Origin of the sequence: Pontibacter sp. Tf4 (assembly GCF_014212495.1) — a bacterium.
Lineage (GTDB): Bacteria > Bacteroidota > Bacteroidia > Cytophagales > Hymenobacteraceae > Pontibacter.
Genome location: NZ_JACKZC010000014.1, coordinates 1 through 57,671, shown reverse-complemented (window position 1 = coordinate 57,671; position 57,671 = coordinate 1). Strand labels below are relative to the sequence as shown.

Genomic DNA, 57,671 nt, shown 5'->3' with positions numbered 1-57,671 from the left:
CCGGCGGCAAGGTATTCAGCTTTTCGAGGTCGCGGTGGTAGATGTTGGTGTAATGCTGCACCACTTCCATCGGCTCTATCTGCTGTGCTTTGGCTATTTTCTGGATCTTGTCTTCTCCTTCGTCGGCATCGTTCTGCAGGTGGCCTACGTCGGTAATGTTGCGCACAAAGCGTACTTTATACTTCAGGTATTTCAGGTAACGATACAGCACATCGAAGGTAACCGCGCTGCGGGCGTGGCCTAAGTGCGGCTCGCCGTAAACCGTTGGCCCGCACAGGTACATGCCCACAAACGGAGCGTGCAGCGGTTCAAATATTTCCTTCTTGCGCGTAAGCGTATTATACAGGTTCAGTTTCTGTTGCATAGTATAAGTATAGGCACCAGCAGCGCCGCACTTTATAGTTTAGTCAGCCTGTTGCGGCCGGTCAATTATCGTTCAAAATTAATAAGATTGCCTGCTAAGTCCTAACGCTGCGCAGCTTCCAGCACATACTTTGCCGAAATCGGGAAGTGATCGGAAAGCCCCATTTCGTAATGCGTTTCGAAATCCACGGCTTGCAGGCCCTCGCTGTAAAACTGGTTATCAATGCGCAGAAAAGGCAGCGGACCATTATACGTTGCGCCCACGCCAGAGCCGGCTACTACAAAAGCGTTCTGCAGATTACGGGCAAGCACACTATAGGTATAGCTGGTCGGTATGTCGTTCAGGTCGCCGCAAACTATAACCGGGTGTGGCGATTCCTTTATGTGCTCCAGCAATTTCTCGGCCTGGTGGCTGCGGGCTACAAAGCCTTTTTTCAGGCGCCGGGCCAGGTTGCGGCCTTCCTTTTTAAAGCTCGCTTCATCGCCTATAGCCGAGTAAGTATTTTCAATGTCCTGCGACTTGATGCTCATGGATTGCAGGTGCGCCGTGTAAACCCGTACTGTATCGCCTTTCACTTTGATATCGGCCCAGATGGCACGGTTGTGGTTCGATTCGCCAAAACGGATCACGCCCTTATCAACTATAGGATAACGCGAAAAGATAACTATACCAATATCGGCTTTATTGCGATCGACGTACGAAACTGAAAAATAGCGGTACTTATCGTAGCGGTTGCCGATGCGGCTGATGGTGTTGTAGGTGTTGGAGCCACGGTTGCTGTAAAACTCCTGCAGGCAGTACACGTCGGCGGGATGCGTGGCTACCCAGTCTACCATTTCGCTGGAAGCTTCGCGCTGCGTGCCGTCGGTATCGGTGTAGGCATTGAACACATGCACGTTGTAGCTCAGCACCTGCAGTGTTTTAGCCCCATCGGGCACTTTGGCATCGCCAAAATTGAAAGCCATTAAGCGGTTATAGTAGCCCCAGCCCAGTATGATCACCAGCAGCGGCAACACCAGGAACCATGAGCGCTTTATCAGCCAGTATACTAAAAAAAGCAGGTTAAGCAGCAACGCTCCCGGCAACGACAGGGCAACGAACCCGGCAGGCCAGAACTCATGTGGCGGCACACGCAGGCACAGCACACCCAGCAGCACCCAGAACACTACCAGAATGTTAAGGATGAGCCAAACTCTGCGCCGTATTTTACTGAATGTACCAGGCATAAAACAAACATACAAAGAAACCCTTGATGTATGCTATGCCCGCTACAGAAAATGCAGCAGCAATTTTATTATTACCTTTGCCATCAGAACTATAAGTTAAGCCGTACTGTTACATACAGGCACTTATTCCGTCTGCTCTCACGCCCTGCTACAGAAAACAGCTGCACAACTTACTCAGAAACTATAAATTAATATAGCCGTTAGGGGTGCATATTGTATATATAATGTTTTTGTAGTAAATTTGTGAAATTATTTCCGAGGAGATGAGGGGACACGAAGTCCCCTTCTTTATTTGTTATACTTTAAACAATGGCACTAAGCGCAACAACCATACGCGAGATGGCGGAAGCAAGTCTTCCAGACAGCGACCTGTTTATAGTAGATGTGGCCGTGTCGGACTCGGCAGTGAGACCCAAGATTACGGTACTGGCCGATGGCGAGCAGGGCATTACAATTGACCAGTGCGCAACTATAAGCCGCCGCATAAACGCTAAAATAGCAGAGACCTTTGGCGAGGAGCTGTCTTACGTACTGGAAGTAAGCTCGCCGGGCGTAGATTTTCCGCTTACCCAGCCAAAACAGTTTATGCGCAATGTGGGCCGCAACCTGAAACTGAAACTACAGGACGGCACCGAAGTAACCGGCAAGCTGGACGAAGTGACCGAAACCGGCTTAAACCTGACACAAGAAATAAAACTAAAAGGCAAAAAGGCAACGTATGAGCCTGTGCAAATACCTTTCGGGGAGATTGTAAAAGCAAATGTTGTAATATCATTTAAATAAAAAGATAATGAACAGTTCAGTCCTGATCGAGTCGTTCGCTGAATTTGCGAAATTCAAGAACATAGACCGCCCGACCATGATGCGTATACTTGAAGACGTATTCCGCACCATGATCCGTAAAAAGTGGGGCACCGACGAGAACTTTGACATCATCCTGAACGTGGAGAAAGGTGACCTGGAGATCTGGCGTAACCGCGAGATCGTGGACGACAACTCTGAGGACATCTGGGATCATGATAAGATCGCCTTATCGGATGCACGCAAGATAGAACCTGACTTTGAGGTGGGTGAAGAAGTATCGGAAGAGATACAACTGGAGGACTTTGGACGCCGCGCCGTACTTACTGCCCGCCAGACACTGATCCAGCGCATCAAGGACATGGAGAAGGAACTGCTGTTCCAGAAGTATAAAGACCTGGTAGGTGAGATCATCTCCGGGGAAGTATACCAGGTTTGGAACCGCGAGGTGTTGCTGCTGGATCAGGAAGAGAACGAACTGCTGATACCGAAAGGCGAGCAGATACCAAAAGACCGTTACCGCAAAGGCGATGTAGTGCGTGCTGTTGTTCAGCGCGTTGAGATCGTAAACGGTAATCCGAAAATCATACTTTCACGTACATCTCCAACGTTCCTGGAGCGTTTGTTCGAGAACGAAGTACCGGAGATCTATGATGGCCTGATCGCTATTAAAAAAATAGTGCGTGAGCCGGGCGAGCGTGCCAAGGTAGCCGTAGAATCTTTCGACGACCGCATTGACCCGGTAGGTGCCTGCGTAGGTATGAAAGGTTCACGTATACACAGCATCGTACGCGAACTGGAGAACGAGAACATCGACGTAATTAACTATACCGATAACCTGGAACTATACATCCAGCGTGCGCTTAGCCCGGCTAAGATCACCAGCATGAAAATAGACCAGGAGAATGGCAGAGTATCTGTGTTCCTGAAACCAGACCAGGTATCGCTTGCAATTGGTAAAGGTGGCCAGAACATTAAGCTTGCCAGCCGCCTGGTAGATATGGAGATCGACGTGTTCAGAGAGTCTGAAGTATACGAAGAAGACATCAGCCTGGAAGAATTTACGGATGAGATCGAAGACTGGGTAATTGCAGAATTGCGCCGCATCGGTCTGGATACAGCCAAGAGTGTACTGGCCGTGAGCAAGGAAGACCTGCTGCGCCGTACCGAGCTGGAAGAAGAAACCATCGACGACGTGCTGGCCATCCTGCGCGAAGAGTTGGAAGAAGAAGACAATCAATAGTTGTAGGTTGTGCCCTATTCGTATAATTTTGAAAGAAATTACCGAAGGCACACCATCCCTTACCGGGTGTAAGGGCAACGGATAATTAACAATAAGAATAAAGACAGCATATTAGAACAAAATGGCAGAAGAACAAACAAGGAGGCTTAAACAGGTTGCGACTACGTTGAACATTGGTACATCTACCATTGTGGACTACCTCTCTGCTAAAGGTTTTGACGTGGAAAACAGACCCACTACCAAAATCACGGCAGAGCAGTTCAATATGCTGGCTAAAGAATTCGCATCCTCTATGCAGGATAAAATAGAGGCTGAAGAACTCAACATTGGTAAAAAGCCGCAGACCAACCAGGTAGTGGACACAGATGTGCACCACCACGAGGTTAAAAAGCCGGCAGAGCCAGAACAAGAGATCTTTATAAAAACGGTACACCAGCCGAAAGCAGAAGCGGCCGAGCCAAAAGCTCCTGAAGCGCCGGCTCCAACGCCAGCCCCTGCCCCTGCACCGGCTCCGGAACCTAAGTTGCCAGGCATAAAAGTGTTAGGCAAAATAGACCTGGATGCCAAAGGCAACCCGATACCGAAGCAAGCGCCAAAGCCGGCACCTGCACCTGAAAAACCTGCTCCGGAAGTTGAAAAACCGGTTGCAGAAAAGCCAGTGGCAGAAAAACCTGCTCCGGCGCCTGCACCAGAGGCACCTGCTGCTAAACCGGCAGAAACGCCTGCTGCAGCAGAAAAACCAGCTACGCCTGCGCCAGCGCAACCGGCAGCACCTGTAGCTGAAAAACCTGCTGCTCCCGCAGCTCCGGCTACCCCGGCAAAGCCAACCGAACAGGCAGCTCCGGCTGCTGCTGCGGCGGCACCTGCCACTCCTTCAGAACAAGATACAGAAGCAATAGAAACAATTACAGCAAAAGCCGACCAGTTAAAAGGCCTTACTGTACTGGGCAAGATCGAATTACCAGACAGCTCACGCAGAAAAGGCACCAAACCGGTAGCTTCCTCAGACGACAGGAAGAACGGCAAGAAGAAAAAGCGCAAGCGCATTATAGTACCTACTGAAGGTGGTGGTCAGCAACCCGGACAACAGCAAGGCGGCGGACAAGGACAAGGACAAGGCCAGCGCCCTGCCGGAGGTCCGCAGCAAGGTGGCGGTCGCCCGCATGGTGGAGCACCACAGGGCCAGCGCCCGGGCGGTGGCAAAAACCAGCAACGCGGTACCTTTACTCCTCGCCCTGAAAAAGCAGAAGTATCTGACAAGGAAATTCAGGAGCAGATTAAAGCCACACTTGCCAAACTTAGTGGTGGCAAAGGTGGTGGCGGTAACCGCGCCAAATATCGTCGTGAGAAACGTTCGGCTATTGCGGATGCAACAGAAGAGCGCCGCATGATGGAAGCCGCAGAGTCCAAGACACTGCGCGTAACCGAATTCGTGTCGGCAAACGACCTGGCAGCCCTGATGGACGTGAGCGTGAACGACGTGATCAAGGTATGTATGCAGCTGGGCATGTTCGTTTCGATCAACCAGCGTCTGGATGCAGAAGCGATCACGATCATTGCAGATGAGTTCGGTTACAACATCGAGTTCATTACAAGCGAAGACGAACAGGCACTGGAAACGATAAGCGAAGAGGATGAGGACAGCCTGGAAGAACGTGCACCGATCGTAACGATCATGGGTCACGTTGACCACGGTAAAACATCCCTGCTTGACTACATCCGTAACGCAAACGTAACAGCCGGTGAGGCCGGTGGTATTACCCAGCACATTGGTGCATATAAGGTAAAAACCGAAAGTGGCCGTACTGTTACGTTCCTGGATACGCCTGGTCACGAAGCCTTTACAGCGATGCGTGCCCGTGGTGCCAAAGTAACGGACGTGGTAATTATAGTTGTAGCCGCTGACGACTCGGTGATGCCGCAGACAAAAGAAGCGATCAACCACGCGCAGGCAGCAGGCTCCCCAATTATTATTGCACTTAACAAAATAGATAAGCCACAGGCTAACCCGGATAAAGTTCGTGAAGAGCTTGCTCAGATGAACATCCTGGTAGAAGAATGGGGTGGTAAATACCAGTCGCAGGAAGTATCGGCCAAAACCGGCCAGGGTATAAACGACCTGTTGGAAAAGGTATTGCTGGAAGCCGAATTACTGGAACTGAGAGCAAACCCGAACAGAAATGCAGTAGGTACAGTAATTGAAGCAGCCCTGGACAAAGGCCGTGGTTATGTAGCTACCGTACTGGTACAAACTGGTACACTGCGCGTTGGCGATGTGGTACTGGCAGGCTCGCACTACGGTAGAGTTAAAGCCATGACCGATCACCGTGGCCGTAAAATGAAAGAAGCAGGTCCGTCTACCCCGGTTCAGTTACTGGGTCTGGATGGCGCACCGCAGGCCGGTGATAAGTTTGTAGTGATGGAATCGGAGCGCGAGGCCCGTGAAATTGCTTCGAGCAGAGCACAGGTACAGCGTGAGCAGAGCTTACGTACACGTAAGCACATTACCCTGGATGAGATCGGACGTCGTCTGGCGATCGGTACATTCAAAGAGCTTAACGTGATCGTGAAAGGTGACGTGGACGGATCGGTAGAAGCACTTTCTGACTCATTACTGAAACTATCTACACCGGAGGTGCAGGTAAGCATCATTAACAAAGGTGTGGGTGCTATTTCTGAGTCTGACGTGTTGCTGGCATCTGCCTCTGATGCGATCATCATTGGTTTCCAGGTACGTCCGTCGCAGAACGCACGCAGGCTGGCCGAGCAGGAACAGATTGATGTGCGCCTGTACTCGATCATCTACGATGCGATAAACGAAGTGAAGGATGCCATGGAAGGTATGCTTGCTCCTACCCTGAAAGAAGAGATCACTGGTAACGCCGAAGTACGCGATGTGTTCAAGATCACGAAGGTGGGTACTATTGCAGGTTGTATGGTGACAGATGGCACTATCCAGCGTAATGCCAAGGTACGCCTGGTACGCGATGGTATTGTAGTACACGATGGCGAGATCCTGGCACTGAAACGCTTCAAAGATGATGTTTCAGAAGTAAGACAGGGCTACGAATGTGGTATCAGCCTGAGAAACTACAACGACATACAGGTTGGCGACGTGATAGAAGCTTATGTAGAAAAAGAAGTGAAGCGTACTCTATAGTTCAGCTTCAGAGAATAAACAGAAAAGCCACTGAGAGATCAGTGGCTTTTCTGTTTATAACTATAAATAAAAAATTAACGTCTGTTGCGGGCTAACTGCCGTTTGTCGCGGCGGTGCTTTTTGTGCATCTCCTTTTCCTTTTTAAGGATCTCTTTCATCTTTTTGCTGTTCTTGATGCGCTTCTTGTCAAAAACGGATTTGCGGCCGCCTTTCTTTTCGTAAGCGTTAAAGCGTTTATCCAGTCCCTCTGCCCGCTGCCCTACTTCGTCGGCGGCAGCGCCACGGGGAGCGGTTTTGGCAGTGCCCCAGAATTCGTCCTTGGTCGAGCTCATGGTGTTGGGTGCCGTTTGTGCCGAAACCTCCGAAAAGGCCAGCATAAACCCAAGGCTAAAGAAGGTGAGCAGTAGTTTCTTCATGGGTACAAATTGATAGTATCAGTAAATATAACGGAGTAAAATCTAAAACAGGTATATAACAGCCTGTTTAACAGTAAAAAAACTATAGAAGTTCGCCTAATCGAATTTATAGGACAGGCCAATGCCCAGGCTTTCTTTTAGCTGCAGGCGCGGCTGCCGTATATCGGAGCCATCGTCGTTCTGGCCAGTCTTTATCAGGATGTCGTCGTCGTAAACCATGTGCAGGAAAATGCTGGCCGACAGGAAGCTGTTCACTTTCAGGTCTACCTGGTTTTCCCAGTTCATGTCAATATTTTTAGGATTGTGCAGGTAATTCGAAAAAAGATCGAGCTTGGACTGAAGTACCACATTTTTCAGTACCTCGTTTTTGTAGCGTACATTCACAAAACCACCAAACTCTTTTCTGAAGTTCTGACCAGTACCGGGAATCGGGTTGCCTAAGGCGTCTTTTTCAGCTGCTTCTACCCCAAACGCACCGGCATCGGCCAGTTTCTGATCGTGCACAATGGTAAACTTACCGGTAACCGGCGAGATAAAAACCGATAGTTTATCGTTCGGCTTATAGTCCATACCCAAGGAAGCCAACACCGAAGCCGGCGACAGGAAATTAGACAGAAGTGTATCGCGGGAGACTGTATAGGTAGGCGTTAACTGGCTCCGGAAATTAACCTGTGCCGAGTAAAACCAATCCGAGGTGGCCTGTCTGCCATACTTTATGTTCAGTTCCAGCCGGTCGTCGCTCTTCCGGATGCGCTGGTTCTGCAGTTTTATAGTTCCGTAGGTAAGGCCCAGCGTGTTGTTCCAGGTGTTCTTTCCTTTTTTATAGTTCCCGAACACATTGGCGATGCCCAGTACCGATAAGGAGCTCTGGCCGCCAGCAGCCCAGTTACTTAAACTTACCTGGCTGAAATTTATAGTTCCGGTGCCGCCAAAGTCCCAGTCCTCGCGGGCGGTTTCAAGTGAGTCGGTCAGGGTGTCCTGAGCAAAAACTGGTTGCAGGCTAACTATAGCTATCAGTAATCCTGCTACCAGGTAACGTAGAATTTTAAGCATAAGATAAGGGTGTTACGGTAGCTGCCTCAGGCGCCGGGACGGTTCTTCAGAATATCCCGGATCTCTGTGAGCAGCACTTCTTCTTTATTTACAGGTGGTGCAGGGGCAGCAGCTTCTTTTTCGCGCAGCCGGTTAATTGTGCGCACCAGCAAAAAAATAGCAAAGGCGATGATCAGGAAATTGAACACCGACTGCAGAAACATGCCATAGTTGATAGAAACTGCCGGCGCAACTATAGCTCCGTTCTCCACTACGGCATCTTTCAGCACCAGTTTCAGGCTGCTGAAATCTACCTGGCTGATAAGCAACCCCAGCGGTGGCATGATAATATCATCTACCAGTGATTTTGTGATCCCGCCAAACGCAGCGCCAATTACTACACCCACAGCCAGATCAATGACATTGCCCTTGACGGCAAACTTCTTGAATTCTGTTAAAAAGCCCATCGTACCAATAGTTCATCGTTTATCAGAACTTAAATATATAAAAATTTGCTATATAACATGGTTGGCATAAACAGCTAAACTATAGCGGGCCGCTGCACAACACCGTATAATTAAATCAAATCACTATATTTGTGGTTTAAACAAAGAAATTACAGAGAGCTGAAAATAACCTATGGCTACGTACGAAAACCTGTTGCTGAACTTACAAAATGGCATCCTGACGATAACTATAAACAGAGCCGACAAGCTGAATGCGCTGAACATTGACACAGTGCGCGAGATAAAAGCAGCGATGCAGCAAGTATATGACGACGCAACTATAAAAGGCGTGATCATAACCGGTGCAGGGCAGAAAGCTTTTGTAGCCGGTGCCGATATTGCCGAAATTGCGGAGCTGAGCGAAGTAAACGCACGCAGCTTTGCCGAGCGTGGTCAGGAAATCTTCAGCATGATAGAGGACTGCAACAAACCTGTGATTGCAGCCATAAACGGTTTTGCCCTGGGCGGCGGTTGCGAACTGGCCATGGCCTGCCACATGCGCGTAGCTACACCAAATGCAAAATTCGGACAGCCGGAAGTTAACCTGGGTCTGATACCGGGTTACGGCGGCACGCAGCGCTTACCATTGCTGATTGGCAGAGGCAAAGCCCTGGAACTGATGCTGACCGGCGACATGATAGGTGCCGACGAAGCCAAAGCGCTTGGCCTGGTAAACCACGTGGTAGCACCGGACGAATTGTTCACTACCTGCGAAACTATCCTTCAGAAAATAATGGGCAAAGCGCCGCTGGCTATCGGGCTGGTAATTGAGTGCGTAAATGCCGTGTTCGACAAAGAAGAGAACGGTTACCAGACCGAAGCAAACTCGTTTGCCCGCTGCTGCGCCTCCGAAGACTTTGTAGAAGGAACCAACGCCTTTCTTGAAAAACGCAAACCTGCCTTTAAAGGCCTATAGTTTAACCTAAGTCCCCGACCTTAGATAGTAAGATGAGTATAGCCAAGAAACTGGTCGGGCAGACTGCTGCCTATGGGTTAAGCAGTATAGTTGGCCGCATGCTCAACTATTTGCTGGTGCCCGTTTACACCGATGCTTTCCTGCCTCCGGAATTCGGTGTAATGTCGTACCTGTATGCGTTTGTTGGCTTTTTTAACGTGCTGTATACCTATGGCATGGAGACCGCTTTTTTCAGGTTTGCCAACAAGCCCGGTGCCGACCAGCACAAACTATACAACCAGGTCCTGAGCATTATCCTGAGCACCAGTGTGTTGCTTTCGGGTATTATTATGCTGCTCTCGGGCCACATTGCCGACTATAAGGATTACACGGCACAGGAACAGAACTATATTATATGGCTGGCTGCCATCCTGGCCATTGATGCTATAGTTGCCATACCGTTTGCCTGGCTCCGGTTGCAGAACAAAGCTGTGAAGTTTGCCTCCATCAAAATGGCGAATATTGTGATCACGGTGCTGGCTAACCTCTTCTTCCTGTGGTTCTGTCGCGAAATTTACAATGGCACTTTTCTGCAGGGCCTGCGCCCGTTTGTAACTATAGTTTACAACCCCGACTTCGGTATCGGCTACATTTTTCTTATTAACCTGGTAGCCAACGCGCTGCTGATCCCGATGCTGTGGAAAGAACTTCGCATTTTCAGGTTTGAGCTGAACCCAGATGTACTGCGCCCGATGCTGGTGTATGCTTACCCCCTGATGCTGATGGGCATGGCAGGCATGGTAAACGAAATGATAGACCGGATTCTGCTGGAAGACTGGTTGCCCGAAGGCCTTTACCCTGAGCATAGCAACAAGGCTATAGTTGGTATTTACAGTGCCTGTTACAAACTATCTATCTTTATGACGTTGGTGATACAGGCCTTCCGGTATGCAGCTGAGCCATTCTTTTTTTCGCAGGCAGAAGACAAGAACTCGCCGCAGACCTTTGCCCTTATCATGAAGTGGTTTGTGATTGCCTGTGCCTTTATATTCCTGTTCATTTCTGTTTTCCGCGACGATTTCGGTTACATTTTCCTACGAAAACCAGAGTACCGCGAAGGCCTGATGGTGGTGCCGGTACTGCTACTGGCAAACTTGTTTCTGGGCGTATATTATAACTTGTCGGTGTGGTTTAAGCTTACCGATAAAACAAAGTATGGTACTTACATCAGCTTTGGCGGCGCTTTTGTAACTATAGCCGGCAACCTTTTGCTGATACCTGTGTTGGGTTATATGGGCTCGGCTATTGCTACGCTGGTATGTTACTTCAGCATGGCGCTGGCCAGCTACCTGTTGGGCAACAAACATTACCCTATTCCTTACCCTGTTAAAACTATAGCCGGCTACATACTGCTGGCTGCTGTCTTGGTATGGGTAACTATAGTTATTGATATCGAAAACTGGTGGGTGCGCCACGCCTTTAACCTGGCTGTATGCCTTGCTTTTGCAGCTATCGTCTGGTTATTCGAGCGCAAGCGCCTGCTTAAACTATAAATCTTTTATTTTCAGAAGATGAACAACAAGAACCTGGCAGTTAACGTCATTAACCAATCAAAGCACGCTTTGCCGCATTACCAGACCGAACACTCGGCTGGCATGGACCTGCGCGCTAACCTGGATGCACCCGTAACCTTAAAGCCGCTGCAACGCGCTCTTATCCCGACTGGCCTTTTCATAGAGCTACCCGAAGGCCACGAGGCACAGATTCGCCCGCGCAGCGGACTGGCATACAAACACGGCATTTCGATCGTTAACACCCCGGGAACTATAGATGCCGACTACCGTGGCGAAATAAAAGTATTGCTCGTAAACCTCTCGGACCAGGATTTTGTGGTGGAAGACGGTGAGCGCGTAGCCCAGATGGTAGTAGCAAAATACGAGCGCGTAGCCTGGCAGGAAGCCGAAGCGCTATCAGATACCGAGCGCGGCGCCGGCGGCTACGGCAGCACAGGAACGAAGTAGTGTGTAGTTATTGGCTGTTCGTTATTAGTTGTTAAATTTTGATCAAACTATAGCTATAGAAAACCAATAACGAACAACTAACAACAAATAACTAAAAAATAACGCTGCGGCTTAGTTGCTGTGGTATTCAATAAAACTTAACAAAAACTAAAGAAATAGCTATGAGGATAATTATACCGATGGCAGGCATGGGCAAACGCATGCGCCCACATACGCTTACTGTACCTAAACCACTTATACCTATTGCCGGTAAACCAATTGTGCAGCGCCTGGTAGAGGACATTGCCAAAGTTTGCCACGAGCCTATCGAAGAAGTTGCTTTCATCATCGGGCATTTCGGCGAGCAGGTGGAGAACGACCTGAAAGAGATCGCCACCAAGATAGGCGCCAAAGGAACTATAGTTTATCAGGAAGAAGCCCTGGGCACGGCGCACGCCATTATGTGTGCCAAAGACTCGCTGGAAGGTAAAGTAGTGGTCGCCTTTGCAGATACACTTTTCAAAGCTGACTTTAAACTGGATACCAACTCGGATGGCACCATCTGGGTACAGCGCGTAGAAGACCCGCGTGCTTTTGGCGTGGTAAAACTGAACGAAAGTGGCGAGATCACGGATTTTGTGGAGAAACCGCAGGAGTTTGTATCGGATATGGCCATTATCGGTATCTATTACTTCAGAGATGGAGCGTACCTGCGCAGCGAGCTGCAGTACCTGCTGGATAACAACATCATGGACAAAGGCGAGTACCAACTGACCAACGCGCTCGAGAACATGAAGAACAAAGGCACCCGTTTTATTCCGGCAGTTATCTCAGAATGGCTGGATTGCGGAAATAAAAACGCAACTGTTTATACTAATCAACGCTATTTAGAGTATATAAAGAATGAGCAGGGCCTGGTAGCCGCAACGGCTAAACTGGTAAACTCAGTGGTTATTCCGCCGGTATATATTGGAGAGAACGTAGTGATAGAAAATTCTGTAGTAGGGCCGCACGCATCTATCGGCAACAACAGCAGTTTAACTAATTCCATCGTAAGCAACTCCATCGTACAGGAGAATACTTCGATCAAAAACGGGAACATAACAAACTCAATGTTAGGCAATTTTGTTTCCTACGAAAGAAGCCAGTCGGACCTGAGCCTTGGCGACTACAATACGCTTTTAGAATAGGATTAACATGATAACCAAGTTCAGAAATATCGTTCTGGCTACGTGCTGTTTCGCTCTGGTAGCGACCGGTGCTGCCACTGCCCAGTCGGGCAAAAAGAAAGGCAAAGCACAACAGGCCACTGCCACCGAAACACCTGCCCTACAGCAGCCTTCGGAGCAGGAGCAGCAGATAAGCGAGTCGTTGTTTCTGGACGGGATGAAACATTTTATGCTGGAGGACTATGACAAAGCCCTCCAGCTTTTCCAGAAGGCATATACTTTAACGCCGGATAACGCGGCCATCAACTATAAGCTGGCCGAAACTTACATGGTGCTCAAAAATCCGCGTGCAGCAACCCCGTTTGCACAAGCCGCAATTCTGAAAGAGCCCAAAAATCCGTATTACTACCTGCTGCTGGCCCAGCTCCACACCGACCAGAAACAGTTTACCGAAGCCGCCCAGGCCTACAACGACCTGATGCGCAATGTACCGGACTCTGACCAGTACCTTTTCCAGTTAGCTGACCTTTACCTGTCGCAATCGAAGTACGCCGATGCCCTGAAGACCTATGAGCGCATCGAGAAAAAATTCGGGCCCATGGAGCAGCTCAGTGTAAACAGGCAACAGATCTACCTGCGCCAGAAAAACATTACCAAAGCTATTGAAGAAGGTGAAAAACTGCTGGCTAACAGCCCCACCGAGATCCGTTATTTTCTGGCACAGGCCGAACTATACAATGCCAGCCAGCAAACCGATAAAGCTATAGTTACCCTGCAGAAGGCCCTGCGCATGGAGCCCAACAACCCCTATGCTCACCTGATGCTATCGGACCTGCACCGTCAGAAGGGAGACCGAACCCAATCTGAAAAAGAAATTAAGCTGGCTTTTGCGAGCCCAGAGCTGGACATCGACACCAAAGTACGCATCCTGGTAGATCTGATCCGCCAGTTGCCGAACCCTGAGATAGAAGACGTATCGCTGGAGCTGGCCGACCTGACCATACAAAGCCATCCCGAAGAAGCCAAAGCCTTTGCCGTAGCCGGCGACCTGCAAACTATAGTTGGCAAAAAAACACAGGCCCGCAACAATTACCTGAAAGCCGTTAAGCTCGACGATTCTCATTTCAAGATCTGGCAGCAGATTGTGTTGCTGGATGCGGAACTGAACGAATCGGCAGCGCTGGTGGAGCACTCCGAAGAGGCACTGGAGCTTTTCCCGAACCAGGCCATTTTCTGGTTTTACAACGGCACCGGCCACCTGATAGAAAAGAACTACGACAAAGCTGTGAAGGCACTGGAGCATGGCAAGCGCCTGTCGGCGGCGGAGCCGGAACTGGTGGCACAGTTTAACATGCAGCTGGGTGACGGTTACAACTCCCTGAAAGACTATAAGCGCTCGGACGAGGCGTATGAAGCCGTGCTGGCGCTTGATGCCGATAACGAGCACGTACTCAACAACTATAGTTACTTCCTGTCGTTGCGCAACCACAACCTGGAAAAGGCAAAAACAATGGCAGGCCGCCTGGTGCAGAAATACCCCAACAACCCTACCTACCTCGATACCTATGCCTGGGTGCTGTACAAAGCCGGCGATTATAAAAACGCGCTGAAGTACCTGGAGCAGGCCATTGCCCTGTCTGACGACGCAACTATAGTAGAACACTATGGCGATGTGCTGTTTAAACTGGGGAAAAAAGAGGAGGCTATTGCGCAGTGGCAGCGTGCCAAACTAAAAGGCGAAGCTTCTGCGTTTATCGATAAAAAGATAAAAGACAAAAAGCTCTATGAATAAAAGCCTGCTCTGTTGCCTGTTCGCCCTTTTTGTACTGGCAGGATGTAAAAAAGAAGTAGTGCCCACCGATGCCGCCACCGTTACCGAAACCGTTGGCCGCGTATCTGTCCAGAATATCGATTTTAATTACCTGACTGCCAAAGGCCAGCTGAAACTGGAGGGCAATGGCGAAAGTACCTCCTCGGGCTATACCCTGCGCATGAAAAAGGACAGCGTGATCTGGGTATCGGTGCAGCCGGGCCTTGGCATTGAAGCTGCCCGCCTGATGATCACCCAGGATTCGGTGCTGCTCGTAAACCGAATTCACCGCGAAGTACTGGCTGCCAACTATAGTTACCTGAGCAATAAGTTTAAGGTAGACATGAATTACGATGTGCTGCAGGCCATACTGCTTGGCAACTACCAGCCACAGGGCCAGGAGAAGGTAATGGATGCCGACCAGCTGCAACACATACAGCAACTGCGTGCCAGCCTGCTGTTCGATTATTTTATTTCGCGCGGCAACCAGAAACTACAGCAACTGAACATAACCGACCGCCAGACGCAGAACACCATCAACGTGAAGTACGACAACTTTCAGGAAGTGGGCCAGGTAGCTTTTGCGCACCAGATGCAGGCAGCCGTGCAACAGGCGGGCCAGGCGTCCATGTTCACGTTAAACCACAGCAAAGTAACTATAACCGACGAAGTACTGAGCTTCCCGTTTGCTGTTCCTGCCGATTATAAGAGACTATAGTTTAATTAATTGCCCCTGCCCTTGGTACTTGCCCTATAGTTTTGCCATATTTGTAAACTCAGAGCAGCGTATATCCTAGTAAATGAAGGCCCTTTACAAACTAATCCTTCTCTTGCTTATAGTTGTGGTGCCGATTGCTGCCAATGCGCAGAAACAAAAATCGAAGGCACAACTGGAGCGGGAAAAGAAGGAAAACCTCACCCGTATTAAAGAAGCAAGCAGAATTCTGAAGCAGACCAAAGCGCAGAAGGAGGCCAGCATTGGCCAGCTGAATGCTATCAAAGAAAAAATAACGGTTCAGAAGGGCGTTATCAGCAATATCTCGCGCGAGATAAACTACATCGAATCGGATGTGGAGGAGACTGAAGGTATTGTGGGTGCCCTGCAATCGGATCTGGAGCAGCTGAAAGCAGAATACGCCGACATGGTGTATGCAGCATCCAAAACGGCCAGCAACTATAACAAACTGATGTTCCTGTTCGCTTCCGACTCGTTTAACCAGCTGGTGATGCGCCTGCGCTACCTGCAGCAATATTCCGAAGCCCGCAAAAAACAGGTGGAGCAGATTAACAAGGTACAGGCTGCCTTAACCGGCCAGTTAACCATACTGGAACAGAAAAAACGCGAAAAGAAAAACCTGCTGACCATACAGCTTACCGAAACCAAGAACCTGCAAAGCCTGAAAACCCAGCAGGACAGCGTAATACAACGCCTGAGCAAAAAAGAACAGACCCTGCAGCAGGAAGTAGCCAAACGCCAGCAGGCTGTTAAAAAACTGGATAACCTGATTGCCGACATTGTGCGCGAAGAAATTGCCCGCGCCGCCCGTGCTGCACGTGCCGCCGGCACCAAATCCAGCGGTAGCAGCAATAAAGTTACCCTTACCCCGGAAACAGCTCTTATCTCCAATTCCTTTGCCGGCAACAAGGGCAGACTGGCCTGGCCAGTAGAGCGTGGCTTTATTTCCGAAAGATTTGGCCGCCACAACCACCCGGTACTTAAAGGTGTTGTGGTAGAGAACAAAGGAATTGACATACAGACCTCGCAGGGAGCAACGGCCCGCGCCATTTTTGAAGGCAAAGTAGTAACCGTGGCCAGCGTGCCGGGCATGAACAACATTGTCATGATACAACACGGCGAGTACTTTACGGTGTATGCCAAACTAAAAACTGTGTCGGTGGAAACCGGCCAGACCGTTAAACTGAAGCAACCGATAGGCACCGTGTACACCAACGCCGAAGGCACCACCGAACTGCAGTTCCAGGTCTGGAAGAACAATGCCACCCTGAACCCGCAAACCTGGATCAGCCCCAAGTAAGCCTGTACCACAACAAAGCAAAAAGCCGCAACTATAGCTTTATAGTTGCGGCTTTTTATTTATTTCCGATTTGTGGAATAGTACTTTGAGATGGCCTGAAATAAAAAAACACCCTACAGTGCAGGGTGCCTTTCCAAGCTATGAAAACAAACTTAATTTTATATATCTAAGCCTACCTGAGATAAATCCCAGATCTGCCAGAAATACCTTACCAAGGTACAACATCTGCTCCACTTCTGCAACCTGTTACTGAGCGGTTTATACTTTCAAAAGTGGTTTCAGCGTAAATTCAGGAACTTCTCTCCTGATTCAGGACTACGTGTGTTGTCTCGTGTTATCCTATAATCAATTCCGGTGCCAAACTATGGCAATACCCCTAAACGACTGATTATTAATAGCAATATACGGAACACCTAATACTTGGATTCCCAAAACAGGAAATATTTTTACAGGAATGGGAAAAACTTTGCTGTAACTCGCAACTATAGAGCAGGTTTAAGCTCCTGAAAAAAATTAAAAAAAATTTTCAGGTTGGCGCCCGGCTATAGTTTATAACGCGAGGGCAAAGATATAAGGAAGGCCGCATTAAACTAATCTGCTTTGTTGTGAGTTTATTTAAAATATAACCTGTAATTTTGTGGGAATTTACTTTAAAATCTAATACAATGAGTATTAACACAGTTTTATGCTTTTGGGGAGGCCTGGGCGGCACCGAAGTTGTCCTGATCCTGTTGGTTGTTATCATTTTCTTTGGCGCCAAAAGAATCCCTGAATTAGCGCGTGGTCTTGGTAAAGGTATCCGTGAGTTTAAGGATGCTACCAAAGAGATAAAGAATGATGTGGAAAGTTCGGTAAAAGACGAACCGCAGAAGTAATAAATTAACACTTTAAGCTATGTGCTTGGGTACAGTCCTCCTTTTCCTCGGCGACCTGGGGGGAGGAGAAATGATGGTCATCATGATGGCCGTCTTACTACTGTTTGGTGCTGATAAAATTCCGGGTATAGCACGCGGCCTGGGCCGTGGCATCCGCGAGTTTAAAGATGCTACCAACGAAATCAAACACGAACTGGAACGTTCTATCGAAGACGACGACAAACCTAAGAAAGTTTGAGACCTTACAACTCCCTACGCGACATCCGCACTGATATTGCCAACGGGCAGGTGACGTGCACTAAGTTAGTTGAGCATTACCTCCGCAACATACAGGAGAAAGCTGAACTGAATGCCTTTTTAGAAGTTTTTGACGAAGAAGCCCTTGCACAGGCGGCTATAGTTGACCAGAAACTGGCCAATGGTACCGCCGGTAAACTGGCTGGTATGGTGATCGGTGTGAAAGATGTGATCGCCTACAAAGGCCATAGTCTGCAGGCTTCGAGCCAGATTCTGAACGGGTTTAAATCGCTGTATACGGCAACAGCCTTAGAGCGCCTTATAGCTGAGGATGCTATTATTATAGGCCGCCAGAACTGCGATGAGTTTGCCATGGGAGCCTCAAACGAGAACTCGTCTTTCGGGCCGGTTCTGAACGCCGACGACCCAACCCGCGTGCCGGGCGGTTCTTCAGGCGGCTCAGCCGTTTCGGTGCAGGCCGATATGTGCCTGGCCGCTATTGGCTCTGATACAGGTGGATCTGTGCGCCAACCGGCTTCGTTCTGCGGAGTGGTTGGGTTAAAGCCTACGTACTCCCGCATCTCGCGCTACGGCCTTATCGCCTATGCTTCTTCCTTCGACCAGATTGGTCTGTTTACCAAGAATGTGGAAGATGCTGCGTTGTTGCTGGAAGTAATGGCCGGACCAGACGAGTTCGACAGCACGGCCAGCCACCAGCCGGTACCAGACTATAGCACCCTGCTGCAGACCGACAAAAAGTATAAGATCGGTTACATCCGCGACTGTTTTGAGAGCGAAGGCCTGGATGCGGAAGTGAAAGATGCGATACTTGGCGTGAAGGACAGGTTACAGAACGAAGGCCACCAGGTGGAGGCTGTAGAGTTCCCGTACCTGGACTACATGGTACCTACCTACTATATTTTAACAACTGCCGAAGCAAGCTCTAACCTGGGCCGCTACGATGGTGTAAAATTTGGTTACCGCAGCCCCAATATCTCCGACCTTACCTCGTTGTATAAAAAAACCAGATCCGAGGGGTTTGGCAAAGAAGTACAGCGCCGCATTATGCTGGGCACCTTTGTACTGAGCGCCGATTATTACGACGCATATTACACAAAGGCTCAGAAAGTTAGAAGATTGATTAAGGAGAAGACCGATGAATTGCTTCAGAAGTTTGATTTCCTTATATTGCCTACAGCTCCGACTACAGCCTTTAAAATCGGGGAGAATACAGCTAATCCGTTAGCTATGTATCTGGCTGATATTTTTACAGTGCAAGCTTCTTTGGCTGGTGTTCCGGCAATTTCGATTCCGGTTAGCCGCGACACCAACGGCCTTTCCATCGGGTTACAGTTAATGACCCGCTCGTTCGATGAAGCAGCCTTGCTGGCTTTCTCGAATTACATACTGGATAAGATTCCCGTTGAAGCATAAATAAAAATGACGTATTCTAAACGCTTAACCGTAGTTGCGGCTATAGTTGGCAGCATCTGGGCAAACTACGCCCTTGCCGCACCTACCAGCCACAGGTATGAACCTACCCTACCCGAAGACACGCTGCTGACGTTGGGTGATACGACTGTGCTCTCGCCGGAAGAGCTGGCGTTGCTGGCAGAGTTTATCCCGAATGAGCCGAACGAGGTAATACAGGACCGGTTAAGCTGTATAGAAACAGAGATTCCGCTTACCTTCAACCCGTTTGTCCGCAACTTTATAGATTACTTTACCATCCGCAACCGGAAGTATTCGCGCACCATGATCTCGCGCCAGAATGTTTACTTCCCGCTTTTTGAGAAACACCTGAAGAAGCACAACATGCCGGATGACATTAAGTACCTGGCTATAGTTGAGTCGGGGCTTAACCCAAAAGCGGCATCCTGGGCAAAGGCGGTAGGCTTATGGCAGTTTATACCTACTACCGGCAAGGAATATGGCCTGGACCAGAACGCTTACATTGATGAGCGCATGGACCCTGAAAAAGCTACGGACGCTGCCTGCCGTTTCCTGAAGCGCCTGTACAACACCTACGGCGACTGGGAACTGGCCATGGCTGCCTATAACTGTGGTCCCGGCAACGTAAACAAGGCAATCCGCAGAGCGGGTGGCGGCAAGAAAACATTCTGGGAGATCTTCCCTTACCTGCCAAAAGAAACACGCAGCTACGTACCGTCCATGACGGCGGTGATCTACACCATGCATTATGCGCCGCAGCACAACATCTTCTCCGACTCGATATTGTATGCGCACGATGTGGAGACCTTAACTATAAACCAGGCAGTTGACCTGCAAAAGTTATCGGAAGAACTGCATGTAGCACCGGAGACATTACTGGCTTTGAACCCGGAAATCAAGAAGGCAACGTTGCCGGCTAACACCCGCAACTATAAGCTGCGTGTACCAGCCGAGCGCGCTCAGCTTCTGGCATCTGCTGAAGATGTAAGCTGTATGATTGCAGCTGCTACGCCGGTTTCGCCAAAACCTGCACCAATGCCTGTACGAGAACCTGCTGCGGCCCCAGTGTTACTGGCAACCAATACTACCCCGGCAGCCACCACCCAAACCGACAGCACTGAAAAGCAGTTTTATAAAGTAAAGCGTGGCGATAACCTGTCGTCTATAGCGGCTAAGCACAATGTAACTGTAGACCAACTGAAAGAATGGAACGACCTGAGCAGATCAACTATAGTTGTGAACCAGCAGCTTACCATTCTGCAGCCAGCTACTACCGAAACTATAGCCATGGCCACTCCTGCCGAAGAGGCCAAGCCTGCAGTAGCTAAAAAGACCAGCAAACCGGCTTTAAAGGTTTCTGAAAAGCAGCAGGAGATCATCCACCAGGTACAGCCCGGCGACACCCTCTGGACCATTTCCCAGAAGTACAATGGCATCACAGTGGAGCAGATCAAAAAACTGAACAAATTAAAGTCTAACCAGATAAAACCAGGGCAGAAACTCATACTGGGTTAACCCTGCAGCTAAACTATAGAAAAGCACCTTCTTACCCGGGAGGTGCTTTTTTGTTAGATAAATAACCGGAAGCAGGGTACTTTGCTGCACAAGCCGTATCTTTAGCCCCTGTTTTTTTGATAAGCAACAATTTATTTTGAAATTGGCTTTTTACGAGCAACCGACATAAAAGAGGCCTCCGCCTCTGCTCATAAAGAATTTTACCTATGATTAAAGTTAACAAGCAGGACGCCCTGAACTATCACCAGGATGGCAAGCCTGGCAAAATTGAAGTTGTACCTACCAAAATGGTAAGCACCCAGCACGACCTGGCACTGGCTTACTCGCCGGGCGTAGCCGAACCATGCAAAGAAATAGCCGCTGATAAAGACAATGTATACAAGTACACCGCCAAGGGCAACCTGGTAGGTGTTATCTCAAATGGTACCGCTGTGCTTGGTCTGGGCAATATCGGTCCGGATGCCTCCAAGCCGGTAATGGAAGGAAAAGGCGTACTGTTCAAGAAATTTGCCGGCATCGATGTATTTGATATCGAGATCGACTGCACAGACCCTGCCGAATTTGTTCGTATCGTAAAGTCGCTGGAGCCTACGTTTGGTGGCATTAACCTGGAAGACATTAAAGCTCCGGAAAGCTTTAAGATAGAGAATGCCCTGAAAGAGCAGATGAACATCCCGCTGATGCACGACGACCAGCATGGCACAGCTATTATATCCTCTGCAGCCCTTTTGAATGCCCTGGAGCTTGCCGGCAAAAAGATAGAGGAAATAAAAATGGTAGTGAACGGTGCCGGTGCAGCCGCCATTGCCTGCGCCAAACTATATGTAGCCCTGGGCGTGCAGATGGACAACATCGTGATGTTCGACAAGGACGGTATTATCCGCCCGGAGCGTAACGACCTGGACATTTACAGAGCCCAGTTTGTAACGCTGCGCAAGATAAATACCCTCGAAGAAGCCATGCAGAATGCCGACGTATTTGTTGGGCTGTCGGCTGGGAATGTGCTACCTCCTGAATATGTGAAGCTGATGGCGCCGAACCCGATCATTTTTGCATTGGCTAACCCTGATCCGGAAATACCTTACGACGTGGCCATGGCTACCCGCGAAGACCTGATCATGGCAACCGGCCGCTCTGACCATCCGAACCAGGTAAATAACGTACTCGGCTTCCCGTACATTTTCAGAGGGGCGCTGGATGTGCGCGCTACCGAAATTAACGAAGAAATGAAACTGGCTGCCGTGCACGCGCTGGCCAAGCTGGCAAAGGAGCCTGTTCCGGAGATCGTACACAAAGCCTATGGCGACAACACCATTTCGTTCGATAGATTCTACCTTATCCCTAAACCACTGGACCCGCGCCTGATTACCACTGTGTCGCCGGCAGTTGCCAGAGCGGCTATGGAGAGCGGCGTTGCTAAAAACCCGATCACGGACTGGGAACAATACGAACAGGAACTACAGGAGCGCATCGGTATCGACCAGAAACTGATGACCCGTATTACCAACCAGGCCAAGAAAGATCCGAAGCGCGTGCTGTTTGCAGAGGCCGACAACTATAAGATCCTGAAGGCAGCCCAGACAGTTAAAGAGCAGCTGATCGCGGAGCCTATTCTGTTAGGTAACCGGGTACGCATCGAGGAAATCATTCGCGAAAACAAACTCGACCTGCACGGAGCAACCATTATTGACCCGTTTGAAGAGGATGCCAAGCGCGAGGAATTTGCCCAGCTACTTTACAAAAAGCGTCAGCGTAAAGGGCTTACCTTATTCGACTGCCGCCGTTTGGTGCGCGACAGGATCTATTTTGGCAGCCTGATGCTGGAAACCGGCGAAGTGGATGCCCTCATCTCCGGCCTTACCCGCGACTACTCCAGAACCATACTTCCGGCCATACAGGTAATTGGTGTGGAAGAAGGCGTAAACAAGGTGGCTGGTATGTACATCATCCTGAACAAAAAAGAGCCGTACTTTTTCGCAGATACTACCGTAAACATAAATCCTACTGCCGACGAGCTGGTAGATATTATCGGCCTTACTGCCCGCACGGTGCGTTTCTTTGACCAGGAACCCCGTATTGCCGTACTATCGTACTCTAACTTTGGCTCGGTGCAGGGCGATATACCAAACAAAGGCTCTGAAGCAGTGCGTAAAGCCAAGCAAAAGTACCCTGACCTGCTGATAGATGGCGAGATGCAGGCCAACACTGCCCTGAACCGCCACCTGCTGCGCGAGCACTATCCGTTCAGTGAACTGGCTGAGCGGGGCGCCAACACCCTGGTATTCCCGACACTGACCGCAGGTAACATTGCGTACAAGCTGTTACAGGAAATAGGCGGCGCCGAAGCCATTGGTCCGGTACTGATGGGCATGCGTAAACCTGTTCATATTCTGCAACTTGGCAGCTCTATCAGAGAAATTATAAACATGGTGGCCATTGCCGTCGTAGATGCACAGAACTATAACAACAAACATATATAGATGATAGCCTATATCGATGGCAAGCTGACGTATAAAGATCCGACCTATGTGATCATTGATGTGAACGGCATAGGGTATCAGATCAAAATATCGCTGAGCACGTACTCCTCGTTACCGGACGGGGAGCGCTGCCGGCTGCACACCTACCTGCACATAAAAGAAGACGCCCACACCCTATATGGTTTTATGACGGCGGCCGAAAAGGAAACTTTCCTGCACCTGATCTCTATTTCGGGGGTTGGTCCTAATACAGGTCTGATGATCCTGTCGTCGTTGTCGGTAGAGGAAGTGCAACAGGCTATAGTTCGGGAAGATGTGCGTACGATACAGCATGTGAAAGGGATAGGCGCCAAAACAGCGCAGCGCATTATACTGGAGCTCCGTGATAAAATAAAGAAAGAGGTAATGCTTACAGATGCAGGCGTATTGCCGGCCGGCACGGCACACAATACCAACCGTGCCGAAGCGTTATCAGCATTGGTTACCTTAGGTTTTGCCAAGAACGTAGCGGAGAAAACGCTTGATGCGATCATTAAGCGGGAAGGCGGCAACCTGAGTGTGGAAGAGCTTATAAAATTTGCGTTAAAATCGTCTTAGACTTATACCCGTTTGATCTGGAAAAAGGAAAAGAGCAGCCTTGTTTTTGCTACGGTTGTTACGATAGGTATGCTGGCCTGGTGGTCGCAAGCAGAAGCATTGCGCCTGCCCGCCAAGTACCGTTTAAACAACCTGACAGACCTTTTTTCGCAGGACACTATCCGCCGCCAGGACACCGCCTATATCCCCAGCCGCCGGCCAACTTTTGTGCCATCCGACCGGCGCGGCAGTCCTTTCAGCGACCGCAACTATAGCTCTCCCCTGCTGCTGGGCCTGCCGGGCAACATACAACTGGACGTAGACTATAACGACAGCCTGCAGCTCTATAACATCAACGAGACCATCGGCGACAGTATTCCGTACCGCACGCCTTCGTCCATGACCCTGAAACAGTTTACGGAGTGGCAGCAGCGCCAGGCAGTGCGCGATTACTGGCGTACCAAATCAGGAGGCCTGGATGGCGAAGACCTGACCAGCAGCCGCAGGCTTATCCCCAAGATCTACATCAGCCCGGTGTTCGACCGTATTTTTGGCGGCAACTTTGTTGATATTCAACCAAATGGAAATATCTCATTGAAGTTTGGTGCCCGCTTTAACCGCAACCAGAACCCAACTATACCGCTTCGCCAGCAACGCACCGGCGATTTCGAATTTGATCAGAACATCTCGTTAAACTTAGTTGGTAAGGTAGGCGAAAAACTGGCCATCAATTTTAACTGGGACAACAACGCCAATTTCGACTTCGAAAACAACATGAAGCTGGACTATACCGGCTACGAAGAAGAGATTATAAGGAAAGTAGAAGCTGGTAACGTAAGCCTGCCCCTGAACAACTCCCTGATAAGCGGTGCCCAAAACCTGTTTGGTATAAAAACACAGCTGCAGTTCGGCCGCCTGGGCGTTACAGCCATTGCCTCCAACGTGCGCGGGCGCAACGACGAAGTAATCGTTTCGAACGGTGCCCAGAACCAGCCTTTCGAGATCCGGATCGACGAATACGACAAAGACCGTCACTTTTTCCTGTCGCAGTTCTTCCGGGACCGTTACGACAAATCGCTGGCTACGCTGCCGCTGGTAAACTCCGGCATCGTTATCCGCAGGCTGGAACTATACGTGACCAACAACAACCGCGCAACCGAAAACCTGCGCAACATGGTGGCTTACATGGACCTTGGCGAGCCCGACCCCTACCGTAACCAGTTCGAGCGCATTACCACTGCCCCGGCCAGCAACGCTGTGAACACACTCTATAGTTTAGTAGCTACCAACCCACAAGCCCGGGACAATGCACAGGTAGATGCTTACCTGCGTAGCCAGGGCCTGCAGAAAGGCGTTGATTTTGAACATGTACGCGCCCGCAAACTGGACCCGCGCGAATATAAATTTAACCCACAGTTAGGCTATATTTCCCTTAACACCGCCCTGTTGCCGGACCAGGTGCTGGGTGTGGCCTTTGAGTATACCTACAATGGGAAAACCTACAAGGTAGGCGAGCTGCTGGAAGATTACCAGAACCTGCAGGATGACCAGATCATCCACATGAAATTGCTAAAGGCGACAAACCCATCGCTGGAGTACCCGACCTGGGACCTGATGATGAAAAACGTCTATAGTCTGGATGCCACACAGGTGAACCGCGAAAACTTTCAGCTGCGTATTATCTACAAAGATGATGAAACAGGCGTAGACATATCGGCACTGACCGAGCAGAGCCCGATACAGGGTGTGCCGCTGGTAGAAGTATTTAACCTGGATAACGTAAACACCAACAACGACCGCCCAAGCGACGGTAACTTCGACTTTTTGCCAGGCATAACCATTGATCCCGAAACCGGCCGCATTTACTTTCCGCAGGTAGAGCCATTCGGAGATTACCTGAGAGCAAAGTTGCAAAATGACCCGGAACTGGCAGAGCGCTATGTTTTTGAGGAACTATACACCCAGACCCAGACCGACGCACAGCAAAACAGTGCCAAAGCCAAGTTCTTTTTAACGGGCAGGGTGCAGGCAACTTCTACAGACGAGATCATACTGCCGGGCTTTAAGATTGCGGAAGGCTCTGTAGCAGTATACTCCGGCGGAACACGCCTGACCGAAGGCACCGATTACCAGGTTTTCTACGACCTGGGCCGCATAAAAATCCTGAACCCAAGCTACATCAGCTCGGCCAGCGACCTGCGTGTAACTTATGAGAAAGCCGAACTGCTGAACATACAGCCGCGTGCGCTGGTAGGTGCCCGCTTCGATTACCGCCTGACCGATGATATTAACCTGGGAGCTACGGTACTGCACATGAGCGAGCAACCGTACATTAACCGTGTCAGCATCGGCGATGAACCAACCAACAATACCATTTACGGCTTCGACATTAACCTGCAGAAAGAGTCCCGCTTCCTGACGCGCATGACCGATGCCATTCCGCTGATACAGACCAAGGCTCCATCCAGCATTACGTTCAGCGGAGAGTTTGCACAGCTGGTTCCGGCTAAAACCAAATCGCCTGCCAACGAGGATGGCACTTCGTATATAGATGACTTTGAAGGTTCGGAGACACCCTATAGTTTAGGCGGCTTCAGCAACAACGGCTGGCGCCTGGCGGCCACTCCTGCCCCGCTCGTGCCCGGCGAAGGACTGGCCTATAGTTATAATCGCGCCAAACTGGCCTGGTATACCATCGACCAGATCTTTTACCGCGACTCCGACGGCCTGAAACCGGACAACATTACCGACGAAGAGCTGAAGAACCATTATGTGCGGGGCGTGCGCCGCAACGAAGTGTTCCCGGGCCGCGACCCGGAAGTATCCAATACCTTTGAATATACCTTTGACCTGGCTTATTACCCGCGCGAACGTGGCCAGTACAACTATAACCCGAACCTGACATCGCAGGGCCTGCTTTCCGGCGACCCGCGCAACAACTGGGGTGGTGTGAGCCGCGAGATTACATTCGATACGGACTTTGATAACGCCAACATCGAGTATGTGGAGTTCTGGATGATGGACCCGTTCATATCCGGTAAATATGGCCGCACGGATGCACAAGGCAACCCGGTACCGAACAACACAGGCGGTGAGCTGGTATTTAACCTTGGCAGCGTTTCCGAAGACATCCTGCGTGATAACGTATATGCGTTTGAGAATGGACTGCCGACAGATGGAAACAGCCTGCAGAACGTACAGGAAACCATCTGGGGCCGCATTACCACACAGCAATTCCTGACAGATGCCTTTACAGGTGTACCGGGTGCGCGCCAGTTTCAGGACATCGGTCTGGATGGTTTGAATGATGCTGCAGAAGCTGATTTTTTCCGTAATTCTTTCCTGAACCTTATCCCGGGAGCGCCGCCACAAACCGTAGTGGACGACCCTTCGGCAGATAACTTCCTGCACCACCTGGACCCGATCTACGACCAGCAGAATGCAGGCGTACTGGCCCGTTACAAGAACTTTAACGGCATGGACGGCAACTCACCGGAGAACAGCCGCTTCGCCAACTATGCTTACCCTGATAAAGAAGACCTGAACCGCGACAACGTGATAAACGACGTGGAGCAGTATTACGAGTACAAGATCAACCTGCAGCCGGGACAATTGAACGTAGGCCAGAACTACATTGTAGACCAGGTAACCCAGAACGTGAATGGCGACGATGTGACCTGGTACCAGTTCCGGATTCCAGTGCGCCAGCCAACAGGCAATGTGGGTAACATCAGCGGCTTTAAATCTATCCGGTTTATGCGTATGTACATGACGCAGTTCCAGGACCCGGTTGTGTTGCGTATGGTGCAGTTCCAGTTTGTAGCGAATCAGTGGCGCGCCTACCAGCAGCCTATAAACGAAGGCCGCCCTTGTCTAACCTGTACCGACGATGCCCGCAAATTCACGATCTCTACGGTAAACATTGAGGAAAACGGACAGGTAACCGAAGGCAACATCCCGTATGTGGTGCCGCCGGGTATTGAACGTTTGCGCGACTATGCCTCTACCAACAACCGTCGCCAGAACGAGCAGTCGCTGCAGCTATGTGTGGAAGACTTGCGTGATTCGTTCTCGAAAGCGGTTTACAAAAACATTTCGCTGGACATGCTCATCTACAAGCGCCTGAAGATGTACATCCATGCCCAGACACAGGACCCGAACACACGCACCGGCGACGTACAGGCTTTTGTAAGAATTGGTACCGACTTTACACAGAACTATTATGAGTACGCAGTGCCACTTACGATAACTCCGCAGGGCAGCACCTCGCCGGACGCCATCTGGCCGCAGGAAAACATGATCGATATTGCGCTGGAAGAGTTGGTGAATGCCAAGGTGGCCCGTAACCGCATTGCCGGTTATAACAAAACCATCCCGTATGAGGTGCAGCTGGGCAACGGCAAGGTTATCCGCGTGGTAGGTAACCCGGACTTCAGCGAAGTACAGAGCATTATGATCGGTATGAGCAACCCAACTGTAGCCGGCTCCGACGGTAGGCCGCACTCGCTGTGCATGTGGGTAGATGAACTGCGCGTAACCGATTTCAAGAACAGTACCGGCTGGGCAGCCAACGCCCGCCTCAACACCAAACTGGCCGATTTTGCCAACGTAACAGCTACCGGTGCCTACACCACTGTTGGTTTTGGCGGATTGCAGCAGAAAATAGCCCAGCGTTCGCGTGAGAACACAGCCCTGTTTGATGTAAGCGCCAATATAGTGGCAGACAAATTCCTGCCGGAGAAAACCGGCATCAAGATCCCGTTATCGGTGCAGTATGGTACCCTGAACAGCGAACCACAGTTTGACCCGCTGGATAAAGACGTGCCCCTGGAACAGTCCCTGTCGAGGTTTGATTCGAAAGAGGCCCGTGATGAGTACCGGAAAGAAGTGACCACCCGCGAAACACGTAAGAGCTTTAGCTTGCTGAACGTACGCAAAGAACGCACCGACCCGAACGACAAAGTACGTCCATACGACATTGAGAACTTCTCGCTGAGCTATGCCTATGCCGAGCGCCTGTTCACCGACATCGAAACGGACCGCGATTTTACCAAAACTTATACCGGTGGCATTGCCTACAACTATAACAACCCGTCGGCCCGCAACTATGCGCCGTTCGAGAAAAGTGCATCGCTGAAGTCGCCGTATTTAAGACTGATAAAAGACCTGAACTTTACGCCGCTGCCAAGCAGCTTTGCGTTCCGTGCTGACCTGGACCGCCGCTACAACGAGACTTTTCTGCAGCGCCGCGACCCAGTTACAGGGCTTACCACCACGCGTGGCATCGAGCCTACGTTCCAGAAGTATTTCTACTTCAACCGTATTTACGACATGAAGTGGGACATCAGCAAAAACCTGTCGCTGGACTATACGGCTACCAACCGGGCTGTAGTAGACGAACCGGACGACCGCATCAACAACGAGATCGACTCCCTGAAATATAAAAACGAGATCATCTGGGATAACCTTAAACGAGGCGGCCGTACCACCAACTTTAACCAGCTGATTGCCCTGAACTATAAACTGCCTTTGGATAAGTTCCCTCTGACAGACTGGATTGGTGCTGAGACACGCTATGCGGCTACTTATATCTGGACGGCAGGCTCCACGGCCCTGAACAGCGACGATCAGTTCAGGCTGGGTAACACCGTAGAAAATAACCAGGAGTTTACTGTAAACGGACGCCTGGACCTGGTAAAGCTGTATAACAAGGTAAAGTTCCTGAGAGATGCCAATACGCCGGCTGCCCCGGTACCGGTGCGCGCAGCCAACGATACCACAGCCAGATCCAGCTCCGGCAACCAGGTGAGTAAGTCTATTGCCAGGTTCCTGATGATGACGCGCTCGGTAAACGTGACCTACCTGCGCAACAAAGGCACCATGTTGCCGGGCTACCTGCCAGCTACACGTTTCCTGGGTTTTGACGACGGATTTGATGCACCGGGCTTGCCGTTTATACTGGGCAAACAATACGACCTGGACCAACTATACAACCGCGCTGACCGCAACGGCTGGTACACGGACAGTAGCCAGTACCTGAACACCCCGCTCAGCGCTATACTTACCGAGTCGTTTACGGCCCGCGCCAACCTGGAGCCTGTTAAAGCTTTCAACATTCAAATAGATGTAACGCGTAACATGTCTGAAATAAATGAAGTGTTTTACCGCCGCGAATTTGATGATTTTGGCAACCTGAGCCCCGATGACCGCCGCCAGAACCCGATCACGACAGGTGCTTTCAGTACATCGTTCATGGCATTGGGTACTTTGTTTGAGTCCGGCGATGCAGGCGCTTCTGAAGCGTTTGAGAACTATATCCGCTACCGGTATGCCATCCGCGAGAAGCTTGCGGATGCAAACCCTGTGGCCGGTAACGAAGGCTATACCCTCAACTCGCAGGATGTGCTGTTGAACGCCTTTTTGTATGCTTACCAGGGCCGCGACGTGAACGGCTATGAAGCAGAGTCGAAGAGCCCGTTCAGCCGCCTGCCAATACCGAACTGGCGCGTAGACTATAACGGCCTGTCGAACCTGCCATTCTTCCAGCGCTGGTTCAGCCAGGTAAACTTAACCCATGCCTATAGTTCTACTTACAACATTACCAACTTTACTACCTCGCTGGCTTACAACAGCAGGCCAAACGGCTTCCCGACACAGGTAAACGAATTCGGGCAGATCATTCCGTACTACATTGTAACGCAGCTTACCGTATCCGAAAGGCTGGCTCCGCTGCTGGGTATCAACTTCAGGACCAAAACTAACTTTACAGGCAGGCTGGAATACAAAGTGGAGCGTAACCTGTCGCTTAATTTGACCAACGCCCAGATAACAGAAACGAACGTGAAGGATTATGTGGTGGGTCTGGGGTATGCTGCCACCAACTTCAGAATCCCGATCCGGATTGGCGGACAGCGCCGTGTGCTGGAGAACGAGCTGAACATGCGTCTTGATTTCTCGGTTAGAGATAACCAGACCGTGCAGCGCGCCATTGCCCGCGACGAACAAGGCAACGAGAGCAGCCAGAACCAGATCACGAACGGCACACGCCAGCTGCAGCTTCGCCCAACTATAGATTACCTGCTGAGCGAGCGCGTAAACATCCAGTTCTATGTGCTGCGCACCGTGTCTGATCCTAAAATATCGACCTCGTTCCGCAACAGCGTGACCGAAGGCGGCATACAACTACGAGTTAGTTTGCAATAAAATTTTAGCATAACAAAAAACACCGTATTTTTGGAGTAAGTCATCAACTAACTGATATAACAAATGAATTTACCAGAAAACCTGAAGTATACGAAAGACCACGAGTGGGTACGTATAGAAGGTGATGTAGCGTATGTGGGCATCACTGATTTTGCGCAAAGCGAACTTGGCGACATCGTGTATGTAGATATCGACACGGTAGACAAGCAGATCAACCAGAATGATGTATTTGGTACTGTTGAGGCCGTTAAAACGGTATCAGACCTGTTCAGCCCACTGAGCGGCACTGTGCAGGAGTTTAATGAGCAGCTGGAAGGCAGCCCGGAACTGGTAAACTCTGACCCGTATGGCGAAGGCTGGATCATTAAAATGTCGATCGACAACCAGGCTGAAGTAGGTGAACTGCTGACGGCAGCTGCTTACCGCGAACTGATAGGTCAGTAACTGATATCTGCGCAGGCTTGATACTACGCTATAACTTTTTTACCATACTGTGGGCAGCAGTTATTTTACTTACAACGCTGCTGCCCTCAGCTTCCATGCCGTCGGTTTCCCTGTCCGACCTTTTCTCCTTCGATTCGTTTGCTCACGCCACCATGTTTATGGTGCTGTGCTTTCTGATGATCGTAGGACTTACCAAGCAGTTCACTTACCCTAAACTACAGCATTACGCTATCCGGAGCTCTTTGCTCATCTCGTCTATGTTCGGCATCCTGATCGAGATTGTTCAGTTCACATTTGTACCGGGCCGCAGCGCCGAGATCATGGACATTGTAAGCAACACCATCGGGTGCCTGATCGGGATTGTGCTGTTCAAGTGGGTTTACGTGTGGTAAGGCAGTTGCTATAGTTTAGCAAGTTGTTTGCTACCTTTAGCTCATGAAGCTGATCTGCCAACTTTTTATTCTTTGCCTGCTGGCTACTCCCCTGCATGCGCAGGACATGCCGCGTGTACGCCAGACCATAGATACACTTACAAGCCCTTATTTCCATGGCCGTGGTTATGTGCTGGAAGGTGATGCCAAAGCCGCAAACTATATCCGGGACAGGTATAAGGCAGCAGGCCTGCAAACAATAGGCACCTCCTACTTCCAGGAATTTACCCTGCCTGTGAACCGTATAACCGAAACGCCGGAGCTCTCTGTAAACGGGCAAAAGCTAAGTCCGGGAACTACCTTTGTAGCCAGCGCCCAAAGCAACAGCGGCCATGGCAAGGCAACTATAGTTACCCTCGATACACTCATTTTCAGCAGTGAGGCGGCCCTTCAAAAGTTCTTTAGCAGAGACCTGCGCAAAAAAGCACTGGTTTATCCCCAGAAATTCCGGAAGCAACTATGGCAACTGCCACAACCTTACCTGCAGCAGCTTTTGCTCCCCGCGCTCCACATCATTCTTCAGAAAGATAATTTACTGACTGCCGTAGCTGCCACGCCTGCTCCTGTAGTTATGCTGGAAGTAAAGCAAAGCGCCTGGCCGGCCAAAGCTAAGAAGGTAAAATATAAAGTAACCGCAGATTATACGCCAGACTATAGTACCCGCAACGTGATCGGTATGATACCCGGAACGGCACAACCCGACTCGTTTATAGTTTTTACAGCGCACTACGACCACCTGGGTGGCCAGGGCAAAGGCATTTATTTCCCCGGGGCCAACGACAATGCCAGCGGAACTGCGATGCTGCTGGAACTGGCAGAGCACTATAGTAAACCAGAAAACAGGCCGCGCTATAGTTTGGTATTTATGGCTTTCGCTGCCGAAGAGGCCGGCTTGCTGGGTTCCTTTCACTATGTTAAAAACCCGCTTTTCCCGCTGCACAACATCCGCTTTCTGGTTAACCTCGACCTGCTGGGCACCGGCGACGAAGGTATGATGGTAGTGAACGGCAGCCTGCATGTGCCGGAATTTACACTGCTGCAAACTATAAATACCCAACACAACTACCTGCCACAACTAAAAATGCGTGGTCGTGCTGCCAACTCTGATCATTATCCTTTTTCAGAGCGCGGGGTGCCGGCTTTCTTCTTTTATACCTTAGGTGGCACTACCTTTTACCACAACGTTTACGACCAGGCTGATCAGCTGCCACTCACAAAATTCAGCGAAGTGTTCCAACTCATTACCGATTTTACTGCGGCGCTGCAACAGGGCTCCAAACTATAGCATTGTAAACCTGCTGTTGCAACATTAAGTTTTTATGCCATTCTGTTCTTTTCAGATTGTAAAATCAACTGATAGTAAGTACATTGTATACCTTAATTTGAGAAACAGAACCGGTTGTAACACTTATACAAAGTACCTGTGAGAAAGCGATGGAATAGCAAGGAGTTGGTAAAGCTATGGATACTGTGCCTGGGCGTAGTTTTGGTAAGTGTGCAGGTAACGTTTGCACAGCAGCAGCCAGCAAAACAGAGAGCAGCGCAGCGCCTGGCACCGGGCCTGCAGCAAAGTATCCGAAACAGCCAGACCAGAGCAGTACGCGTGCAGGTAAAAGATAAAGCCAGGTTCCTGCTTTGGCTGGCCGAGGCCGGTTACGAGGGGAACGTGCAAACAACTACTACAGCTGGCATCCTTACGCTCACCAACGTTTCTGAAAAAGCACTGCAGCAACTGGCAGCCTCGCCCCATGTAACTTACATCGATAAACCCAACCGCCAGGCCCGGGAGGAGATTGAGCTACGGGATGCTGATTTTTCGATCAATAATATTTACGCCTCCCTGCAGGCCTTTCCGCAGGTACAGGGGCAGGGCATGATAGTATCGGTAAAAGAAGGAGCCTTCGACCCGAATGACCTGGACCTGAAAGGGCGTGCCCTCTCTCCCGAAACCTTTGGCAGTACTTTCACTTCCCATGCCACTACCATGGCTACCATTATAGCCGGGGCTGGCAATACCGGTCCAAAAGGCAAAGGCATCGCCACTTATGCCCGCCTCAGCTACTCCGATTTTTCCGAGCTTTTTCCCGATAACGGCCAGGCCCTGACAAGTAAAGGCATTAGTGTGCAGAACCATTCATACGGGGTAGGCGTGGAAAACTACTATGGCCTGGAGTCTGCTGCTTATGACCGGGAGGCTTTACAAAACCCTGCCTTGCTGCACGTGTTCTCGTCGGGTAACAGCGGCGATAAAGCTGACCAGGTAGGTGCTTATGCTGGCATAACCGGTTTCGCTAACCTTACGGGCCAGTTCAAAAATTCTAAAAATACCCTGAGCGTAGGCGCCCTAGAGCTGAACGGCAAAATAGGTGTGCTAAGCTCCAAAGGTCCGGCCCTGGACGGACGTGTAAAACCTGAGCTAGTAGCCTATGGAAAAGGCGGAACCTCTGAAGCAGCTGCTGTTGTATCGGGGGTGGCTTTGCTGGTGCAGCAGACTTACAAAGACCTGAATGGCACCTTACCTCCTGCCGCCCTGGTAAAAGCAGCCTTAATTAACAGTGCCGACGATGCCGGAAGACCGGAGGTTGATTTTGAGGCCGGGTTCGGTAACACCAATGCCTTAGGAGCCCTCCGCACCATACAACAGAACAGGTTTATAGTTGGCAGCGCGGCGCACGCAGCAACCCAAATGCACACCATAACTGTACCCGCAGGCACACAGAAACTAAAAGCTACTCTGGTTTGGCACGATGCAGAAGGAAATCCCGAAGCTGCCCTGGCTCTTATCAACGACCTGGACCTGGAGCTTGTGAACACCGGCACCGGCCAGACCTGGAAACCGTGGGTACTCAGCACCTATCCGCACCCGGACTCGCTTGCCTTACCTGCCAGGCGCCGCCCCGACCACCTGAACAACATCGAACAGGTTACGCTTGACCTTCCTGCACCCGGCACGTACCAACTGAAAGTAACAGGTTATAACGTGCCACAGGGCCCGCAGAACTATAGCCTTGCGTTTGAATTTATACAATCCGGCGGTGAGTGGGTGTACCCGGTAGCTGGCCTGAGCCTGCAGTCCGGCGAAGTAAACCGTATCCGCTGGCAAGGTACTCTTACCGGACAGGCTACGTTGGAGTATAAAGTGGCCGGCACAAGCGAGTGGCACCTGATAGCCGATGACCTGAACGCAGAAGCCCGATCCTATGACTGGGAAGCCCCTGCTCTGATCGGCCGGGCACAACTTCGCCTGCGTACTGCTACTGGCACTATCACCTCCGAAGAATTTATCCTGAGCCGGCAACTGAAGCTAAATGTTGGCTACAACTGTACCGACGAAGTAATGCTGCACTGGACTAAATTACCCGGGGCTGAAACGTACCAACTATGGCAGGTAGGCAGCACTCACCCTGAACTTTTGCAGGCTACATCAGATACCCTCATTATACTTCATAAAACACAGTTGCAGGCCTTGCCGGAGCTCCTGAGCGTAGCGCCCATTATCAGTGGCACAACTGCCCGTAACAGCAATTTTATTTCCTATAACCAGATAGGCATTGGCTGTTACATAAAAAGCTTTATCCCCGAACGCTTTGTAGCGAGCCAGGCTGATCTGAAACTGGAGCTTAGCTCGATCTATAAACTGGCGTCTGTTACTTTAGAACGCGTTTCCGGCGACAATGTCCAGCCTGTGCAAACAATAGCGCCGGTCACGCAGCTGAACTATAGTTTGCAGGACCCTGCACCCGGACCGGGCAAAAACCTGTACCGCGTAAAACTACTCACCACCCAGGGACTCGCCTTTTACAGCCACACCGAAGAGCTATTGTTTGCAGACGATACCTTTGTGCAGGCTTATCCCAACCCGGTTGTAGCCGGCGAAATACTATCAGTGGTAGCAGCCGGCGATGAAGCTGTGGTACAGCTCTATGATGCGCTGGGAAAACTGGTATACGAAGCCGAAGAATTCGGAGCTATCAAAGAGATCCCGACACATAAACTCCGCAGTGGCCTCTATATTATCCGCCTGAAGAATGAGTTCGGGAATGTGGTTTCGGGTAAAGTGTTGGTTCAGTAAGAGGTTTCTGTTTATAGTTGTTAAAGAGAGTTGTATAGCCTATAGTTTCTTCTTTGCCATCTCGAGTGAAGCCGAGACATCTTATATGCCTTATAGTTCAATTGAACTATTGTCATTACGAACAGTGTGAGAAATCTATCTCAACCTATAGTTTGGGCTCAAAGGCTATCCTGCTATAGTTGACGTTGCCTACTGCTTGATACAAGCCATAGTTTCATAGCCACTCTTCATCCTGGGAGCTTTAATAGCCTTTTGTTTTATAGTTCGCTTGGCTCCCTCTGAGGCCGGGAGGCCCCGTCTTCGGGCATCGCGCTGCTGCCTTCTTGCTATCCTCCTGCGTCGGATTGCCTATCGGCACCGCAACAAGTCAAAGGCGCTCAACCCAAAGACTGAGATCAGTTCGATAGGTTCTGTCTTAGCTATAGTTGCTTTACTGGCCCTTCGTTACAGCAGATCGGTTTTACTCGTGTTTGTATTTCCTTGGGGCAGGCTGCGCCTGCCTGCTCGTGGTCTGTAACTATAGAACTATAGTTGTTGAGCTGATGATGTCTTAAAGTTCCCTTCCTTGGCTAAGGAGGGGCAGGGGTGGTTGGACCAACAGCAACTATGAAACTATAACTCAAACTATAACTATAGTCTGAATCCTGAAAATCCTTTAATCCTGTAAATCCAGATTCAGACAAAACTTCCCACCTATATTTAAATAAGTAAAACTATAGCATCAGCCACAAAGCAATATATACAACCCTGATTCAGTCATAACCCGCCAATCCAATGGCTTATATCAATTAGTAATACAGGTATAAAACAAAAGCAGCTCCCGCGTTGGCAGGAGCTGCTTTTGTTGTTTTAAGGTGTAGTTAAGGTGTACGCTGTAGCTTAGTACAGGTAGTCAAGAGCAGTTTTGTCGTTGCTGTTGAACGGACGGTTCTGGCCAGATCCGATACAAGCCAGCATCCATGAGTTTGGATCCTGAGCTGATGGCGTACCTGGTATCAGAATAGCACCTACAGTAGAGGCACCTTCGTTGGTGTAACCACCGCCGCAAGAGTAGCTTCTATCCATATAGTCCGTGTGACGGAAACCGATGCAGTGACCGATCTCGTGCGCAAGGATTGTAGCGAACCAAGCCTGGTTAGGGTTTGAACCGATGTAACGGGTAGCAACTTTAATGCTGTTGTGCGGATCGCCAGTAGCAGTTGGGAAACCGGCAGATGCCAGATACTGAGCTGATTTTGGAGCAGCTACGATCTGGATGTTACCACCTGAAGATACACGGCTCATAGTGATAGTCAGGTTCTCGGCGTTGTAACGGGCAATAGCTTCGTCCAGGGCAGCTACATAAGAAGTTGGCAGTTTCGGATCGATAGACAGGGTGATGTTACGGCCTGTACCAGCATTTACCAGGTTAGTAGTACGGTACTGCTCAGTATCACCTACGCGCAGGGCTTTGGTGTTGTGCGCACCTGTCAGGTCAGACTCTGATAAGAAGATATCGCCTTCTACTACATAACCGCCTTCTACTTTCTGTACATTCTTGCTGTAAAAGCCAAGCTCAGCTATCTGAGTAAGCGCGCTCTGAGAAACAGTATCCTGTGTTGCGATCTCTTCCTCTTGCTGGCAAGATGTAAAACCAAAGGCCGCTACCATAGCGCCAACGATTAGTAAACGATTTACTTTCATAAATTTTTTAAGGTGTTAAAGTTAAACATAAATGAAATGTAAATAATTGGTAAAGCTGCTGCAAGCATTTAAACCTATTTTTTAACGTGTTTCAACATCGACCTTACAACTTTAAATTAGTTATATCCTATAAAAACAAATAGTATAATTTTAACAATAAAAACCGCGTTAAAACATCAAATACTCACTATATAGCTGCCCTCCTTGTTATCATCTTTGTCCCACTTGCTTTTTCACCAAGTTTCACGCTTTTATAGGTATGCCATGGCTGCTTACTCCGTGAAATACAGCACCTCTATAACATCTGCCTCTCCTTCAGAACTATAGATTTAAACTCATAGCTGTTAACAACAGGTGGCGGGCATTCTGCATTACCATATATTATAAACTATAAAACAGAACAGCTCCTGCCGCGTGGCAGGAGCTGTTCTGTTTGTTTAAGGTGTACGCTGTAGCTTAGTACAGGTAGTCAAGAGCTGTTCTGTCGTTATTATTGAACGGACGGTTCTGGCCGTTGCCGATACAAGCCAGCATCCATGAATTTGCATCAGGGCCGGTTGGCGTACCAGGAATGTGGATCGCACCTACGTTAGAAGCGCCTTCGTTAGCATAGCCGCCACCGCAGGAATAGCTTCTGTCCATATAATCTGTGTGGCGGAAACCGATGCAGTGACCAATTTCGTGCGCAAGGATAGTGGTGAACCAGCCAACGTTAGGGTTAGTACCAATGTAGCGGGTAGCTACTTTAACACTGCCATACGGGTTGCCACCTGACGGGAAACCGGCAGAAGCAAGGTATTGCGCATTTCGTGGAGCAGCCGTAATATGGATGTTACCACCAGAAGCGACACGTGCCATTTTAATAGTAAGGTTCTCGGCATTGTAGCGGGCAATGGCTGCATCAAGCGAAGTACCGTAAGATGCCGGCAACTTTGAATCTAAAGACAACGTGATGGTACGACCGGTGCCTGCATTTACCAGGTTTGTAGTACGGTACTGCTCAGACTCGCCCACACGTAGCGCCTGGGTGTTGTGCGCGGCAGTCAGGTCGCTTTCAGATAAGAAGATGTCGCCTTCTACTACATAGCCTCCTTCTACTTTCTGCACATTCTTGTTGTAAAAACCGAGCTCAGAAATTCTGCTCAATGCGCTTTCAGAAACAGTGTCCTGCGTAGTTATTTCTTCATCCTGCTGACAAGATGTGAAACCGAAGGCCGCTACCAGCGCGCCTGCCATTAGTAAACAATTTACTTTCATAAAATTTAAGGTGTTAAAGTGAGAAAAGAATTGATTAAAAAAATAATATCCCGATATACAATTCTTCTAATCAATTAGTTACAAACACCTGATCTTACCTTACTATAAATTCACCTTTTTATTGATCAACAAACTATAGTTTAAAGTATATTTTCAGCAGTTGTTTCCTACAGTTTTACAGGTAAATCATCGCTTAACACACCTGTGGCTATAAATTTTCCGGTTAAGCTCCTCGCCTGTTAATCCACACCAAAATGGCTAAAAAAATAACCGCCTGCCGCAAAAAAATGCGAGAGGCGGTTATACATTCAGGCATAACTATAGTTTATGGTCTAAGCTATAGTTTATAGTATGTTGTTGATCTGCTCTTTTATCTTTTCCAGCTCCTCTTTCATCTCTACCACATGGTGCTGTATAGTTGAATCGTTTGCTTTAGAGCCGATGGTGTTTATTTCGCGGCCGATCTCCTGCGATATAAAGCCCAGCTTTTTGCCTGATGGCTCCGGCAGGTACACTGTTTCGGTAAAATAGTGCAGGTGGTTTACAAGGCGTACTTTTTCTTCGGCAATATCCAGTTTCTCTATGTAATACACCATTTCCTGCTCAAAGCGGTTCTCGTCGAAATGTTCCCCGGACACCAGTTCCTGCATGTGGTTTCTGATGCGGTTCCGTATCTGTTCTACGCGCACCGGGTCGTGCTTTTCTACTTCTGCCAACGAAATACGGATCTTATCGATATACGACATGATCTCGGTGGTAAGGGCTTTGCCTTCGTCGTTACGGAAAGCTACAATGTTGGCCAGCGCGTCCATTACCAGCGGGTGCACCTGCGCCCACTCTGCTTCGCCGGAGGTTTCTTCGGCCTGGTCCTGCAATAGTACGTCGGGCATGTGCAGCGCCAGCCTGAACAGGTCGTTTTTAGAAGCTCCTACCATATCGGCAGCATCGCTCAGCTCGCGGTAGTAAGTTTGCAGCAGGTCTTTATTGATCGTGCTTTTCGCTTTTTGCGCTTTGTTCTTTACGTAATCCACACTTACACTTACCTTGCCACGCACCAGCACCTTCTGCACCATATTGCGTATCTCGTACTCTTTATCCGATAAAAACCTCGGGAGCCGCACACTCAGGTCCATGCTTTTAGAGTTCAACGATCTGATCTCTACCGAAATGCAGTACTGGTCTGTGTCTAATCGGGCACTACCGAAGCCCGTCATGGATTGCAACATAAGCTATTTAAAATGTTATTCTGGCAAATTAACTATAAATCTTTGTTTTTACGTTACGAGCCTTTTAAAAGCTACCTAAACCTATAGTTACTGGTGTAAGCAGCTGTTCCTGGTCTGCCTGCCAGTCTGCAAAGCCACATTTGCCTGCAACCGGCTTCTGCCCTTTTTCGTGCTATGGTGCTGCTATGCTATTAAAAAAGAGTATTCCCAAGGCCCGGAAATACAGCTTTCGCTTTCGGCAATAAAATCAAAACAGCCTCTAACTTCTATCTATTTTTATTTACCTTTGAAGTATGAAATTTGGTGTAGTCGTTTTCCCGGGGTCCAACTGCGACCAAGACCTGGTAGATGCCCTAAGCGTGGGCATGCAGCAGGAAGTTGTAAAACTATGGCACAAAGACCACGACCTGCAGGGTTGTGACTTTATACTTTTGCCAGGCGGATTTTCGTACGGTGATTACCTGCGTTCCGGTGCTATTGCGCGCTTCTCGCCTATTATGCAGGAAGTGATCCAGCATGCCAACAAGGGTGGTTATGTAATGGGTATCTGCAACGGTTTCCAGATTTTAACGGAGGCCGGTTTGCTCCCGGGTGCCTTGCTGCGCAACGTAAACCAGAAATTTATCTGCGATAACGTGTACATCCGGCCGGTAACTACCAACCTGCTGCCAACCCGCCACCTGGACCTGAACAAGGCATACAAAATTCCGGTAGCGCACGGCGAAGGCCGTTACCATGCCGACAAGGATACGCTGCGCCGCATGGAAGACAACGACCAGATCATGTTCAAGTACAGCAGCAACATAGCCGATACGCACGAGATGTACAACATTAACGGCAGCCTGCTGAACATTGCCGGTGTAGCCAACGAAAAGAAGAACGTATTTGGCATGATGCCGCACCCGGAGCGCGCCGTAGATCCGGATTTAGGAAACACCGATGGCCGCGCCATTTTCGAATCTATCCTTGATTTGGTAAACGCTTAGGTCAGACACAAGATACCAGACGTTAGATTTTAGACATTTATAGTTTATACTATTATTCAGAAGCCCCGCTTGCTACCACAGGCGGGGCTTTTTTCTCGGACCCTGCACAGGTATTGCTAATAAAGAGTTACCCACCCCTAACCCCTCCAAGGAGGGGAATTCTTTTTGGAATTACCGAGCGTCCCTGCCCCAAAACAAGATTCAGATAGCAGATCCGCACTAAAGCAGAGAATAAAACAACCTTGCTCCAAGTAGAGGAGTTATCTTTCAGCAGTAATTTATTCCCCTCCTCGGAGGGGTTGGGGTGGGTTTCACATGCACAACAATTAAGCTTAGAGCTTACCTCGCAACTATAGTTAATTCATGAAACAAGTTTTAAGCCTTTTCAACTTCCGCCAGAAAGTTGATTATAAAGTAGAAATTCTGGCAGGGCTTACCGTGGCCATGACCATGATGCCCGAATCACTTTCGTTTGCCATATTAGGGGGTTTTCCGCCGCTGGTTGGTTTGTATGCCGCGTTTATTATGGGCCTTATCACAGCTGTTTTTGGTGGCCGCCCTGGTTTAATATCTGGTGGGGCGGGCGCAACGGTGGTGGTACTTATCGCCCTGATGCAGTCGCATGGCATCGATTATGTTTTTGCAGCCGTGGCCCTGGCCGGTGTGCTCCAGATTTTAGTTGGCGTGTTTAAGCTGGGTAAATTTATCCGGCTGGTGCCGCAACCGGTAATGTATGGTTTTGTGAATGGCCTGGCTGTTATCATTTTCACGTCGCAGCTGGAGCAGTTTAAAACTATAGTTAACGGCCAGACCACCTGGCTTACCGGTAGCCCGCTGTGGATTATGCTGGGTTTGGTTGCGCTAACTATAGCTATCATCGTTTTATTCCCGAAAATCACCAAAGCGGTTCCGGCCTCTCTGGTAGCTATTATAGTTGTGTTCCTGGTTGTGCTGGGCTTTAATATCGATACCAAGATGGTGAAGGACATTGCTTCTGTGAGCGGCGGCTTCCCTCCGTTCCATATTCCGCAGGTGCCACTCACTTTCGAAACGCTGCAGATCATCTTCCCTTATGCGTTGATTATGGCTGGTGTTGGCTTAACTGAAAGCCTACTGACCCTAAACTTAGTAGATGAGATTGTAGGCAACCGGGGTAACAGCAACCGCGAAAGTATTGCCCAGGGCAGCGCCAACGTATTAAATGGTTTCTTCTTCGGGATGGGTGGTTGTGCCATGATCGCGCAGACGCTGGTTAACCTTTCGGCCGGGGCAAGAGCGCGTTTATCCGGTATTGTAGCTGCGCTGACTATACTTTTAATTGTGCTGTATGGTGCACCTGTAATTGAGCTTGTTCCGATGGCTGCACTGGTTGGGGTAATGGTAATGGTATCGGTAGGTACGTTTGAGTGGATCAGTTTCCGGATCATCAACAAAATGCCGAAACACGATATTTTTGTAGGGATACTGGTAGCACTTATTACCATCTGGCTGCACAACCTGGCTCTGGCTGTCCTGATCGGGGTAATCATCTCGGCACTGGTGTTTGCCTGGGAAAGTGCCAAGCGTATCCGCGCACGCAAGTACATTGATGCCAACGGCGTGAAGCATTATGAGATCTACGGTCCGTTATTCTTTGGTTCTGTAACGGCTTTCTCCGAGAAGTTTGATGTACAGAACGACCCCGAGGAAGTCATCATCGATTTTAAGGAAAGCCGTGTAGCGGACATGTCGGGGATTGATGCGCTGCATAAACTGACGGAGCGCTACCGCCAGGCTGGTAAAAAACTGCACCTCCGCCACCTAAGCGAAGACTGTCGTCGCCTGCTCACTAATGCTCAGGATGTGATTGATGTGAATATTCTGGAAGATCCGAACTATACCGTTGCGGCTGTTAAACTATAGTCAAATTGGTTGCGAAAGTCTAAGTGCTCTCGCTCGTGTCCCGCGAGTGTGCGTTACCTGCGGACTCTGGCCGCGATAAGCTATAGTTTAAATGCCGCCCAAAATCTTCTTCTTGAACGCCTAACTATAGTTTAATGACCGTGGCGGGACGCCACAGGTAGCTCACACTCGCGGGACGCGAGCGAGAGCATAGCCCCGAACTATAGGACAGCTTTTGTTAATCTATAAATTATAAAGGCCCGGGAGTTTCAAGCTTCCGGGCCTTCGCTTTTGTTAAAGCTTTAACCCTAATTCGCTGGCGCGGGTTTGTAACCCGTGTCTTACAATGATGTTGAGTTTGTAACTCAACTGGGCCAGAGGCCCAACTATAGTTCGACACGAGCGAGGACGCTCGCGCCATAATAACATGAATCGACAGAATGAACCTACTTCACCACTTCATTCACCGCATCTATCATAGCCAAAACCTCACTTGGGTGACCGTTGATGCGTTCGCCGCGCTGTTTGCCTAAGCGCACAATTATAGTGTTAGTCTCCGGAATGGCGATGATGTACTGGCCTAAAATACCGCGGGCGTAGAAAATGTACTGGCCTTTATAGTTGGGGAGCAGCCACCACTGGTAACCATAGTCTGCTGGTTTGCCGGAAGTAGTGGGCAGGCCATTCAGGGAAATGGATTCGCGCACGTAAGCCGGATCAACTATAGTATCGCCGTTCCAGACCCCGTTGTGCAAGTATAGTTTACCGATGCGGGCAAAGTCGCGGGCATTGCTGAAGAAACAGCAGTAGGCTTTTTCGATACCGGTTGGGTTATCTACGCTCCATTCGGCATCGTGCTCGGCGCCCAGCGGCTTCCATAGTTTGTCTTCGGCATAGCGGCTCAGCGATTTTCCGGTAGCAGCTTCTACTACCATGCCCAGGATCTGCGTGTCACCGCTCTTGTAGCTGAAAACCTGACCCGGTTCTTCCACAGCCTCCAGCCGCTTTATCACCTTTTTCAGGTTGGTGCCATAGTAAGCTTCGGTGGTCACAGACAGCGGGTTGGAATAAGACTCGTCCCAGTTCAGGCCGGAGCTCATCATCAGCAGGTGTTTTATAGTTATTTTCTGCTTTGCTCCTTCTTTAAACGATGGCAGAAAGTCGGCCACAGGCTGATCTATAGTTTTAATATACCCATCGCGCAGGGCAGCGCCTACCAGTATGCTCACAATACTTTTGGCCACCGAAAAAGAATTGCTCAGCGATTCCTCTGAATAGCCATCCCAGTACTGCTCATATACAAGAGAGTCGTTGTGGATCACGACAAAGGCCACCGATTCCAGTTCCTGGTGCAGTTGCTGCAGTTTTTCAGGAAATACAACTTTGTTATAGTTGGTGGCCTGTGGCCAGGGTTGTGCTTTGGCAGGGGCATCTACCGTGCGCTGGTCAAATATCAGGTTATCGTCTATGTCGGCAAAGTTGTAGACCAGAGCTTTGTACACGTAGTTCTTTTCGGCCATATGCAGCCAGGCGGCCAGCAGGCCCAGCAGCAGTATTCCCCCGAAAGTAAAGCGTTTTGCTTTCCGGTTCATGTATGGTTTTTAGAAGTCGTAGCCTAATGTAATGTATAGTTTAGGTCCTTGGCTACCCATATCTTCTTCGCTCCAGGCCACATCCAGCTTGCCGTAAACACCAAACAAAGTAGAACGGGCACCAAAGCCATAGCCCACCAGGAACGGGTTGCGGTAGTTGATAACGGTTATCTCGTAAGGGTTTCGTTCGGTAGGGCTGGTACGGCCACCAACTATACGGGTGTTAATGGAGTTGTTGCCGGTAAAGGGGTTAGAGCCGTCGTAAGCAGAACCGGCATCGGCAAAGGCAGTAAGCTGCAGGTTACGGAAAAAGCCCGAACCAATGGCCCCGTTGTACAGGTATTGCGTTACCGGAATACGAAGCTCTACGTTTGCCAGCAGGTGCTTGCTACCTGTGCGCGTGTTATAGTTAAAGCCACGCAGCGGCAGGGCATACTCCAGGTAAAACAGGTCCGGCGCCGATTGTATGTTCACGTCGTTACGCTCGGTAATATCGTCTTCGCCGGCAAAAAGCCAGTTATCCATTCCGCCTATCAGGTACTTTTTAGGAGAGTTACCGAAGAAAGCGCCATAGCTCAGGCGGGTAGCCAGCACAATTTCGCGGTGCAGTTTCTGGTAGTGACGCAGGTCTACGTAAAACTTATTGAAATTAGCCCGGGTGTTCTCAAAATCGCGCATCGACACGAATCCTACTTTCATGCGGGTGCCTTCCATCATGTTCACACCGGTTACCACCGAGTTATCGAAAACCAGTTCTACATTACCGCCATACAGGTTATTCACGCTATCCGGGGTAGAGAATTCGTTCACCTGTGTAAAGCGGGTGCTCACCAAACGCGGCTGTGCGCGCAGACTCGTACTATAGCTTAGCGGATACACCAGCAGCGGTGCTACTTCGTTGCGGGCAAAGCGAACCACGGCACCAGGCGCTTCCAGTACCGAGCTTACCAGCACGTCTCTTCTGTACTGCACACCCAGGTCCACACGGTTTTTCAGGTTCATGTATTCGGCAAAGGTGCGGCTTGTTTCCAGGTCGGTGCGCAGGTAAGCGGTGCCACGTATGTGGTGGTTCTCAAACAGATCGCTCATGTTTACACCGGCCACTATACCAAAACCAAGCTGCGGATCCGCATAAACGGAGGTAATGATTTCGTGCACGCTGAACCGCACATCGTAATCAAAAGGCCCCGAAAGCTTGAATTCCGGTGCAGCTGCCGCCTTTGGCAAGGCCGCTTTTTCAGGGGTTTTAGGAGCAGCTGCCTGGGTAGTTGTGGTGTCAGTTGGCTGTTGCTGTGCAATGGTGGTTTGGGTTGTATCGCCGGGTTGTTTGGTAGCCCCAAACTCATAATTCTCGATGTTAACTTCGCCTTTTTTGCGGGTAGATTCTGTTTTAGCAGCTTCGTTTTCCAGTAGCTTGCGCGTAGTAGCAGCCGCAGAAGACGCCTGCGGCACACGGGCACGTGCTTCCAGAATTATCTGGCGCGCGGTTTTAGGCAGTGTATCCAGCGGAGCGCCGGTAAAATCAGGCAGCAGGTATACAAAGTCGCGGGCGTGGTCTTTGGCTGTAAGGGCAAGGGTGTTATTTACAGCAGCATAATCATACGCGTTGATGTTCTGTACAAAATTAGAAACAGGCCGTTGGGTATTGGTAGCCAGGTCGTATTTGTAAAGGCCGCGTATGCCGTTGGCCTCGCTCAGGAACAGGAAGTTGCCGTCGGCGGTGGCGCGTGGGCGCAGCTCGGTTGCAATACTGGTAGTAAGTTGTGTTACGGTAACCGGCGCTGTTGGCTCCAGCAGGAAAATGTCATAGTTGTCCACCACATCCCGGAACGTGGCGGCATGCAGTGTTCCGTCGGCATCTACCCAGCGGTTAGAACTGAAAACGATCCTGTTGCTGCCTTTCAGGAAAACAGGCTCTACATCGTCGTAAATATCATTGGTTAGCTGGCTGGTCAGTTTGCCATTGCTTTGCAGCAGGTACAGGTCCGTCTGCCCATCCGATACAGCGCTTATTACCAGTTTGCTGCCATCATCGGAGTAGCTCATATTACGCACCTGCGTAAAGCGCTCCAGCGTAACGGCTGGCTTGGTAAGGTCGTCGTAAAATGGCAGGAAAGAGCTTTTGTTTTTGGCGTTTACCTGGCGCAGCAGCATTTTGCCCCGGCGCGCTTCCACAAAGCCCAGCTGGTTATTATTGCGCCAGGCAAGTACCGGCAACGTAAAATCGGTAGGCTGGTCCAGGGTTTTATAGCCGCCACGCCATACTGTACGACTGCCATTGCCCTTTACCTCTTTCACAATGATCTTGTAGCTGCCGTTATCTATCTCGGCATAAGCCAGCAGGTTGCCATCAGGACTCAGCACCGGCTCGGTATAGCGCAGGCTGCGCTTGTTCTTACTGAAAAGCTTATAGTTATCGGGCAGCGAAACGAACGGTGCATCGGAGCGGGCGTTAATTTGCTGGTAATAGCTTACCCAGTCCTGCAGAAAGCGTTTGTAGGGGATATTTAAACTGCTGGTAATACCTATTTCCACATCGCGGGTAATGCGGGTCAGGTTCAGGATGTTCTGGATGGATGTATAGCCGTAGCGCTCTGCAATGTAATTCCAGACGGACTGGCCGGTTTGCTCAGGGTAGCGCATCAGGGCCTGCTCCGGGCGGAGTTTATTGCCCTCCAGCAGTAGGTCACGGATATGGCTGTCCATGTCCAGGCTCCAGCCTTCGGCGGTGTAGGCAGCAACTCCGGTCACAAACCACTCCGGCAGGCGCAACAGATAACTGCTCTGCAAAGCCTCTTTCAGGCTTCCGCCATACATCATGTCGTTCAGTAGCAGCTCGGTCAGTTTGTAGCTCAGCTCGTTCTTAAAATCGGTTTTGGTGCCTTCGTACGCCAGTTGCAGTTTGTTTTTCATGAACAGGGTTTCGCCCCCGTTCTGGAACTGGTCGCTGTACAGGCCAATGTTGCTCTGGCGCAGGTCGGTAGGCGAGTTGTACAGGATCAGCGTGATCTTGGAGTACGGATAATACCCGATCAGGCTGGTGATGCGCTTGAGTTCGCGCTCGGCGTAATCGGCAGCGTCTTTAGCGGTCTGGTCGCCGCCTTTATAGAAATACAGGTTAAAGTTCTGCGTGCTGTAAAGCTTCCAGTCAAAATTTTTGTATTGAATGCGGCTCTTGCCAAAAGGGTCGCGGCCAGGCTGCGCCTGCAGGGCAGTACCCGCCAGTATGCAGCACACAAACAGCAAAAGTAACCTTGTATAAAGACGCATACGCTTAGGGTTGTAGGTTATGGTGTTTTATGTAGTCGTAATATAACGAAAAATAACGCGAAATATGTATCTCAGGCATCAATTCTATAGTTCCGGCCAGGGCATCGGCAAAGTGTTTCGCCAAGTACGGCGCCATCAGCACGCCTTTGGAACCCATGCCGTTAAACACGCTTAGCTGGCTATAGTTTGGGTGTATGCCTACCAGTGGCCTGCGGTCGCGCACGGCGGGGCGTATACCGGCCCAATGCCCTGTTACCTCAAACTCCTGCGGAATAATCTGCCTGAACCGTTCTGCTAACTCTTCTTCTCCCTGCGGCGTGGTCTCTTCGTTGGGGTTTCGCCAGTCGTAGGTAGCGCCAACTATAAAGCGGCCCTCCCCTTCCGGAACAACGTAAACGGCTTTGTTATAGATGCATTCCGGGCTCACTTTCTGCATGGTCTGTACTTCCAGCACTTCGCCTTTGGTAGGTTGCAGCGGCAGCCACTTAAAATACGGGTTGTTTATGACCTGGTAACCTTCGCAAAAGATAAGGTGCCTGGCAGTTATCGTTCTATAGTTTACGCCTTCCTCCGTCAGCTGTAACTGGCTCATATCAAACCGCTCGGGTAATAGTAAGTTTTGCTGCAACAGGTCTTCTGTCAGCAGATCGAGCATGGCAAAAACGTGCAGAAAACCACCCCGCTTTATCATGATGCCGCCAAACGGATCATCTACGCCGGGCTGGTTTATAGTTTGGGTATAGGTGGCCTCAATGTAATCGCTCCAGTTACCGCCGGCGCTTTTGGCCATCCAGGTGTTCTGCTCCTCTATATTCGAAAAAATTTTATAGATGGGCATGTGGAAGAAAAGCTGGCGGCCATAGCGTGCTTCCAGGGCATCGTAAAAAGCATCGGCAGCGGGTATAAACGTATCGGCCAGCCACGATTTGGCAAAGCGCTTGCCTGCCACCGGGTTCAGCAAACCGGCTGCCACCCGCGAGGCCGAGTTTTCCTTCGGCTCATCGATCACCAATACCTTGTTACCGCGCGCGCGCAGTGTTTCTGCTAAAATGGCACCGGCCAGGCCATGCCCCACTACTATAAAATCGTAATTCATGCGGGCAAGTTACGAGATGTAGCCGTTTAATTTGTAACTTAGAACCCGATTTTACAGGCTTCGGCCACCTTTATACTATGAAAATAACACGTTTTACGTTCAACCCTTTTGCCGAGAACACTTACCTGCTGCACGACGAAACCAACGAGTGCGTAATAGTAGACCCAGGCTGCTCCGACAAAAGCGAACAAGCGCAACTGCAACAGTACATTACTGCCAATAACCTGAAGGTAGTACGCCTGCTGAACACCCATTGCCACATAGACCATGTGCTGGGTAACAAGTTTGTAGCCGATACCTATAACGTGGGACTGGAAATACACGAAAAAGACCTGGAAACGCTGCGCGCCATACCAGTTTATGCCCCGGTTTACGGCATCACCAATTACGAAGAACAACTACCGGCATCTTACTTAAAAGAAGGCGAGCAGGTAACATTCGGCAACACAACGCTGGATATCATTTTTGCGCCGGGCCATGCGCCGGGGCATGTGGTGTTCTACAACAAAGCAGATAAAACCCTGATTGCCGGCGATGTACTGTTCCAGGAAAGCATTGGCCGAACCGACCTGCCGGGCGGTGATCACGAAACACTTTTAAACAGCATCAGAACCAGGCTTTTCACCTTGCCGGATGAGGTTACCGTTTACCCGGGCCATGGCCCCGAAACCACCATCGGCCACGAGAAAAAGTATAACCCATTTTTGCAGTAACACCTTTGCTGCGAACTATAGTTTTCATGAATAAACACATCCCTAATTTTATCACCTGCCTCAACCTGTTCTCGGGTTGCGTGGCGCTGTACTTTATTTTCCAGAACCAGCTGGTGTATGCCTCCTACCTGGTTGGCCTGGCTGCTGTGTTCGATTTTTTAGACGGTATGGTGGCCCGCGTGCTGGGTGCTTACTCAGAAATTGGCAAACAGCTGGATTCGCTGGCCGACGTGATCTCGTTTGGTGTGGTGCCGGGCGCAATGATGTTCATGCTGCTAAAACGGGCGGAAGATGTTTCATTCTTACCCGAAACTATAGTTCCGTTTGCCGGTTTCATCATCACGGTTTTCTCGGCGCTGCGCCTGGCTAAATTTAACATCGATACCCGCCAGACTACCTCGTTTATAGGGTTGCCTACGCCGGCCTGCGCTATTTTTGTGGCTTCGTTGCCGCTTATACTGGCCAGTGGAGAGCTGATGGCTTTTGCCGTTATCCTGAACAAACTGGTGCTGCTGGCTACTACACTTATCCTTTCGTTTTTGCTGGTGGCCGAACTGCCGTTGTTTGCACTTAAGTTCAAAAACCTGACCTGGGCCGATAATTCTGTACGCTTTATTTTCGTGGGTCTTTCGGTTATGTTACTGGCTCTTCTTAACTTCGCAGCTATACCACTTATCATAGTGCTATACATAGTGTTATCCATTTTCAAAAAACAAACCGCGTAACCATGAAATTCGTTGCCGAAATAAATGTAATGCCACGCCCAGAGTTGTTAGACCCACAAGGTAAAGCCGTATTGCTTGGCCTGGAGCACCTTGGCCTGGACCAGGTAGAAGATGTGCGTGTTGGCAAGCGCATTACCCTGAACCTGGAAGCCGAAAACGAAACGATAGCCCGTGAGAAAGTGGACAAAGCCTGCAGCAAACTGCTGGCTAACCTGATCATGGAGTCGTATGAGTACGACCTGAAGCAAGTATAAATTACTGGGGCACAATAAGCTGCCTGTTTTTATGTTATCTTAACAGATGATGCCTTCCTGGTACAGGTGGGCATTATCTGCTTAATAAGTTCTGTGCGTTGCCTATGCCGTCACGTTTACATTTCCGGGTATGCATGCTGCTTTTTTTAAGCCTGATGGCAGGCACAGGTATGGGTCAGCAAAAGGCACCGGAGCCAATAACATTGACCTGGGATGTACAGGAAGATGTTTTCCCGGTAACCGGCCATGCGGCTAAGATTCCCTCTTTTAAAGGCGCAACTATAGATTTACTGGCGCGCCTGCCCTACTACCGCCTTTCCATCCCGAACACGCACATCAGCAGTTTTAAGGTAACAGAAGCTGTATTTGCACCTTTCATAGGCAAAGAGCAGGAACAGTTCAAAGGCATTAATTTCAGTGCCGAACCTATAGTTGCATATACCAATGCCCGGCAGAATAAACAACCAGTAACTATAGTTTCCATCCTGCCCATCCGCCGTAATCTGCAAACCAACCAGCTCGAAAAGCTTACCCGCTTCAGCTATAGTTATAGTTCCGGAACTATAGCCACCCAAACTATAGCCCGCGTTGCCGCTGCTAACGATAACTTTGCTACCAATTCGGTGCTCAGCTCCGGCGAGTGGTACAAACTGGCCGTAACGCAATCGGGCATTCATAAAATTGATAAGGCAACGCTGCAGGCGCTTGGAGTTAATACCACTGGGTTAGATCCGAGAAAGATACAGCTCTTCGGGAATGGCGGCGAAATGCTTCCGCAACCAAACAATGCACCTGTTATTGATGACCTGCAGGAAAATGCCATTCTGGTAAAGGGCGAGCAGGACGGCCAGTTCAACGACGACGACTATATCCTATTTTATGGGCAGGGGCCGCACACCTGGCACTACAATCCGCAGCAGGACCGGTTTGAACATACCTATAACGTTTACTCTGATACTGCTTTTTACTTTTTGCGGGTTGGCTATAGTTCGGGGATGCGGGTACAGAGCCGGGCGCAGGCTGGTGGGGCATCGCAAACTATAACGGCTTTTAACGAGCACATTTTCCACGAGCGGGATCTGATGAACGCAGTGCACTCGGGCCGGGAATGGTATGGCGAAGAATTCAGCACTTTCACTAACTCGCGCGAGATCACACTGCCGGTTTCAGGCATAGTAGCGGGCAGTACACCAAAACTGACAGCCGCTGTCATGGGAAATTCGTCTTCGGGCAGCTCCTTTACCTTTAAGCATGGCAACAACACCTTAGGAACTATAGCTATAGCCGGGCGCGGCACTTACAACTATCACCCAGAAGGCGTATATGGCTCCCAGACCTTTAACCTGCCCTTGCTAGCCAATGCCACTGAAGCCAGAATCAACATCACATTTAACCTGTTAGCTGATGCATCGGCCACCGGCAACCTGAACTACCTGGAGCTAAACTACCTGCGCCAGCTCAAACTATACAACGACCAGACGGCTTTCCGCGCTACAGCCAGTACAAACAACCCTGTAACTAACTATAGCATTGCCGATGCGCCTGCCACAGCCTCTGTATGGGATATAACTGACCCGCTGCGGCCGCTGCAACAGCAGACCAACTATAGTGGCAACCTGCAATTCTCAGCGCCATCAGAGGTGCTTCGCGAGTTCATCGTTTTTAATGAGAGCAGCATCAGTCTGAAACCAATTGTGAAAGGCAACGTGGCAAACCAGAACCTGCATAGCCTGAACCTGGACGGAGGTATCGATCACGTTATTGTTACGCACCCGTCGCTGCTGCAGGAAGCAAACCGGCTGGCCGCACACCGCAACACCAAAAGCAACCTGAAAAGTATAGTTGTCACCACAACGCAGGTGTATAACGAGTTCTCGTCGGGCAGGCAGGACGTAACGGCCATCCGTAATTTTATGCGGATGCTGTATAACCGCAGCAGCAAACCGGCCGGCCAGATCATGTACCTGCTCCTGTTTGGCGATGCTTCCTACGACTACAAAGACCGGCTGACCAACAACACGAACCTGGTACCAACTTACGAGTCGCGCCAGTCGCTGCACCCTATTGCCAGCTATTCTTCCGAAGATTATTATGGTTTCCTGGACCCTGAGGAAGGCGAATGGGCAGAAGAAAATGCAGGCGACCAGTTACTGGACATCGGGATTGGCAGGCTGCCGGCTAAAAATGCACAGGAAGCTGCTACCATGGTGAATAAGATCGTGGCCTATGAGAGCAACAGTCACCTGGGCAAGTGGCGCACGCAGGTAACACTGGTATCAGATGACGGGGATTTTAACGAGCACCAGGAAGATGCTGAAGCCCTGGCTGAATTTCTGGAACAGGAAGCGCCTGACTACACTGCCAATAAACTATACATAGACCTTTACCGCCAGGATGCTGTTGCGAACGGGCAGCGTGTACCGCAGCTCAGCAAAGATTTAACCGCAGCCGTAGAGCAGGGAACCCTGCTTGTAAACTATACCGGCCATGGAAACGAAGTAAGCTGGGCCGCCGAACAGATACTGACACTGCCGCAGGTAACATCGTGGCAAAACGCCGACAAGCTGACTTTTATGCTTACCGCCACCTGCGAGTTTGGCCGTTACGACGACCCCGCCCGTGTATCCGGTGCCGAGATTGCTTTGATTCACCCGCAGGGCGCGGCAGTCGGGCTGATAACTACAACAAGGCCTGTGTACTCCAGTGGTAACCGTGTGCTTAACCGTAATTTCTTTAAAAGTGCTTTTACACCTGCCCCCGGCACCGCTCCCCGTTTAGGCGACCTTGTGCTGCAAACCAAAAATAACAGCATCACTGATAATGTAAGCGGCTCGCGCGGCGTGTATAACCGTAATTTCACATTACTCACAGACCCGGGCCTGCAGTTTGCGGCTCCCGAATTAAAAGCCCAGATCACCCATATAAACGACCGGGCTGTGGGTGCCGATACGCTGAGCGCGCTGAGCAAAGTAACTATAAAAGGTAAAATCACAACAGCCAACGGCACGGTGGCTACCACCTATAGTGGCACGCTCCGCATTACCGTGTTCGAGAAGCCTACTACCCAGCAAACCTATGGCGACGAGCGCGCGCCGCAGGTGCCCATTAAACAGCGTAAAAATGTACTCTACGAAGGCGCCGCAACTATAGCAAACGGCTTGTTTACAGTAAACTTTGTGGTACCAAAAGATATTGCCTACCAGTTTGGGCCGGGTAAAATAACGCTGTATGCCAGCAATGCCACACAGGATGCCATGGGCTCTAACACCACAGTAACTATAGGCGGCACCGCCCGGAATGCAGGCACTGATAACACGCCACCAACTATAGCGCTTTTTTTAGAAGACGAATCGTTTGTGTTTGGTGGCAATACCGGCACTAATCCCCTATTGCTGATAAAACTTTTTGATGAGAATGGCATTAACACCGCCGGCCTGGGTATCGGGCACGAGCTGATTGCTGTTTTAGACGGGGATGAGGAAAACCCTATTCTGCTTAACGAGTATTATACTTCGGAAAAAGACGGTTATCAGCGCGGCCGCATCAGTTATCCGTTAAAGGACCTGGCGCCGGGCCCGCATTCGCTTCGTTTTAAAGCCTGGGACACATACAACAATTCGGCGGAAGAATACATAGAGTTTTTTGTATCTAATGACGGGGAATTCTCGTTAGAGCATGTGCTTAACTATCCGAACCCGTTTTCGACGAATACGACTTTTCATTTTGACCATAACCGGGCCGGCGAAGACCTGGAAGTACAGATACAGATTTACACAATATCCGGAAAACTGATTAAAACATTAGAGACCATACAATATGCTGCACCAGCACACATAGCAGCTCTTTCCTGGAATGGGCGCGATGAATATAATGATTTGCTGGCACGCGGCGTTTATGTCTATAGAGTCTCGGTACGCTCACGGCAGGACGGTGCGAGTGTATCAAAATTTGAAAAACTTGTCATATTAAATTAGAAGAATACTGTAATATCCCTATATTTGATATAGTTATCAATACCCTACTATGTACAGAAAAAGTATACTATTAAAGGTTGCAACATTTGCATTTGCCTTCATTGCGGCCCCTGCTGCTTACGCCCAAACCACTATTGGCCAGGAAGGGCAGGTTTTAACCACCGCAGTACCTGTGTTGCTGGTAGCTCCTGATGCCCGCTCGGCAGCACTCGGCGAAGCTGGTGTAGCCTTGTCTGCAGATGCCAACTCTCCGTTCTGGAACCCGGCCAAGCTTGGCTTTGTACCAAACGACCTGAGCGTTAGCTTCTCTTATAGCCCATGGCTGCGTAACATCACCGACGATATGTCGCTGAACTACCTGTCGGGTTACAAAAAGATAAACGAAACTTCTGCCATATCGCTTTCCCTGATGTATTTTGACCTGGGCGAGATCCAGTTCATTGATGCGAACAAGAACCCGATCCAGGATTTCAACCCGAAAGAGTATGCTATTTCGGTAGGTTACGGCCAGGCACTGAGCGAGTACCTGAGCTTAGGTATTGCTGCCCGCTTTATTCACTCTAACCTTGCCGGCGACGTGAATGTGAGCAGCCCCAACAACACGGAAGCAGAGCCTGGGAACACGGCATCGGTAGACGTGGGCGTGTACTATAACCGCGACCTGAACCAGAACATAAATCTGGGTCTGGGTGCAAACATCTCTAACATCGGTGGTAAAATTGCTTATTCAGAGTCTACAGCCAAAAGCTTTCTGCCTACAAACCTGAAAATTGGTACAGCTGTAAAATATAACCTGGATGCCTTTAATAGCCTGACTTTCTTGTTGGATGCCAATAAGCTGCTTGTGCCATCGCCATCTGCCGACCCGGATCAGTCTGTTGTCAGCGGTATCTTCTCCTCTTTCGGTGATGCCGAAGGCGGTGCAAGCGAGGAGTTTAAGGAGGTTAACTTTAACACCGGATTAGAGTACTGGTACAACAACCTTTTTGCAGCAAGAGCTGGTTATTTTTATGAGAACGAGGAAAAAGGCGGTCGCCAGTTCTTCTCTTTAGGTTTGGGTTTACGCTACCAGAAATTTGGTGTGGATGCCGCTTACCTGATCCCGAATGAAAAAACTAATCCTTTAGCCGAAACTATACGTTTTAGTATAGCACTGAACCTGGATTAAGAACTTACAACTATAATGCTTGACAGAACAAAAGCACCAGAAATAAAAGAAATTGATGCTGTTTCACTTCAGGTTGCGGAAGTAACCCACTTACCAAACGGAGTAAAACTGCACCTTATCAAAAGCGAAACCCAGCCTGTTATCAGGCTGGATTTTGTTTTTAAAGCCGGTAAGGTTTGCGAAACAGTAAAAGGTACATCAGACCTTGCTGCTAAAATGATGTTTGAAGGTACCCGAAACTATAGCGCGAAAGACATAGCCGAAACTATAGCTTACTACGGAGCATCTTTCGACAACAACCCAGGCTACGACCGAAGCGAGTTCACCCTGTATTGTCTCTCAAAATATGTAGAAGAGCTTATGCCGGTTGTACTGGATGTGTTACAGCACCCTACTTTTCCGGAAGAGGAATTCAATCTGCTGAAAAAAAGAAATCAGCAGAACCTGAAAATTCAGCGGCAGAAAACAAGCTACCTGGCCACACATTCTTTCACAAAACTGATCTACGGTCAGGACCACCCGTACATTTTTGGTTACGATGAGGGAGAGCTTGATTCGTTAACTAAAAAGGATCTGGAAGCTTTTTACCAAAGCAACTATAACCTCGAAGGTTTAGAAATATTTGCGTGTGGCGCTATCACAGAAGAACTGGAAAGCACCATTATCCGGGAGCTTTCCACGCTTGAAATGCCATCAGCAAAGAGTACAACAACAAAGGTTGAAGCTGGCAAAAACAGGGAGCAAACTATAGTTGTAAATGAAATAAAAGACAGTCTGCAGTCTTCCATTCGCACCGGTTTAACTTTCCCGCATATTACTCATCCGGACTACAACAAACTTATAGTTCTGAATGAGGTGCTGGGCGGTTATTTCGGCTCCCGGCTTATGAAAAATATCCGGGAAGAAAAAGGCTATACATACGGCATTTACTCTACCATCTCACCTAAAGAGCAGGACAGTTTATTTTTTATAGGTACTGATGTTAATTACCAGGTTACACAAAAGACCCTGGAAGAGATAAGGAAAGAGGTAGAGTTATTACATAACGAATTGATACCAACTGCAGAACTGGAAACCATAAAAAGCTACATGATCGGTAAGTTCCTGAATAACATTGCGACGATTTTCGAACAGGCAGATAAATATAAACGCATCATACTTTACAAACTGCCTGCTGAGCATTATGCTAACTACCTGACAACTATAAGAACTGTAACAGCCGAGGAACTACAGTCGTTAGCGAGACAATACTTAGTTACAGATAATTTTAAGACCGCAGTTGCTGGTAAATTAGAATAGAGATTAATAAGAAAGCTAATAAACAAAAAAGTACCTGAGTGGCCTCAGGTACTTTTTTTTATGGATTTGAATGTGATTAGGAATCTATACACCTGCACACTAAACTACTGTCGCATTTTATAATTCAGGATTATTATTTAGAAATCCACAAGTAGCAAGTTTGATTACGCAAAGAAGAGTTTAGAGATGGGTGAGAATAGAGTATAAGTTTAGTTTTAGAAACTATAGTATATACCTGCGTGCAGCTTTTACTCTAATATAGACTAAAGTTATTAGTTAACTTCTTACATTATATCGAGATGCTCACCTTGGTAACGCTGCACTTCTTTTGATAAAAAAGTGTATAACATAACTCGCTGTTTCATCTATTTCCAGGCCAACATGGTGCATCTCCTTCCACTTCCTCTACCGTACACCCCCCTCCTATACCCTAAAAGGAAAAAGCCCTGTCCAAGGAGGGGACAGGGCTTTGGGATAGGGTTGGCGGCCACCTACTCTCCCGGATGTGACTCCAGTACCATCGGCGCGTCCGGGCTTAACTTCTCTGTTCGGGATGGGAAGAGGTGCTCACCGGAGCCATAGCCACCATTATTTTTCTACGGGC

40 protein-coding genes and 1 rRNA gene (1 of these 41 running past the window's edge) are annotated in these 57,671 nt (G+C 49.6%); 29 read left to right on the top strand and 12 right to left on the bottom strand.

The window, feature by feature from the left end; all coding sequences use genetic code 11:
• On the bottom strand, positions 1–364 hold the beginning of the coding sequence (gene cysS, locus H7F15_RS18795; RefSeq protein WP_185198542.1) for a cysteine--tRNA ligase. 1,127 nt of this gene lie to the left of the window's left edge; only the first 364 of its 1,491 coding nucleotides appear in the window; it begins with the start codon at positions 362–364; the stop codon falls past the left edge of the window.
• 101 nt (positions 365–465) lie between these two features.
• Positions 466–1,590 (bottom strand): endonuclease/exonuclease/phosphatase family protein, encoded by a 1,125-nt coding sequence (locus H7F15_RS18790; protein ID WP_185198541.1) that lies wholly within the window; start codon positions 1,588–1,590, stop codon positions 466–468.
• A 309-nt stretch (positions 1,591–1,899) separates the two neighbouring features.
• Here H7F15_RS18790 and rimP point away from each other — a divergent pair, with 309 nt between their 5' ends.
• From rimP to infB, 3 genes are all read left to right on the top strand, one after another.
• Positions 1,900–2,373, top strand: a complete 474-nt coding sequence (rimP, locus tag H7F15_RS18785; RefSeq protein WP_255481331.1) for a ribosome maturation factor RimP — start codon at positions 1,900–1,902, stop codon at positions 2,371–2,373.
• Positions 2,374–2,380: 7 nt separating this feature from the next.
• A complete protein-coding gene (nusA, locus tag H7F15_RS18780; RefSeq protein WP_185198540.1) occupies positions 2,381–3,634 on the top strand; it encodes a transcription termination factor NusA in 1,254 nt (417 codons plus the stop codon).
• 121 nt (positions 3,635–3,755) lie between these two features.
• Positions 3,756–6,794, top strand: coding sequence for a translation initiation factor IF-2 (gene infB, locus H7F15_RS18775; protein ID WP_185198539.1), 3,039 nt, complete (start codon positions 3,756–3,758; stop codon positions 6,792–6,794).
• Between the two features lie 74 nt (positions 6,795–6,868).
• On the opposite strand, the gene H7F15_RS18770 is transcribed toward infB, so the two are convergent.
• The 3 genes from H7F15_RS18770 to mscL all read right to left on the bottom strand — a co-directional run bounded on the left by H7F15_RS18770 (position 6,869) and on the right by mscL (position 8,709).
• Positions 6,869–7,210 carry a hypothetical protein gene (locus H7F15_RS18770; RefSeq protein ID WP_185198538.1) on the bottom strand — a complete coding sequence of 114 codons (342 nt, stop codon included), beginning with the start codon at positions 7,208–7,210 and terminating at the stop codon, positions 6,869–6,871.
• 96 nt (positions 7,211–7,306) lie between these two features.
• Entirely contained in the window at positions 7,307–8,263 is a 957-nt protein-coding gene (locus tag H7F15_RS18765; RefSeq protein ID WP_185198537.1) for a DUF3078 domain-containing protein, read from the bottom strand.
• A 26-nt stretch (positions 8,264–8,289) separates the two neighbouring features.
• Positions 8,290–8,709: a large-conductance mechanosensitive channel protein MscL gene (gene mscL / locus H7F15_RS18760; RefSeq protein ID WP_185198536.1), complete on the bottom strand. Its 420-nt coding sequence runs from the start codon at positions 8,707–8,709 to the stop codon at positions 8,290–8,292.
• 172 nt (positions 8,710–8,881) lie between these two features.
• Here mscL and H7F15_RS18755 point away from each other — a divergent pair, with 172 nt between their 5' ends.
• The 18 genes from H7F15_RS18755 to H7F15_RS18670 all read left to right on the top strand — a co-directional run bounded on the left by H7F15_RS18755 (position 8,882) and on the right by H7F15_RS18670 (position 35,943).
• Complete coding sequence (locus H7F15_RS18755; RefSeq protein WP_185198535.1) at positions 8,882–9,664, top strand: enoyl-CoA hydratase/isomerase family protein; 783 nt, start codon at positions 8,882–8,884, stop codon at positions 9,662–9,664.
• 32 nt (positions 9,665–9,696) lie between these two features.
• Positions 9,697–11,196 (top strand): polysaccharide biosynthesis C-terminal domain-containing protein, encoded by a 1,500-nt coding sequence (locus H7F15_RS18750; RefSeq protein ID WP_185198534.1) that lies wholly within the window; start codon positions 9,697–9,699, stop codon positions 11,194–11,196.
• 18 nt (positions 11,197–11,214) lie between these two features.
• On the top strand, positions 11,215–11,664 hold the full coding sequence (gene dut / locus H7F15_RS18745) for a dUTP diphosphatase (protein WP_185198533.1): 450 nt from the start codon (positions 11,215–11,217) through the stop codon (positions 11,662–11,664).
• Positions 11,665–11,825: 161 nt separating this feature from the next.
• Positions 11,826–12,833 (top strand): sugar nucleotidyltransferase, encoded by a 1,008-nt coding sequence (locus tag H7F15_RS18740; RefSeq protein ID WP_185198532.1) that lies wholly within the window; start codon positions 11,826–11,828, stop codon positions 12,831–12,833.
• 7 nt (positions 12,834–12,840) lie between these two features.
• Positions 12,841–14,604, top strand: coding sequence for a tetratricopeptide repeat protein (locus H7F15_RS18735; protein ID WP_255481330.1), 1,764 nt, complete (start codon positions 12,841–12,843; stop codon positions 14,602–14,604).
• A complete protein-coding gene (locus H7F15_RS18730) occupies positions 14,597–15,340 on the top strand; it encodes a DUF4292 domain-containing protein (protein WP_185198531.1) in 744 nt (247 codons plus the stop codon). Before H7F15_RS18735 ends, H7F15_RS18730 begins: the two co-directional genes overlap by 8 nt.
• A gap of 82 nt (positions 15,341–15,422) precedes the next feature.
• Positions 15,423–16,658, top strand: a complete 1,236-nt coding sequence (locus H7F15_RS18725) for a murein hydrolase activator EnvC (RefSeq protein ID WP_185198530.1) — start codon at positions 15,423–15,425, stop codon at positions 16,656–16,658.
• Between the two features lie 665 nt (positions 16,659–17,323).
• Entirely contained in the window at positions 17,324–17,533 is a 210-nt protein-coding gene (locus tag H7F15_RS18720) for a twin-arginine translocase TatA/TatE family subunit (protein ID WP_185198529.1), read from the top strand.
• Positions 17,534–17,552: 19 nt separating this feature from the next.
• On the top strand, positions 17,553–17,771 hold the full coding sequence (locus H7F15_RS18715; protein WP_185198528.1) for a twin-arginine translocase TatA/TatE family subunit: 219 nt from the start codon (positions 17,553–17,555) through the stop codon (positions 17,769–17,771).
• A complete protein-coding gene (gatA, locus tag H7F15_RS18710; protein ID WP_185198527.1) occupies positions 17,768–19,204 on the top strand; it encodes an Asp-tRNA(Asn)/Glu-tRNA(Gln) amidotransferase subunit GatA in 1,437 nt (478 codons plus the stop codon). The genes H7F15_RS18715 and gatA overlap by 4 nt, the downstream gene beginning before the upstream one ends.
• Before the next feature lie 6 nt (positions 19,205–19,210).
• Positions 19,211–20,737, top strand: coding sequence for a lytic transglycosylase domain-containing protein (locus tag H7F15_RS18705; RefSeq protein ID WP_221627131.1), 1,527 nt, complete (start codon positions 19,211–19,213; stop codon positions 20,735–20,737).
• Positions 20,738–20,943: 206 nt separating this feature from the next.
• Positions 20,944–23,217, top strand: a complete 2,274-nt coding sequence (locus H7F15_RS18700) for an NADP-dependent malic enzyme (RefSeq protein WP_185198526.1) — start codon at positions 20,944–20,946, stop codon at positions 23,215–23,217.
• Complete coding sequence (ruvA, locus tag H7F15_RS18695) at positions 23,218–23,814, top strand: Holliday junction branch migration protein RuvA (RefSeq protein ID WP_185198525.1); 597 nt, start codon at positions 23,218–23,220, stop codon at positions 23,812–23,814.
• Between the two features lie 12 nt (positions 23,815–23,826).
• Entirely contained in the window at positions 23,827–30,996 is a 7,170-nt protein-coding gene (gene sprA / locus H7F15_RS18690; protein WP_255481329.1) for a cell surface protein SprA, read from the top strand.
• 63 nt (positions 30,997–31,059) lie between these two features.
• Positions 31,060–31,440: a glycine cleavage system protein GcvH gene (gene gcvH / locus H7F15_RS18685; RefSeq protein ID WP_185198524.1), complete on the top strand. Its 381-nt coding sequence runs from the start codon at positions 31,060–31,062 to the stop codon at positions 31,438–31,440.
• A gap of 95 nt (positions 31,441–31,535) precedes the next feature.
• On the top strand, positions 31,536–31,832 hold the full coding sequence (locus H7F15_RS18680) for a VanZ family protein (protein WP_185198523.1): 297 nt from the start codon (positions 31,536–31,538) through the stop codon (positions 31,830–31,832).
• A gap of 43 nt (positions 31,833–31,875) precedes the next feature.
• A complete protein-coding gene (locus H7F15_RS18675) occupies positions 31,876–33,156 on the top strand; it encodes a M28 family metallopeptidase (protein ID WP_185198522.1) in 1,281 nt (426 codons plus the stop codon).
• A 138-nt stretch (positions 33,157–33,294) separates the two neighbouring features.
• Positions 33,295–35,943, top strand: coding sequence for a S8 family serine peptidase (locus H7F15_RS18670; protein ID WP_185198521.1), 2,649 nt, complete (start codon positions 33,295–33,297; stop codon positions 35,941–35,943).
• Positions 35,944–36,822: 879 nt separating this feature from the next.
• Here the strand turns inward: H7F15_RS18670 and H7F15_RS18665 are convergent.
• From H7F15_RS18665 to H7F15_RS18655, 3 genes are all read right to left on the bottom strand, one after another.
• Entirely contained in the window at positions 36,823–37,626 is an 804-nt protein-coding gene (locus tag H7F15_RS18665) for a M57 family metalloprotease (protein ID WP_185198520.1), read from the bottom strand.
• A 456-nt stretch (positions 37,627–38,082) separates the two neighbouring features.
• Complete coding sequence (locus H7F15_RS18660; protein WP_185198519.1) at positions 38,083–38,883, bottom strand: M57 family metalloprotease; 801 nt, start codon at positions 38,881–38,883, stop codon at positions 38,083–38,085.
• 344 nt (positions 38,884–39,227) lie between these two features.
• Positions 39,228–40,109: a YicC/YloC family endoribonuclease gene (locus tag H7F15_RS18655; RefSeq protein ID WP_185198518.1), complete on the bottom strand. Its 882-nt coding sequence runs from the start codon at positions 40,107–40,109 to the stop codon at positions 39,228–39,230.
• A gap of 293 nt (positions 40,110–40,402) precedes the next feature.
• Between H7F15_RS18655 and purQ the strand changes: the two genes are divergently transcribed.
• The gene (gene purQ, locus H7F15_RS18650) at positions 40,403–41,095 is read left to right on the top strand and encodes a phosphoribosylformylglycinamidine synthase subunit PurQ (RefSeq protein WP_185198517.1); all 693 of its coding nucleotides are present in this window, start codon (positions 40,403–40,405) and stop codon (positions 41,093–41,095) included.
• A 363-nt stretch (positions 41,096–41,458) separates the two neighbouring features.
• Positions 41,459–42,997, top strand: a complete 1,539-nt coding sequence (locus tag H7F15_RS18645) for a SulP family inorganic anion transporter (RefSeq protein WP_185198516.1) — start codon at positions 41,459–41,461, stop codon at positions 42,995–42,997.
• Positions 42,998–43,422: 425 nt separating this feature from the next.
• Here H7F15_RS18645 and H7F15_RS18640 read toward each other — a convergent pair whose 3' ends face one another.
• Genes H7F15_RS18640 through H7F15_RS18630 form a run of 3 tightly spaced genes read right to left on the bottom strand, consistent with a single transcriptional unit; the run spans position 43,423 to position 48,934 of the window.
• The gene (locus H7F15_RS18640) at positions 43,423–44,568 is read right to left on the bottom strand and encodes a serine hydrolase (RefSeq protein ID WP_185198515.1); all 1,146 of its coding nucleotides are present in this window, start codon (positions 44,566–44,568) and stop codon (positions 43,423–43,425) included.
• 9 nt (positions 44,569–44,577) lie between these two features.
• Complete coding sequence (locus tag H7F15_RS18635; protein ID WP_185198514.1) at positions 44,578–47,838, bottom strand: hypothetical protein; 3,261 nt, start codon at positions 47,836–47,838, stop codon at positions 44,578–44,580.
• Positions 47,839–47,842: 4 nt separating this feature from the next.
• Positions 47,843–48,934 (bottom strand): FAD-binding oxidoreductase, encoded by a 1,092-nt coding sequence (locus H7F15_RS18630; protein WP_185198513.1) that lies wholly within the window; start codon positions 48,932–48,934, stop codon positions 47,843–47,845.
• Positions 48,935–49,011: 77 nt separating this feature from the next.
• Here H7F15_RS18630 and H7F15_RS18625 point away from each other — a divergent pair, with 77 nt between their 5' ends.
• The 6 genes from H7F15_RS18625 to H7F15_RS18600 all read left to right on the top strand — a co-directional run bounded on the left by H7F15_RS18625 (position 49,012) and on the right by H7F15_RS18600 (position 57,067).
• Complete coding sequence (locus H7F15_RS18625) at positions 49,012–49,647, top strand: MBL fold metallo-hydrolase (protein ID WP_185198512.1); 636 nt, start codon at positions 49,012–49,014, stop codon at positions 49,645–49,647.
• A 26-nt stretch (positions 49,648–49,673) separates the two neighbouring features.
• Positions 49,674–50,372 carry a CDP-diacylglycerol--serine O-phosphatidyltransferase gene (gene pssA / locus H7F15_RS18620; RefSeq protein ID WP_185198511.1) on the top strand — a complete coding sequence of 233 codons (699 nt, stop codon included), beginning with the start codon at positions 49,674–49,676 and terminating at the stop codon, positions 50,370–50,372.
• Between the two features lie 2 nt (positions 50,373–50,374).
• A complete protein-coding gene (gene purS, locus H7F15_RS18615; protein ID WP_185198510.1) occupies positions 50,375–50,626 on the top strand; it encodes a phosphoribosylformylglycinamidine synthase subunit PurS in 252 nt (83 codons plus the stop codon).
• A 134-nt stretch (positions 50,627–50,760) separates the two neighbouring features.
• The gene (gene porU / locus H7F15_RS18610) at positions 50,761–54,600 is read left to right on the top strand and encodes a type IX secretion system sortase PorU (RefSeq protein WP_255481328.1); all 3,840 of its coding nucleotides are present in this window, start codon (positions 50,761–50,763) and stop codon (positions 54,598–54,600) included.
• 49 nt (positions 54,601–54,649) lie between these two features.
• The gene (porV, locus tag H7F15_RS18605) at positions 54,650–55,768 is read left to right on the top strand and encodes a type IX secretion system outer membrane channel protein PorV (RefSeq protein WP_185198509.1); all 1,119 of its coding nucleotides are present in this window, start codon (positions 54,650–54,652) and stop codon (positions 55,766–55,768) included.
• Between the two features lie 15 nt (positions 55,769–55,783).
• The gene (locus H7F15_RS18600; RefSeq protein ID WP_185198508.1) at positions 55,784–57,067 is read left to right on the top strand and encodes a pitrilysin family protein; all 1,284 of its coding nucleotides are present in this window, start codon (positions 55,784–55,786) and stop codon (positions 57,065–57,067) included.
• 478 nt (positions 57,068–57,545) lie between these two features.
• Here H7F15_RS18600 and rrf read toward each other — a convergent pair.
• Positions 57,546–57,657 (bottom strand): 5S ribosomal RNA (gene rrf, locus H7F15_RS18595).
• Positions 57,658–57,671: the final 14 nt, after the last annotated feature.

Bases quoted from the DNA above. Each gene is read 5' to 3' on its own strand.
- H7F15_RS18600 (WP_185198508.1), top strand. From the start codon at position 55,784: ATGCTTGACAGAACAAAAGCACCAGAAATAAAAGAAATTGATGCTGTT.
- ruvA (WP_185198525.1), top strand. From the start codon at position 23,218: ATGATAGCCTATATCGATGGCAAGCTGACGTATAAAGATCCGACCTAT.
- gcvH (WP_185198524.1), top strand. From the start codon at position 31,060: ATGAATTTACCAGAAAACCTGAAGTATACGAAAGACCACGAGTGGGTA.
- H7F15_RS18630 (WP_185198513.1), bottom strand. From the start codon at position 48,934: ATGAATTACGATTTTATAGTAGTGGGGCATGGCCTGGCCGGTGCCATT.
- H7F15_RS18665 (WP_185198520.1), bottom strand. From the start codon at position 37,626: ATGAAAGTAAATCGTTTACTAATCGTTGGCGCTATGGTAGCGGCCTTT.
- H7F15_RS18770 (WP_185198538.1), bottom strand. From the start codon at position 7,210: ATGAAGAAACTACTGCTCACCTTCTTTAGCCTTGGGTTTATGCTGGCC.
- H7F15_RS18660 (WP_185198519.1), bottom strand. From the start codon at position 38,883: ATGAAAGTAAATTGTTTACTAATGGCAGGCGCGCTGGTAGCGGCCTTC.
- H7F15_RS18635 (WP_185198514.1), bottom strand. From the start codon at position 47,838: ATGCGTCTTTATACAAGGTTACTTTTGCTGTTTGTGTGCTGCATACTG.
- H7F15_RS18750 (WP_185198534.1), top strand. From the start codon at position 9,697: ATGAGTATAGCCAAGAAACTGGTCGGGCAGACTGCTGCCTATGGGTTA.
- H7F15_RS18765 (WP_185198537.1), bottom strand. From the start codon at position 8,263: ATGCTTAAAATTCTACGTTACCTGGTAGCAGGATTACTGATAGCTATA.
- H7F15_RS18725 (WP_185198530.1), top strand. From the start codon at position 15,423: ATGAAGGCCCTTTACAAACTAATCCTTCTCTTGCTTATAGTTGTGGTG.
- rimP (WP_255481331.1), top strand. From the start codon at position 1,900: ATGGCACTAAGCGCAACAACCATACGCGAGATGGCGGAAGCAAGTCTT.
- H7F15_RS18720 (WP_185198529.1), top strand. From the start codon at position 17,324: ATGAGTATTAACACAGTTTTATGCTTTTGGGGAGGCCTGGGCGGCACC.
- H7F15_RS18645 (WP_185198516.1), top strand. From the start codon at position 41,459: ATGAAACAAGTTTTAAGCCTTTTCAACTTCCGCCAGAAAGTTGATTAT.
- purS (WP_185198510.1), top strand. From the start codon at position 50,375: ATGAAATTCGTTGCCGAAATAAATGTAATGCCACGCCCAGAGTTGTTA.
- porU (WP_255481328.1), top strand. From the start codon at position 50,761: ATGCTGCTTTTTTTAAGCCTGATGGCAGGCACAGGTATGGGTCAGCAA.
- H7F15_RS18790 (WP_185198541.1), bottom strand. From the start codon at position 1,590: ATGCCTGGTACATTCAGTAAAATACGGCGCAGAGTTTGGCTCATCCTT.
- H7F15_RS18730 (WP_185198531.1), top strand. From the start codon at position 14,597: ATGAATAAAAGCCTGCTCTGTTGCCTGTTCGCCCTTTTTGTACTGGCA.
- H7F15_RS18755 (WP_185198535.1), top strand. From the start codon at position 8,882: ATGGCTACGTACGAAAACCTGTTGCTGAACTTACAAAATGGCATCCTG.
- pssA (WP_185198511.1), top strand. From the start codon at position 49,674: ATGAATAAACACATCCCTAATTTTATCACCTGCCTCAACCTGTTCTCG.
- nusA (WP_185198540.1), top strand. From the start codon at position 2,381: ATGAACAGTTCAGTCCTGATCGAGTCGTTCGCTGAATTTGCGAAATTC.
- H7F15_RS18735 (WP_255481330.1), top strand. From the start codon at position 12,841: ATGATAACCAAGTTCAGAAATATCGTTCTGGCTACGTGCTGTTTCGCT.
- mscL (WP_185198536.1), bottom strand. From the start codon at position 8,709: ATGGGCTTTTTAACAGAATTCAAGAAGTTTGCCGTCAAGGGCAATGTC.
- H7F15_RS18715 (WP_185198528.1), top strand. From the start codon at position 17,553: ATGTGCTTGGGTACAGTCCTCCTTTTCCTCGGCGACCTGGGGGGAGGA.
- H7F15_RS18655 (WP_185198518.1), bottom strand. From the start codon at position 40,109: ATGTTGCAATCCATGACGGGCTTCGGTAGTGCCCGATTAGACACAGAC.
- H7F15_RS18675 (WP_185198522.1), top strand. From the start codon at position 31,876: ATGAAGCTGATCTGCCAACTTTTTATTCTTTGCCTGCTGGCTACTCCC.
- H7F15_RS18640 (WP_185198515.1), bottom strand. From the start codon at position 44,568: ATGAACCGGAAAGCAAAACGCTTTACTTTCGGGGGAATACTGCTGCTG.
- H7F15_RS18740 (WP_185198532.1), top strand. From the start codon at position 11,826: ATGAGGATAATTATACCGATGGCAGGCATGGGCAAACGCATGCGCCCA.
- infB (WP_185198539.1), top strand. From the start codon at position 3,756: ATGGCAGAAGAACAAACAAGGAGGCTTAAACAGGTTGCGACTACGTTG.
- porV (WP_185198509.1), top strand. From the start codon at position 54,650: ATGTACAGAAAAAGTATACTATTAAAGGTTGCAACATTTGCATTTGCC.
- dut (WP_185198533.1), top strand. From the start codon at position 11,215: ATGAACAACAAGAACCTGGCAGTTAACGTCATTAACCAATCAAAGCAC.
- H7F15_RS18705 (WP_221627131.1), top strand. From the start codon at position 19,211: ATGACGTATTCTAAACGCTTAACCGTAGTTGCGGCTATAGTTGGCAGC.
- H7F15_RS18680 (WP_185198523.1), top strand. From the start codon at position 31,536: ATGCCGTCGGTTTCCCTGTCCGACCTTTTCTCCTTCGATTCGTTTGCT.
- H7F15_RS18700 (WP_185198526.1), top strand. From the start codon at position 20,944: ATGATTAAAGTTAACAAGCAGGACGCCCTGAACTATCACCAGGATGGC.
- purQ (WP_185198517.1), top strand. From the start codon at position 40,403: ATGAAATTTGGTGTAGTCGTTTTCCCGGGGTCCAACTGCGACCAAGAC.
- H7F15_RS18625 (WP_185198512.1), top strand. From the start codon at position 49,012: ATGAAAATAACACGTTTTACGTTCAACCCTTTTGCCGAGAACACTTAC.